Here is a 57671-nt window from a genome sequence, read left to right as displayed (position 1 = left end):
TTGCCATTACCGGCCGCTTCCCACGGTGCGTAGAAGGCTTTGACCTGAGCCGCCTTGTTCGCCCCGCCGAAAGACACCACGGTCAGGTCCGGGCCCGCCGCCATCGCGCTTGCCGCACCCATCATGCCCAGTGTCAGGGCTGTGAACTTCAGGGATCTCAACATTTATTGTTCTCTCCACGTGCAGGGTTGGTGTTGGTACAGCAGGGGGCGATCAATTCGCCTCTAGAAGGGGATCGAGCGCGCGGACGTGCTCGACCTGCCAGCCAAGCGGAACCACGTCCCCGACGGCGAGCCCGGGATCGAGCTCGGCAATCGGTTGTTTCACGAAAAAGTCCTGCTTGCCGCAGACCTCCAGTCGAACCCGGACGTGGTCGCCCAGATAGATGAATTCCGCCACCCTCCCTGAGAAGCGGTTGACGCATTGTTCGCTTGCGCTGTTCAGGCTGATCCGTTCCGGACGGATCGACAGGGTGACCGGCTCGCCGGGCTTGCCGACATTGACCGCCAAGGCCTCGACCTTCTCGCCCCGCCCCAGCTCCACCAGGCAACGATCGCCGGTTTGACTGTGCAGGCGCCCGTTGAGGCGGTTGTTTTCACCGATGAAATTGGCGACGAAGGTGTTCTTCGGCTCTTCATACAAGGTGCGTGGCGGAGCGATCTGCTGGATTTCGCCCTGGTGGAACACCGCGACGCGGTCGGACATGGTCAAGGCTTCGCCCTGGTCGTGGGTCACGTAGACCACGGTCACGCCAAGGCGCTGGTGCAGGTGCTTGATCTCCATTTGCATGTGTTCGCGCAATTGTTTATCCAACGCACCAAGGGGTTCGTCCATCAGCACCAGCTGCGGTTCGAACACCAGCGCCCGGGCCAAGGCCACACGCTGTTGCTGGCCGCCGGACAACTGCGCGGGATAACGCTGGGCGAAGGAGTCCAGTTGGACCATGCTCAGGACGCGCTTTACGCGATCACCAACGTCGCTCTTGTTCAAGCCGCGCACGGTCAGCGGGAACGCCAGGTTTTCGGAGACCGTCATGTGCGGGAACAAAGCGTAGTTCTGGAACACCATGCCGATGTCGCGCTTGTGCGGCGGCACGTTGTTGATGGAGCGCCCTGCCAACAGGATTTCCCCGGCGGTCGGGGTCTCGAACCCGGCGAGCATCATCAGGCTGGTGGTCTTGCCGGAGCCGGATGGCCCGAGCAAGGTGAGGAATTCACCTTTGCGAATATCCAGGTTGAGGTCTTTGACGATCAGGTTCTCGCCATCGTAGCTCTTCTGCACACCACGAAAGCTGACCAGCACATCACTGGCCCCCGCGCTTGAATCAACCTGGCTCATACCCGCACCTTTTGTATTGATGACTGCTTGTGAGTCAAGCCTAGTGGAGCCGGGCCTCCACGCAAATCGGGCCGTAGGAGAGAATCGCCTCAGCCGGATGGAAGCGTAGGGGTAGGGATTGCCCTACACGGATGGCGGGATTGGATAAATGCAGTGGCGAGTTTCAAGCGGCAAGCCGCAAGCAGGGGCAAAAGCGCTGTCGGGGCGTGTCGTAAATGGATATGCCGGCACACCTTCCTCTGGGACCTGCGTCGGCGTTAAAGCAGCTTGTGCTCCATCGCGTATTTCACCAACTCGGCCAATGAAGTGATGTTGAGCTTTTGCATCAGCCGCGCCTTATGGGTACTGATGGTCTTGCTGCTGAGGGCCAGTTGCTGGGCAATTTCGTTGACGTTGGCGCCTTGGGCCAAGCGTTCGAAGACCGAGAATTCGCGCTCCGACAACAGCGAGTGCAACGGCCGCGAGTCAGTCAGGCCCACTTCGAAGACCATACGGTCGGCCAGGTCCGGATCGATATATCGACCGCCGGCCGCGACCTTGCGAATCGCCATCAGCAACAAAGCCGGATCGCTGTCCTTGGTCGCGTAGCCCGCGGCGCCGACCTTAAGCGCGCGAGCAGCCATTTGCGCCTCGTCATGCATCGACAACACCAGGATCGCGGGCGGATTATTCAATGCACGAATCCGAGGAATCGCCTCCAGGCCGTTGACGCCGGGCATCGAAATATCCAGCAGCACCACTTCGCAGGGCACGTGTCGCAGGGTCTCAAGCAATTGCTCGCCATTGCTGGCCTCCCCGACGACAACCAGATCCTTGGCCAGGCCGATCAGCTGCTTGATGCCCTCACGGACGATGGTGTGGTCTTCGGCTACCAGTACACGGATCACAGAGTTCTCCAGTTTCAGGATTTCGTCGCGAACGGGTTCGCAATGGCTACTTTACGCTCGGCAAGCCCATCAGGCCCCATGCGATGGCACCCGCACTGACAAGGTCGTCCCCTCCCCCGGCTCGCTTTCCAGTGACAACTGTCCGCCCATGATCAACACGCGCTCGCGCATGCCGACCAGGCCAAAGGACGTCGGCCGGTCTGCGCAGGCAATAAATCCTACACCGTCATCGCTTACCGTCAGGCACAACTGGTCGCCTTGCTGCTCCAGCGTCAGCTCCACGGTATGCGCCTGGGCATGGCGCATGACATTGGTCAGCGCCTCCTGGAGGATCCGGAACAGGCCGATGGCCTTGGCGTCGCTCAGGGGCGGCAAATTGTCCGGCACCTGCACCAGGCACGGAATCTGCGTGCGCGCCTCGAAACGCCGAGCCTGCCATTCGATGGCCGAGGCGATACCGGCGTCCAGAATCGGCGGGCGCAACGCTGTCGCCACGTCCCGTACCAGTTGGAACAACTGGGCGATCAAGCGCTTCATGCTGTTGAGCCGTTCCTGCAGGCCAGGATCCAGTTGGGCGTAGGCCAGCTCGCACATGGAGGTTTCCAGTTTCAGCACCGTCAGCATCTGTCCCAGCTCGTCATGGACTTCGCGCGCTATGCGGGCCTTTTCCTCTTCCCGAACGCTTTCCAGGTGTGCCGACAACTCGCGCAATTGTTCCCGGGAACTGGCCAGCTCCAGTTCGATACGCTTGCTTTCAGTGATGTCCCAGACGATGCCGTCCCAGACGTAGGCGCCATCTTCCAGGCGACGCGTGATCGCCTTGATCTCGGCCCAGCGTTCCTGGCCTTCACGGGTCAGGATACGACCTTGCCACGACCAGTCACTGTCACTGTCCAGCGCCAGGTCCTGGGTGCGGTGATAATTGGCCTTGTCCTGCGGGTGCACCAGGCTGCGCAACCCGGTGTCGCTGCGGGCCAGGGTGGCGGGGGAATAACCCACCAGGCTTTCGCTACCTTCACTGATGTAGGCAAAGTCGATCTGGCCGGTAACCGGCGCTCGCTCCAGGCGAAAGACCAGGCCTGGGACGTTGGCGGCAATGCCCTGCAACCGCGCCTCGCTTTCGCGCAGCGCCGCCAGTGCACGACGGCGCTCGGTCACGTCATTGAGGTAGACCACCAGGTACTCGGCGTCGCGAAAACGCAGGAAACTCAGGGAAACGTCGGCCGGCAGGATACTGCCATCGGCACGCATGCACTCGGTCTCGAAACTCTGCGGCCCGTCTTCGCTGGCCCGAGCGCGCTTCCACAGGTTCAGCCAGCGATCCATGTGCAGCCCCGGCTCGAAGTCGATCAACGGCCGGTCGATGATCGCGCCCGGTGCATAACCCAGCATGGTTTCGGCAGCGCGATTGGCGTAGCGCACGTGGCTGTCCCAGTTGACCCAGAGAATGCCCACGGTGCTTTGGTCGATGGAAAATTGTGTCAGGCGCAAGGCCTCTTCACTGGCGGTTCGCTGGACGATGTCCTCCCGCGCGGCACGCAGGCGCCGCTCCAGGCCACGTTGCTGGCGGCGCTGCCAGAACACAATGGCCACGCTACTCAATAGCAGGGCCAGCAGCAACAGGGTCAGGTTCTGCCAAAAGCCCGGGGTCTCGGTCAGGCGCGGGTATTTTGGCTTCAGCCAACGGCTGTGCAGTTGCTCCAAGTCCTTGGCCGGAATGGCCTGCAGGGTAGCGTCGATAATCCCGGCCAGCTCCGGCCAGTCTCGACGCGTGGCAACACGGAGCAACTGCGGCACGCCGATGTCGCCCACTACCACCAGTTCGGCGAATTCGGGCTCGACCATCAGCCGCCCGAGCTGTGCCTCATCGACCACTGCATATCGAGTCTGCTGGGTCAGCAGCAATTGCAAGGCCTCCCGCTCCATCGGCACGCCCTGGAGGTTGAGCATTGGGAAGTTGCTGCGCAGGTAGTCCGCCGTGGCACTGGGCATGCGCACGGCAACGCGGGCCTGCGGATCAAGCTTTTCCAGCTCCACGCCCTCGGCGCCTTTCTGCGCACCGACGATCAATTGCGGCACGCGCATATAAGGGTCGGAGAACTGCCAAAGCCTGAGCCCGACCGGGGTCTGGGTCAGGCCTGGGGCGATATCCACTTCGCCGTCGCGCACCGCAGCTTCCAGTTGCGTCACGTCCTGAAAATTGCGCCAGGTCAGTTCAATATTCAGGGCCTTGCCCAACCACTGCATCAATTCGACATGGGTACCGGATAGACGCTGCAGGCGCCGGTCGTATTGCGCGTAGGGCGCCTGCAACACCAGGCCGACCCGCAGCTGTGGATGCTGCGTCAACCACTGGCGCTGCTCAGCACTCAATTGCACGCCGTGGGTCTGCGGCGCGGGGGCAGCCCACGCCATCAAGGGAAGCCATAAACAGCCGATAACCCACAGGCAGCAAAAACGCATCATCGAAGTCTCATGCACTGACAAATACTGACCAACCCATTAGGCTGCCGGAAATACTTCTGGTCATGGAATATCCGATGCCCTCTGTTTATCGCCTGGCATTGCCAGCATTGTGCCTGTCGTTGATCCTGCCGAGTGCATTTTCTGTACAGGCTGGCGAACCAGCGCCCGTCGCGGCGGAACAATCCACCGAGGCGAAACCGGTCGAACGCCAGCCCTTGCTCGAGCGTAGCCAGGAAGAAGCGCTGGCGCTTGCACGAAAAGTCCCGCCGCAGGAACAGCAGCAGCTACAAACCGGCAGCGATTCTTTTCTCGCCCTGTGGAAACCGGCCAACACCAGCGACCCCAAGGGCGCCGTCATCATTATTCCAGGCGCCGGCGAAACCGCAGACTGGCCTCAGGCAATCGGCCCGTTGCGCAAAAAACTGCCCGACGCCGAGTGGAGCAGCCTGGCTATCACGCTGCCGGACCTGCAAAGCGACGTCATCGCCCCCCGCACGGTAGAAGCTTCGCCGCAGACCAAGCCAGCCGATGTGGTTGCCGCCGCGCCGGACGCCACCACCGCAGCGCCAATCGAGCAAGTTGCAGGAGGCGAAGCCGATGCGGTAGATCCGGCCGTCGCCGAAACCGGTGAAGAACCCGCCAACGCCGACGCCGAGCGTATTTTCGCGCGCATTGATGCGGCATTGGCCTACGCCGAACTACAGAGCTCGCGCCGTATTGTGCTGCTGGGCCACGGTACCGGGGCCTATTGGGCAGCCCGCTACCTTAGCGAAAAGCAGCCGGCGCAAATCGAACGCTTCGTGATGGTTGCGGCCCAGACACCCGTTGCCGCCAAACCCGGCCTGGCTGAACTGACGCCAACCCTGAAGTTGGCGACCGCCGATCTCTTCTATATGGACAAGCCGCTGGACCGCAACGCGGCGCTGGAACGTTTGCAGGCAAGCAAGCGGTTGAAGGGGGCAAACTTCAGCCAGGTCTCCCTCAAGGCCTTGCCGAACCCGTCGGCGGAGCAGGAGCAGCTGTTTCGCCGGGTTCGGGGTTGGTTGAATCCGCAAAGTCCAGGGGAATAAGGGCTGGTTCTTCGCCGCAGAGGCTAACGGAAATCCCGCCGTTCGCGAATCAACCGATAGGCGTTGTGCAGTTCCCTGGTCCTGTCGGTCGCTTCACGCACCTGCAAGGGCGTCGCCCCGCTGCCAGCGATCTTGTCCGGGTGATGGCGACTGAGCAGGCGACGGTAAGCCCGCTTGATTTGCGAGGGTTCGCTGGTGGCGCAAACCCCGAGCAACCGCAGCGCTTGCTGATAGGTCACGCCGCTGCTGGGCTGAGACAATCTCTGCGGTTCGTAATCCATGGCCAGCGCCTGGACCTGCTGCGGCGTCCAGCCCAGCCACTTGCCCCACCGGGCAAGCAACTCGCGCTCACTGACGCCTGCGCGGCCATCGGCCCAGACCATCCGCCAGCAAGCCCTTAGTACGCCTTCCGCCGCGTGGGGCTGAGTGGCGAGGCGACGCAGATAACCGCGCAAACGATCATTCTCCGACTTGCCTCGGTTGAACGCCGCAATGGCGCGACGTTGCGCCGGCTCGCTCAGATCGAGCGCGCGCATCTCCTGGCGAGCCTGCTGGATGTGCCCATCGACGACCCGTCCGTCGCTCTTCGCCAGGCGCCCCAACAATACAAACAACAATTCATCGTTGCGTAACGCCGGGCGCCCGCCCAGGCGTTCACGCAGTTGCGCCCAGCTGTGCAGGTCCAAGCGCCGGTCCAGCGCCTGACCCAACAACGCGCCGAGCATGGCCCCCGGGATGCTGGCTATGGCATAGCCCGCTCCCGCTCCGATCAGAGTCCCTGGCCACCACATATCAACGGCTCGCTTCTATCAATGTTTCAACCTGCGTCAAACGTTCATGGGTTCCGACATCTATCCAATGCCCTTCCAGGCGCTCGCCGCTGACCTGCCCTTGCGCGATGGCGTTGCGCAGCAACGGCGCCAGCTTGAACGCGCCGTCCACGCAACCATCGAACAACCGTGGATGCAAGACAGCGATGCCGCTATAGGTCAGTTTGTCGGCAGTGGACGCCCCTTCATGAACCGTTCCATCGGCCAGGGCGAAATCGCCCCCGGGGTGATGCGCAGGATTGTCCACCAACACCAGGTGAGCCAAGCCGTCGAGCGGCCGGCGCAAGGCGTTGAAATCGAAATCGGTCCATATGTCGCCATTGACCACCAGGAACGCTTCATCGCCCAGCAGCCCAAGCGCACGGAAAATTCCGCCACCGGTTTCCAACGGCTCGCCTTCCGGGGAATACGTTATGCGCAGGCCAAACCGCGAACCCTCCCCAAGATGGTCTTCGATCTGCTGGCCGAGCCAGGCGTGATTGATCACGATCTCGCTGAACCCGGCGGCGGCCAGCGACCGCAGGTGATATTCAATCAAGGGGATGCCGGCGACGCGGATCAACGGCTTGGGCGTGGTAAGCGTCAAGGGGCGCATGCGCTCGCCCTTGCCCGCCGCCAGGATCATCGCCTTCATGCGGTCGCTCCAGGCGATTGCCGCAGGCTGCAAAGCAGCTCATCGAGCGGCGCCAGTTCCGGGCGACGAGCGATGACCGCTCCTATATAAGCAAGGAAGCGCGGCACATCACCCAGGTAACGCGGCTTGCCATCACGATGACAGATACGCGCGAAGATCCCGATAACCTTCAGATGGCGCTGCACCCCCATCAAGTCGCTGGCTCGAAAGAAATCCTCGAGATCCGGCTGGACGGGAATGCCGAGGGCGCCGGCCTGCTGCCAGTAATCCTCCAGCCAGCCGCGCACACGTTCTTCGGGCCAACTGAGGAAGGCGTCCTTGAACAGACAGGTCACGTCGTAGGTTACCGGGCCATAGACCGCATCCTGAAAATCCAGCACGCCAGGATTCGGTTCACTGAGCATCAGGTTGCGCGGCATGTAGTCGCGGTGCACCAGCACTTTGGGCTGTGCCAGGGCGCTGTCGATCAGTAGATCACTGGCCTGTTGCCAAAGCTGTTGCTGTGCTCCATCGAACTCGATGCCGAGCTCGCGCTTGACGTACCACTCAGGAAACAGTTCCAGCTCGCGACGCAGCAACGCGACGTCATAGCTGGGCAACGGGGCTACCTTCGGCAGTTGCTGAAAAGCCAGCAAGGCTTGCAGGGCATCGCGGAATAAATCGTCGGCATTTGCGCCGTTGATTACATCCAGATAGGTCTGGTTGCCCAAGTCATTGAGCAAAAGAAAACCGCGCTCGAGGTCCTCGGCATAAATTTTTGGCACGTTGATGCCGGATTTTGCCAGCAAAAAAGCGACGTCCACGAAGGGTTTGCAGTTTTCCTGGGGCGGTGGCGCGTCCATGACGATCAAACTGCGCCCCTCGCCTTCCCAGCGAAAATATCGCCGAAAACTCGCGTCGCTGCTGGCCGCGGTCAATGTGGCCGGGGGTACGGCACCCCAACCCTGTTGATTGAAAAGGGTCGGCAGTTGCTCATCGAGCCAAACTTTCAGGTGTTGCAGGCGTACATCTTGGTCGGGCATTGCAAGGGTCTCCGACGGCGCTAGCCGTCAAGCGGGTCATGCTTTATTATCCAGCATCTTTTTCAGACCATCGAGAGGCGTGCGGCCCACACCGCGGGCAGATGGCACGCAGGAAGCCCGGACTAATAAGATGGCATTGAAATCCCCCGCGTTTCGTAAAAAATTTCCGTTGCTGGTCACCGGCAGTCTGCTGGCCCTGCAACCCCTGGCCTCTTCATTCGTCGTCGCGGCGCAGCAGTATGACTGCTCCGTCTCCGCTTCGGGTGCCTGGGACTGTTCACCCAAGACTCCGGCCGCCGCATTGCCGCCGCGCCCCGTGCATGAAGGCAGCGCGGTCGCCGACAGTCACAGCGCCCCGGCCGAGAGCGGTCCCGGTGAAGAAGCCGGCGAAAAGCCGATGCTCGTCACCGAAGCCAAGGGCCGAGGCCTGAAGTCGCGCAGTGCAGACTACAGTCACCTGGACTGGGTTCCGCGCGAAAACCTCACGCCTGCGCAACTGGCTGAAACCGGCCCTTACTGCGCCGGCGCGTATATCGAACCGACGCGTCCTGGCATGAACGACAAGACGGCCAAAAGCGACGCCCCGACGTTCCTGGGCGCCAAGGCTTCGCGCTACGAGCAGGAACAGCAGGTGGCAACCCTGGCCGGTGACGTCGTCATGCGCCAGGGCAGCATGCAGGTCGAGGCCGACGAGGCCAGCCTGTACCAGGCCGAGAACCGCGGCGAGCTGAGCGGCAACGTGCGAGTCCGCGACAACGGTGCGCTGATTGTCGGCGACCACGCCGATGTGCAGCTGGACACCGGTGAAGCCAAGGTCGACAACGCCGAATACGTGATGCACAAATCGCGCATCCGCGGTAATGCGCTGTACGCCAAGCGCGCCGAAAACGCGATCATTCGTCTCAAGGACGGTACGTACACCACGTGCGAACCGGGCAGCAACGCGTGGACGCTCAAGGGCAACAACATCACCTTGAACCCGGCCACAGGCTTCGGTACCGCGACCAACGTGACACTGCGCGTCAAGGACATTCCGGTCCTGTACACGCCTTACATCTACTTCCCGATCGACGACCGCCGCCAGTCCGGCTTCCTGCCGCCGACCATCGGCAGCGGCAGCGATACCGGCTTCCTGCTGGTCACTCCGTACTACTTCAACCTGGCACCTAACTACGACGCCACGTTGTACCCGCGCTACATGAGCAAGCGCGGCCTGTTGATGGAAGGCGAGTTCCGTTACCTGACCCCGACCAGCGAAGGTCAGTTCGGCGCCGCGTACCTCAACGATGAAAATGATGACCGTAGCGGGCAGACCGATTACGACAAGACCCGCTATATGTACAACTGGCAGCACAAGGGCGGCCTGGATTCGCGCGTGCTGACGGAAGTCGACTACACCAAGATCAGCGATCCGTATTATTTCCAGGATCTGCAGACCGATCAGATTGGCGTCGAGTCACGGGACCATGTGAATCAGCAAGGTGCGGTCAGCTATCGCGGTGACACGTACACCGCACGCTTGAACGTTCAGGCCTATCAGATGGCCACGATTTCGAACATCACGCCTTACGACCGTTTGCCGCAGATCACTTTCAACGGTGCGCTGCCGCAACACCCGGGGGGCTTGGACTTTGCCTATAGCACTGAGTTCGTGCGGTTTGATCGTGATCTGCGGACCGGCAACTACATTGACGAAAACGACAACGCCGAGCGATTCCTTGACACCAACGTCTTCGGCTTGGCCCGTGCCACCGGCGACCGGATGAATCTGGCGCCTGTGGTCAGCCTCCCAATGAACGCAAGTTATGGCTTCATCAAGCCATCGCTCAAGTACCAGTACACTCAGTACGATCTGGACCTTGATAGCCAGGGCAAAGCTGATATTGCCACACAAGGCCCAGAGGGCGACCGCCTGAACGGCACCTATAGCAGCAGCCAGAACCGTGGCGTTCCAATCGCCAGCATCGACAGCGGTCTGTATTTCGATCGTGATACCCAGTGGTTCGGCAAAAACTACCGTCAGACACTGGAACCCCGCCTGTTCTATCTGTATGTACCAGAGAAGGACCAGAGCGATATTCCAGTATTTGACACCAGTGAATCGACTTTCAACTACTCCTCGCTATTCCGGGATAACCGCTTCACCGGCTCCGACCGTGTCGGCGACGAGAACAAGCTGTCCTTGGGCGTCACCAACCGCTGGATCGAAGAAAACGGCTTCGAGCGTCAACGCATCAGTGTTGGCCAGGCCCTGTACTTCAAGGATCGTGAGGTCCAGTTGCCAGGTATCGATGCCCGAACTCGGGACGATGCACATTCCGACGTTTCGCCCTATGCGCTGGAATACGAATATCGTTGGAACCGCGACTGGCGCACCACGGCCGAGTACAACTGGGACCCGGACACCCACAGCCCTCGCTCGGGCAGCGCGATGTTCCACTACCAGCCGGAAGACAACCCGAACAAGGTTATCAACGCCGGTTATCGCTATCGCAACGACCAGATTCGTTACGACCAAACCACCGGCCAATGGCAAGTGGGTGGCGGCGACTACGGCACCCCCGGCCAGCCTGGCTACGTGAAGGACTACTACAAGATCAAGCAGCACGATTTCTCGGTCATCTGGCCGATCGTGCCGCAGTGGAGCGCAATCAGCCGCTGGCAGTATGACTACAACCGCAACCGTACCCTGGAAGCCTTTGGTGGTTTCGAATACGACAACTGCTGCTGGAAACTGCGCCTGATCCAACGTTACTGGGTCGACTATGAAGAGTTCAGTCAAGCCGCCCCGGAAAACGAAAAAGGTGACCGCGGCGTCTTCCTCCAAATTGTTCTGAAGGGACTCGGCGGCCTGACCGGCGCCAAGGTAGAGACCTTCCTCGACAAAGGCATCCAAGGTTATCGTGAACGTGAAGATCAAGCTTTCTGATTGTCTGCGCCCGCTGATGCTGGGCGCGCTGTTCCTGGGTACCGCGGCGAACGCCGCGATACAGTCCATCGACAAGGTAATGGCCATCGTCGACAACGACGTGGTCATGCAGAGCCAACTGGACCAGCGGGTCCATGAAGTGCAGCAAACCATCGCCAAGCGTGGCGGTGGACTGCCACCACCGGGCGTGCTGGACCAGCAGGTGCTCGAGCGCCTGATCGTCGAAAACCTGCAACTGCAGATCGGCGAACGTTCCGGCATCCGCATCACCGATGAAGAACTGAACCAGGCCGTTGGCACCATTGCCCAGCGCAACAATATGACCATCGACCAGTTCCGCGCCGCCCTGGCCCGCGACGGCTTGTCCTTTGAAGATGCCCGCGACCAGATCCGTCGCGAGATGATCATCAGCCGGGTACGTCAGCGCCGCGTGGCAGAACGCATCCAGGTATCCGAGCAGGAAGTGAAGAACTTCCTGGCTTCCGACCTCGGCAAGATGCAGCTGTCTGAAGAACTGCACCTGGCGAATATCCTGATTCCTACGCCGGAAAGTGCCAACTCCGAAGCCATTCAGAGTGCTTACCGTCAGGCAATGGACGTTTACCAGCAGCTCAAGCAAGGCGCTGACTTTGGCCAGATGGCGGTAGCCCGCTCGGCCAGTGAAAACGCCTTGGAAGGCGGCGACATGGGCTGGCGCAAGGCTGCCCAGTTGCCACCTCCGTTCGACCGCGAGCTCAGCACCATGGCTGTGGGCGACATTACCCAGCCGGCCCGCACCCCCGGCGGCTTCATCATTCTGAAACTGTTGGAAAAACGCGGTGGCGGTACCCAGGTGCGTGACGAAGTGCATGTTCGCCATATCCTGATCAAACCAAGCGAAATCCGCAGCGAAGCCGAGACCCAGCGTCTGGCCGAGAAGCTGTACGAGCGCATCACCTCGGGCGAAGACTTCGCGGAACTGGCGAAGAGCTTCTCGGAAGATCCCGGATCAGCCCTGAACGGCGGCGATCTGAACTGGGTCGACCCAAACGCGCTGGTTCCCGAGTTCCGCCAGGTCATGGCCGAAACACCGCAAGGCCAGTTGTCCAAGCCATTCAAGAGTCCTTATGGCTGGCACGTACTGGAAGTCCTTGGCCGCCGCGCCACCGACAGCACCACCCAGGCGCGCGAGCAACAGGCGATGACGGTATTGCGTAACCGCAAGTACGACGAAGAGCTGCAAACCTGGCTCCGTCAGATTCGCGACGAAGCCTACGTCGAAATCAAACTCCCTGGTGCAGACCAGGCAGCGCAGTGAAACCCAAGCGTTTCGCGCTGACACCCGGCGAGCCTGCCGGCATTGGTCCCGACCTGTGCCTGCTGCTCGCCTCGCAAGCCCAGCCGCACCCCCTGATCGCCATCACCAGCCGCGACCTGCTCCTTGAGCGGGCCGCGCAGCTGGGCGTGGCCATAAACCTGCTATCGGTGGCGCCAGACGCCTGGCCGGATGCCCCGGCGCCTGCTGGCAGTATGTATGTCTGGGATACGCCCTTGGGTGCCCCCGTCGTCACCGGGCACTTGGACAAGGCCAACGCCGCATTCGTCCTGCTAACCCTGACCCGCGCCGGCCAAGGCTGCCTGGAGGGGGCGTTCGCAGGCATGATCACCGCCCCCGTGCACAAGGGCGTGATCAACGAATCCGGAATTGCCTTTTCCGGACACACCGAATTCCTGGCAGACCTGACCCACACCGAGCAAGTGGTGATGATGCTCGCTACCCGTGGACTGCGCGTGGCCCTGGTGACCACTCACCTGCCCTTGCGGGACATCGCCGATGCCATCACCCCGGAACGCCTGGAACGGGTCACGCGCATCCTGCACACCGACCTCCAGGAAAAATTCGGCATCGCCCGGCCTCGTATCCTGGTGTGCGGACTCAACCCCCACGCTGGCGAAAGCGGACACCTGGGCCGTGAAGAAATCGACATCATCGAACCTACATTGGAGCGCTTGCGCAGCGAGGGCATGGACCTGCGTGGCCCGCTGCCTGCCGACACTCTATTTACTCCCAAATACCTGGAGCACTGCGACGCAGTGCTGGCGATGTACCACGACCAGGGCCTGCCCGTGCTGAAGTACAAAGGCTTCGGCGCGGCGGTCAACGTGACCCTGGGCCTGCCGATCATCCGCACGTCAGTGGATCACGGCACTGCCTTGGACCTGGCCGGCAGCGGCAAGATCGACACCGGCAGCCTGCAAGTCGCGCTGGAAACCGCCTACCAGATGGCCGAGACCCATTTATGACCGAGCAATACCAACACCGCGCGCGCAAGCGCTTCGGCCAGAACTTCCTGCATGACGCAGGCGTGATCGATCGCATCCTGCGCTCCATCAATGCCAAGCCCGATGACCGATTGCTCGAGATCGGGCCGGGCCAGGGCGCGTTGACCGAAGGTCTGCTCGACAGCGGCGCGCAACTGGACGTGGTGGAGCTGGACAAGGACCTGGTCCCGATCCTTAACCAGCAGTTCGCCGGCAAGAGCAATTTCAACCTGCATCAGGGCGACGCGCTGAAGTTCGACTTCAACAGCCTGAATGCAGCGCCGGGCAGCCTTCGAGTCGTCGGCAACCTGCCGTACAACATTTCCACGCCGCTGATTTTCCACCTGCTGAACAATGCCGGCCTGATCCGAGACATGCACTTCATGCTGCAGAAAGAAGTGGTCGAGCGACTCGCCGCCGGTCCTGGCGGAGGCGACTGGGGTCGCTTGTCGATCATGGTCCAGTACCATTGCCGGGTCGATCACCTGTTCAACGTGGGGCCTGGCGCGTTCAACCCGCCGCCGAAAGTCGACTCCGCCATCGTCCGCCTGGTGCCCCATGCGGTCCTGCCGCACCCAGCCAAGGACCATCGCCTGCTGGAGCGCGTTGTGCGCGAAGCCTTCAATCAGCGTCGCAAAACCTTGCGCAACACCTTGAAGCTGTTGCTCAGCAGCACCGAGATCGAAGCCTCCGGCGTCGACGGCAGCTTGCGCCCCGAGCAATTGGACCTGGCGGCGTTCGTACGCTTGGCCGACACGCTCAGCGAACAGGTAGCGCCCAAGGCCGATGCCAGCTGACAAGCCATGACGCTATCGGGCAGTACGCCGGTCTGGTCTACTACCCGATACTTGGCCTAGACTGACCTCTTCAGTTACGCCCGCGTCCCGCTTCCAAGGCCCTTTTGCATGTCCGATCCTCGTTATAAGGTCGACGTCAGCGTCGCCACCCGCTTTCTGGCAGAACAGTCGCAACCCGAGCACAACCGTTTCGCCTTCGCCTACACCATCACCGTGCGCAACGACGGCTCGTTACCGGCCAGGTTGCTGTCGCGGCATTGGGTCATTACCAATGGCGACGGTCATGTCGAAGAAGTACGCGGTGAAGGCGTGGTCGGCCAGCAACCGTTGATCGACGCGGGTCAGAGCCACAGCTACAGCAGCGGCACCGTGATGACCACCCAGGTCGGTACCATGCAGGGCACCTACCAGATGCTGGCCGAAGACGGTAAACACTTCGACGCCATCATCAAGCCCTTTCGCCTGGCGGTGCCTGGAGCGTTGCACTGATGGCGACGTATGCGGTCGGTGACCTGCAAGGCTGCCTCGACCCGCTCAAGTGCTTGCTCGAACGGGTCGCGTTCGATCCGCAAAAAGACACGCTCTGGCTGGTGGGCGACTTGGTCAATCGGGGCCCGCAGTCGCTCGAAACCCTTCGTTTCCTCTATGGTATCCGTCAGTCGCTGGTGTGCGTGCTGGGCAATCATGACCTGCACCTGCTGGCCGCCTGGCGGAATATCGAGCGCTTGAAAAAGTCCGACACATTGAGCGAAATTCTCGATGCCCCGGACTGCATCGAGCTACTCGAATGGTTGCGCCAGCAAAACCTCATGCACTACGACGAGGCGCGCAATCTGGCGCTGGTCCATGCCGGCATCCCGCCCCAGTGGTCACTGCGCAAGGCATTGAAATGCGCCAGCGAGGTTGAGCAGGCGTTGCGTGACGACAACCTGTTCGGCCCCTACCTGGATGGCATGTACGGCAATGAGCCAGTCAAGTGGGACAATGATCTCACCGGCGCGGCGCGCCTTCGTGTCATCACCAATTATTTCACCCGCATGCGCTTCTGCACCCGCGACGGCAAGCTTGATCTCAAGGGCAAGGAAGGCATCGAAACCGCCCCGCCCGGCTACGCCCCTTGGTTCAAGCACAAGGAACGCAAGACCCGGAACCTGAAGATCATCTTTGGGCATTGGGCTGCGCTTGAGGGTCAAAGCGACGAGCCTGGCGTCTTCGCCCTCGATACGGGCTGCGTCTGGGGCAGCGCGATGACGCTGATGAATGTCGACACCGGCGAGTTGCTGCGCTGCGATTGCGCCGACGACGGCCACGCCAAACCTCAACAACCGTTCACTGCATTATTGCCGGCCGGCACTGCCATTTGATCGGCTTTGCACTAAGGCCACAGGAGTCCCGTATGACCGAATTCAAACGCATCTCTCCCGAACAAGCCCAGGCCCTGCGTGAACAGGGTGCCGTCGTCGTCGATGTGCGCGACCCAGCCACCTTTGCGGCTTTGCATATCAGCGGCTCCAAGCATCTGGACAACCATTCGCTGGCCGATTTCATCCGTGCCGCCGATCTCGATGCGCCTACCGTTGTGGTTTGCTACCACGGCAACTCCAGCCAGAGCGCAGCGGGTTACCTGGTCAGCCAGGGCTTCAGCGATGTCTACAGCCTGGACGGCGGTTTTGAACTGTGGCGCGCGACTTATCCTGACGAAACAGCGCAAGGCACTCACGAATAATTTTTTATGACACCCAAGCCCACGAGAACCGCGGGCTTGGGTGATGGCAGACGAACGGTCTGCCACAACTAATTACGTATTCAACCTTTACCTCTCCGATTCCGAACTATCCTTAGCCTCAGGCCATCCAAAACAGGGGAGAGCCGGTACACCGGCGCGCGGGTCATCGGGAGTCAGCTTTCAGGAGTGTGCATTCTTGAAAGCATTCTGGGGGGTAAACGGCAACTGGGCTCCCAGCGGCTGTCCAGCATCGACTGATTGATCCGACACCGGCTCCACGTATCGAGCGAGGTGACGTCATGAGTATTTTTAGCCACTTCCAGCAACGTTTCGAGTCCACGCGGCAGGAGGAGTACTCGCTGCAGGAATACCTCGAACTCTGCAAGCAGGACCGCAGTGCCTACGCATCGGCCGCGGAGCGTTTGTTGCTGGCGATCGGAGAACCGGAACTGCTGGACACCTCGACCAACTCGAGGCTCTCGCGGATTTTTTCCAACAAAGTGATCCGCCGCTATCCGGCCTTTGCGGACTTCCATGGGATGGAAGAATGCATCGAACAGATCGTGTCCTATTTCCGCCATGCCGCCCAAGGCCTGGAAGAGAAGAAACAAATCCTTTATCTGCTCGGCCCCGTGGGCGGTGGTAAATCGTCCCTGGCCGAAAAACTCAAGCAACTGATCGAGAAGGTGCCCTTCTACGCCATCAAGGGCTCGCCAGTCTTCGAATCCCCGCTGGGGCTGTTCAATGCCACCGAAGACGGCGAGATTCTCGAAGAGGACTTCGGCATTCCTCGTCGTTACCTCAATACCATCATGTCGCCATGGGCCACCAAGCGCTTGGCCGAATTCGGCGGTGACATCAGCCAGTTCCGCGTGGTCAAGCTCTATCCATCGATCCTCAATCAGATCGCGGTGGCCAAGACCGAACCCGGGGATGAAAACAACCAGGACATATCGGCCTTGGTGGGTAAAGTCGATATTCGCAAGCTGGAGGAATTCCCGCAGAACGACGCCGACGCCTATAGCTATTCCGGCGCACTGTGCAGGGCCAACCAAGGCCTGATGGAATTCGTCGAAATGTTCAAGGCGCCCATCAAGGTGCTGCACCCACTGCTAACCGCCACCCAGGAAGGCAACTACAACAGTACCGAGGGCCTGGGGGCTATTCCGTTCACCGGCATATTGCTGGCTCACTCCAACGAATCGGAATGGCACACTTTCCGCAACAACAAGAACAACGAAGCCTTCATCGACCGGATCTACATCGTCAAGGTGCCGTACTGCCTGCGAGTATCGGATGAGGTAAAAATCTACGACAAGCTGCTGTTCAACAGCTCGCTGTCCAAGGCCCATTGCGCGCCCGACACGCTGAAAATGCTTGCCCAGTTCACCGTATTGTCGCGTCTCAAGGAGCCGGAAAACTCCAACATTTATTCAAAAATGCGCGTGTACGACGGCGAAAATCTCAAGGACACCGATCCAAAGGCCAAGTCGATTCAGGAGTACCGCGACAACGCCGGCGTGGATGAAGGGATGAATGGTCTGTCGACGCGTTTTGCGTTCAAGATCCTGTCCAAGGTCTTCAACTTCGATCCCCATGAAATCGCCGCCAACCCGGTCCACCTGTTGTACGTGCTCGAACAGCAGATCGAGCAGGAACAGTTCCAGGCGGAAACCCGCGAACGCTACCTGCGCTTCCTCAAGGAATACCTGGCGCCCCGCTACATCGAGTTCATCGGCAAGGAAATCCAGACGGCCTACCTGGAGTCCTACAGCGAGTACGGTCAGAACATTTTCGATCGTTATGTGCTGTACGCGGATTTCTGGATCCAGGACCAGGAATATCGGGACCCGGAAACCGGCGAAATCCTCAATCGCGTAGCACTCAACGAAGAGCTGGAAAAAATCGAGAAACCGGCCGGCATCAGCAATCCGAAGGATTTCCGCAACGAGATCGTCAACTTCGTGCTGCGTGCCCGGGCCAACAACAACGGCAAGAACCCGACGTGGCTCAGCTACGAGAAGCTGCGGGTGGTCATCGAGAAGAAAATGTTCTCCAACACCGAAGACCTGCTGCCTGTCATCAGCTTCAACGCCAAGGCCAGCAAGGAGGACCAGCAAAAACACAACGACTTCGTCACACGCATGGTCGAACGTGGCTACACCGACAAACAGGTACGGCTGCTCTCCGAGTGGTACCTGCGGGTCCGTAAATCACAATAGCCAGCTACAAGCCGCAAGCAACAAGCTGCAAGAAGAAAGCGCGTGAACCCCGGAGCTGGGTAACTGCTTCTACTTGCAGCTTGCAGCTCACAACTTGCAGCTGCCCGGAGGGTCCCCATGAGCTATGTGATCGACCGACGCCTGAATGGCAAGAACAAGAGCACGGTAAACCGCCAGCGTTTTCTGCGGCGCTACCGTGACCACATCAAGAAAGCCGTCGAAGAGGCGGTCAGCCGGCGCTCCATTACGGACATGGAACACGGCGAACAGATCAGCATCCCCGGCCGCGACATCGACGAGCCGGTGCTTCACCATGGTCGCGGTGGCAAACAGACTGTCGTGCATCCTGGAAACAAGGAATTCACCAGCGGCGAGCACATCCCCCGGCCACCAGGTGGAGGCGGTGGCAAGGGGCCTGGCAAGGCCGGCAACTCTGGCGAAGGCATGGACGAGTTCGTGTTCCAGATCACCCAGGAGGAATTCCTTGAGTTCATGTTCGAGGACCTGGAGCTGCCTAACCTGGTCAAGCGCAACCTGACTGGCACCGACACCTTCAAGACGGTGCGTGCCGGTATCAGCAACGAAGGCAATCCATCGCGTATCAATATAATCCGCACCCTTCGCTCGGCCCATGCCCGACGCATCGCGCTGTCGGGCAGCAGCCGGGCAAAACTGCGCGAGGCCAAGGAGGAACTGGCCCGCCTTAAAAGAGAAGAACCCGACAATTTCGGCGACATTCAAAACCTGGAAGCGGAAATCGAGAAACTCAGCGCCCGCATCCATCGCGTACCGTTCCTCGACACCTTCGACCTTAAATACAACCTGCTGGTAAAGCAACCGAATCCCAGCTCCAAGGCGGTAATGTTCTGCCTGATGGACGTGTCCGGCTCCATGACCCAGGCCACCAAGGACATCGCCAAGCGGTTCTTCATCTTGTTGTACCTGTTCCTGAAAAGAAACTACGACAAGATCGACGTGGTGTTCATCCGCCATCACACCAGCGCCCGGGAGGTCGACGAAGAAGAGTTCTTCTATTCCAGGGAAACCGGCGGCACCATCGTTTCCAGCGCCTTGAAGCTGATGCAGGAAATCATGGCTGAACGCTACCCGGCCAACGAATGGAACATCTACGCGGCGCAGGCGTCCGACGGTGACAACTGGAACGATGACTCGCCCATCTGCCGGGACATTCTCATCAACCAGATCATGCCGTTCGTCCAGTACTACACCTACGTGGAAATTACCCCACGCGAACATCAGGCGCTGTGGTACGAATACGAACGCATCGCCGAAGCCTTTTCCGATACGTTTGCCCAGCAGCAGCTGGTCTCGGCCGGGGATATCTACCCGGTCTTCCGTGAACTCTTCCAGCGCAGGTTAGTGACATGACCGCCAAAAAAGAGCAGAAGCGCCAGCCTATTTCCACCGGCTCCGAGTGGACATTCGAGCTGATCCAGGCCTACGACCGCGAAATCAGCCGTATCGCGGACCGCTATGCATTGGACACCTACCCAAACCAGATCGAAGTGATCACCGCCGAGCAAATGATGGACGCCTATGCATCCGTCGGGATGCCGCTGGGTTACCACCACTGGTCCTACGGCAAGCATTTTCTCAGTACGGAGAAATCCTACAGTCGCGGCCAGATGGGGCTGGCCTATGAAATCGTGATCAATTCCGACCCGTGCATCGCGTACCTGATGGAGGAAAACACCATCTGCATGCAAGCGCTGGTAGTGGCTCACGCGTGCTATGGCCACAATAGCTTCTTCAAGGGCAACTACCTGTTCCGCACCTGGACCGATGCCAGCTCGATCATCGATTACCTGGTGTTCGCCAAGCAGTACATCATGCAATGCGAAGAGCGCCACGGGATCGATGCGGTGGAAGACCTGTTGGATTCCTGCCATGCCCTGATGAATTACGGGGTGGACCGCTACAAGCGGCCATATCCGATTTCCGCTGAGGAAGAACGCCGCCGTCAGAAGGACCGTGAGGAGCATCTGCAAAAGCAGATCAATGATCTGTGGCGGACCATTCCCAAAGGCGCCGACAAGTACAGCGAGAAAGACAACGCGCGCTTCCCGGCCGAGCCCCAGGAAAACATCCTGTATTTCATTGAAAAACACGCGCCGCTGTTGGAACCCTGGCAGCGGGAAATCGTGCGCATCGTGCGCAAGATCGCCCAGTATTTCTATCCGCAACGCCAAACCCAGGTCATGAACGAGGGATGGGCGACGTTCTGGCACTACACATTGATGAACGACCTCTATGACGAGGGCCTGGTCACCGATGGCTTCATGATGGAGTTCCTCACGTCCCATACCAGCGTGGTGTTCCAGCCAGGCTTCGACAGTCCGTATTACAGCGGTATCAATCCTTACGCGTTGGGCTTTGCCATGTACCGCGATATCCGGCGCATGTGCGAAAACCCAACCGACGAGGATCGCCACTGGTTCCCGGAAATCGCCGGCTCGGATTGGTTGTCTACCATCAAGTTTGCCATGAGCAGCTTCAAGGACGAGAGTTTCATCCTGCAGTATCTTTCACCCAAGGTAATCCGCGACCTCAAGCTGTTCAGCATCCTTGACGATGACCAGAAGGACGACCTGCTGGTGCCCGCCATCCACGATGAGGGCGGTTATCGCACCATCCGAGAGACTTTGGCGGCGCAATACAACCTGGGCAACCGCGAGCCCAACGTGCAGATCTATAGCATTGATCGTCGCGGGGATCGGTCCCTGACGCTGCGTCATCAACAGCACAACCGTAAACCGTTGGGTGAATCGACTGATGAAGTACTCAAGCACCTGCATCGTCTTTGGGGATTCGACATTCATCTGGAAACCTTGCAGGGCGATCAAGTGATGAGAACCCACCATGTACCACCGCGAAACGAACAAGCCGAAGGAGACTATGGGCGCCTGGACTTGGCCGTTATTCACCTCTGAACTCCGCTTTCGCCTCCGAACGGCCGACGTAAAGGTTTATCCTGTCGGCTCAACGGAGGTTTTTTATGCAGATCTACAAAGTCGGCGGCGCTGTTCGCGATCGCCTGCTGGGCATTCCCGTCACCGACATCGACCGGGTCGTGGTGGGCGCCACCGCCGAGGAAATGCTTGCCAAGGGGTTCCGCCCTGTAGGGGCTGATTTCCCGGTGTTTCTCGATCCAGAGACTGGCGAGGAATATGCCCTCGCCCGCACGGAGCGCAAGAGCGGCAGGGGCTACGGCGGCTTCGTGTTTCATGCCAGCCCTGAAGTGACGCTTGAAGAAGACCTGATCCGCAGGGACCTGACGATCAACGCGATGGCCGAAGACGATCAGGGCAATCTCACCGATCCCTACCACGGCCAACGCGACCTCGAAGCACGCCTGCTGCGCCACGTTTCCCCCGCGTTCGCAGAGGATCCCCTCCGAGTGCTGCGCGTTGCCCGCTTCGCTGCGCGTTATGCCCCGCTGGGTTTCAAGGTGGCGGACGAGACGCTTGAACTGATGCGCCAGCTCAGTGATTCCGGCGAACTGGAGGCGTTGACGGCGGAACGCAGCTGGAAAGAAATTTCCCGCGCGCTGATGGAAAATCAACCACAAGTGTTCATTCAGGTCTTGCGCGACTGCAACGCCCTGAGCATCTTGATGCCGGAGGTCGACGCGCTGTTCGGCGTGCCACAACCTGAAGCTCACCACCCGGAAATCGATACCGGCGCTCACACGCTGAGCGTGCTGGAACAATCAGCCCTGCATCAACAACCGTTGACTGTGCGCTGGGCTTGCCTGCTGCATGACCTGGGCAAAGGCCTGACCCCGGAGCATGAATGGCCACGACACATTGCCCATGAGCACAAGGGCCTGAAGTTGATCAAATCCGTCAACGAGCGCTTCAAGGCGCCTCGCGACTGTCAGGAATTAGCATTGCTGGTGGGCCAATATCACACCCATGGCCATCGCGCGCTCGAACTGAAGGCGTCTACGCTGCTGGAGCTGCTGCAAAGTTTTGATGTGTACCGCCGGCCTCAGCGCTTCGAGGAATTCATCGCGGCCTGCGAGATGGATGCTCGTGGGCGCAAGGGCTTGGAGGATCGAAGTTACCCACAGGCGGATTATTTGCGAGGTGCAGCAACGGCGGCTCGAGGCGTGGCAGTGCAGCCACTGCTGGAGAAAGGCTTCGAAGGGCCGCAGTTGGGCGAGGCGATCAAGCGGGAGCGCCTGAGGGCGTTGAAGGTCTACAAGGAAGCAGTGAGCTGACGGGTTTTCGAGTCAGCTCGCTCGCAATGACGGACGGCACCTCACAGCAGATGGCCTGGCGTAAGCTGTTGGCCTCGCCATTCGAAAGCCACCGGCGCAAGCACTTGGTCAATCTGCGATTCATCCCAAAGGGTGGCAAAGCTTTTACCTACGCCAGGATGAATCCGATTCGGTGCGATCAATGACAAAGGCCACAAGACAAAAGCGTTCTTGAGAATTTCGGCGCGCGGCAGGATCAATCCATCGAAATTGCCGACCTGCTCGCCATACAGCAGCACGTCGATATCCAGTGGCAAGCCCTTGCGATCCGGCGCGTAACGACCATTGTCGGCCTCGATGAACTTGAGGCGACGGTCCAGCTCCATTAGCGGAAGGTCGGTGAACGCCGACACGACGAAATTGAAGAACGGCCCGCTCTTGATACCCACTGGCTGACTTTCGAACACGGCCGAACAGCGCATATCCACGAGAAAACCGGCCAGCGCTTCAAGCCCCGCGCACAAATGGGTTTCACGCTCGATATTGCTGCCGAGCCCGAGAAAAACCTGTGTCAGCGACATCCGCGCTCGATCTCCACGCCAACGCCGCTGGCCGCCGGTACGGCGCCTGGCTTGATCACTTTCAGGCGCAGCCAGGTGATCTGGAACTCTTCCATGAGCGCCTGGGCCAGTCGTTCGGCAAACGTCTCGACCAGTTGGAACTGCGCCTGCTCGGCAAATGCCTGGATACGCGAGGACACGCTGGCATAGTCGAGCGCCAGGGTCAGGTCGTCGCCCGCGGCAGCCGGGCGGTTGTCCCAGGCGAAGCTCAGGTCAAGCCGCAAACACTGTCGGATGCCTCGCTCCCAGTCGTAGGCACCGATAACCGTGTCGACTTCCAGGCCTTCGATAAACACTCTGTCCAAGCACTTTTCTCCGCAGCACGACAAGGGCGCATTGCCCCGTTAGAATCAGGGCGTCCTCGCCCGGAATGGTTAGCATGTTTTGGTTACTGGCGATCCTCGCCTACCTGCTCGGCTCACTGTCCTTCGCCATTTTGCTCAGCCGCCTGACCGGTCGTCCGGATCCGCGAATGAGTGGCTCAGGCAATGCCGGCGCCACCAACATGCTGCGCCTGGCCGGACGTAAACTTGCCGTCCTGACCCTGCTGGGCGATCTCTGCAAAGGCTTGTTCCCGGTACTGGTCGCCAGCCTTGCAGGACTCTCGTTGCAGCAGCAGGCCTGGATCGGCGTCTGCGCGGTCATTGGCCATTTGTTTCCACTGTACTTTCGCTTTCGCGGCGGCAAGGGTGTCGCCACCGCTGCCGGCATGCTGCTGGGCCTGTATCCCCCCGCCGCACTGCTTGCCGTTCTCACTTGGCTGCTGACTTTCTATCTGACCCGCACCAGCTCCCTGGCCGCGCTGATCGCAACGCCGTTGACCCTGCCGCTACTGGCGTGGCAGGAACCGGCGGCCTTGCTGCCAATGACGGCGCTGGTTGCGTTGATCGTCTGGCGTCATCGGAGCAATCTACGCGACCTGTTCGCCGGGCGCGAACGGCATTTCTAAACGGTGCTTCACAGCGGTGACAACTGCTCCATGGGCCAACGTGCCTGCACACTGATCGCTAAGCTTTCATGTTGGCCCGCCTGCAGCCGCTGGCAACCGGCAAAGGCGATCATCGCGCCGTTATCCGTGCAGAACTCCGGCCGGGCGTAGTAAACGTCGCCATTCATGTCACCGAGCATTTTTTCCAGGGATAGCCGCAAAGCCTTGTTCGCACTCACGCCGCCGGCAATCACCAGGCGCTTGAGCCCGGCCTGTTTCAAGGCGCGCTTGCACTTGATGGTCAAAGTCTCTACCACGGCCTGCTGGAACGCCAGGGAGATGTCGCAACGGGCTTGTTCACTGTCGTCCCCGGCGTTGACGCACTGCTGCCATGTATTGAGCGCAAAGGTTTTCAGGCCGCTGAAGCTGAGGTCCAGGCCGGGTCGATCACACATCGGACGTGGAAATACGAAACGTCCTTCTAGCCCCTGGGTTGCCAGCCGTGCGATCTCCGGTCCGCCAGGGTAATTGAGGCCCATCATCTTCGCAGTCTTGTCGAAAGCTTCACCGGCGGCATCGTCGAGCGATTCGCCCATGAGCGCGTATTGGCCGATTCCATCCACACGGACCAACTGCGTGTGACCGCCTGACACCAACAAAGCGACGAACGGAAACTCCGGCGGTTGAGGCTCCAGCATCGGCGCCAGCAAATGGCCTTCCATGTGATGTACACCCAGCGCCGGAATGCCCCAGGCAAACGCCAGCGCCTGGGCGCAGGACGCGCCAACCAGCAGCGCGCCGACCAGGCCGGGGCCGGCGGTATAGGCGATGGCGTCGATCTCCGTCGGCACGCAGCCCGCCTCGGTCAAGACCTGGCGGATCAAGGGCAGCATGCGCTTGACGTGGTCGCGGGAGGCAAGCTCAGGCACCACGCCACCGTAGGCTCGATGCAAGTCGATCTGGCTGAACAGCGCATCGGCCAGCAGGCCGCGCTCACTGTCGTAGAGTGCGACGCCGGTTTCGTCGCAGGACGTTTCTAATCCCAGTACTAGCATGGGTTTGCGCCTTGTAGAGGCTGAATTCGAAGGCGCGCATAATAGTCGCCGCGTTGTGCCCCGACCAGCGGTTTTCGATCAGAGGCTTTGCATTCCGAGCGATGAGGGGTTAACATCCGCAACCCTTAAAAACCGACGTCTTCAAGTGCTCTTTTGCCGCGAGGATGTTGACCCCGGTAATGAATGAAGGTAGCTCTGGATGCCAGCCGTCAAAGTAAAAGAGAACGAACCCTTCGACGTAGCTCTGCGTCGTTTCAAGCGCTCCTGCGAAAAAGCCGGTGTTCTGGCTGAAGTTCGTAGCCGCGAATTCTACGAGAAGCCGACTTCTGAGCGTAAGCGCAAAGCAGCAGCCGCTGTTAAGCGTCACGCCAAGAAAGTTCAGCGCGAACAGCGCCGCGCCGTACGTCTGTACTAATACACAGACGTCCGTAGCAAGCTTCTGCCTAGCCCGGCCCTCAAGCCGGGCTTATGGCATTTGCGGAAACCGCTTGATGCTTTACTCGTCAAAGCCGCAGACGCGACCTAGACAACCCGCTTCACCGCGTCAGACCTGGCTCTTTTGCCAGCGGTGCACGTCTTTTCTGACGAGCCTTCCAAGGCTACTGACGAGCACACCCTGATTCCTCTAACGACGATCAGCCCAAGGCACCTGCTTGCGTGCCCGCTTGATGAGCTATCCGAGGCCAGATCGGCCGTTACCGGACTCAGCGCAACACATTCACATGGTCGAATACTGATAGCCATTAACGTCAGTGGATAATCGGCAGATACACTTCCCGACAGCAGTGATGCAGACGACCCGGTCGAGCCAACGCCTTACCGTGCCTCAGACCCAGGAACCGATGACGCCCTGCTGTTTCGGACCTTATTTCGCGCAGTGATGATGAGAACGCCATGGCCGGGCTAATTCCCCAGAGCTTTATTGACGACCTCCTGAACCGCACCGACATCGTCGATGTGGTCAGTTCTCGCCTGCAAATGAAGAAAGCAGGCAAGAACTACACAGCCTGCTGCCCGTTTCACAAAGAAAAAACCCCGTCCTTCAGTGTCAGCCCGGACAAACAGTTTTATTACTGCTTTGGCTGCGGCGCTGGCGGCAACGCTCTCGGCTTCATCATGGACCACGACAACCTGGAATTCCCCCAGGCCGTCGAAGAATTGGCCAAAGCCGCAGGCATGGAAATACCCCGTGAGGAAAGCGGCCGACAGCAAAAGCCGCGCCAACCCACCGACTCACCGCTCTACCCGCTGCTGACGGCGGCAGCCGATTTTTACCGCCAGGCACTCAAAAGCCATCCGGCCCGCAAGGCCGCAGTGGATTACCTCAAGGGCCGCGGCCTGACCGGCGAGATCGCCCGGGACTTCGGCCTCGGCTTCGCCCCGCCCGGCTGGGACAATCTTTACAAACATCTGAGCAGCGACACCTTGCAACAGCGCGCCATGATCGACGCCGGCCTGCTGATTGAAAACGCCGAGACCGGCAAGCGCTACGACCGCTTCCGCGACCGAGTGATGTTCCCGATCCGCGATTCACGCGGACGAATCATCGCCTTTGGCGGCCGTGTGCTGGGCGACGACAAGCCCAAGTACCTGAACTCCCCGGAAACCCCGGTTTTTCATAAAGGCCAGGAACTCTACGGCCTCTATGAGGCACGCAAGAACAACCGCAACCTCGACGAGATCATCGTCGTCGAGGGCTACATGGACGTCATCGCCCTGGCTCAACAAGGCCTGCGCAACGCTGTCGCGACCCTGGGCACGGCCACCAGCGAAGAGCATATGAAGCGCCTGTTTCGGGTCGTGCCCAGCGTGCTGTTCTGCTTCGACGGCGACCAGGCCGGCCGCAATGCCGCCTGGCGCGCACTGGAAGCGACGCTACCTTGCCTGCAGGACGGACGACGCGCGCGCTTCTTGTTCCTGCCCGAGGGCGAAGACCCGGACACCCTGGTGCGCTCCGAAGGCACCGATGCGTTCCGGGCGCGAATCAACCAACATGCGCAACCGCTGGCCGATTACTTTTTCCAACAACTGACCGAGGAAGCCGACCCGCGCTCGCTAGAAGGCAAGGCCCACATGGTGACCCTGGCGGCACCGCTGATCGATAAAGTCCCCGGCGCCAACCTTCGGACGCTGATGCGTCAGCGGCTGACCGAAATCACCGGCCTCAACAGCGAAGCGATGAACCAGCTGGTCCACAACGCCCCCCAAGAGGCGCCGCCAGCCTACGATCCGGGCGTCGATTACGACGCGATGCCAGATTTCGCCGACTATCATCAACCTCAGCAGGACTACGCGCCCGCCCAGGATTGGACGCCCAAGAAGCCCGGCAGCGGCGGCAAGAAATGGGACAAGAAACCCTGGGACAAGAATGGCAAGCGGGGCGATCGCGACCAGCCACGTGCCCCGCGCGTGCCGGCCGCCGTCGAACCACCAACACTGGCCGCCCTGCGCACTTTGCTCCACCACCCGCAATTGGCTGAAAAAGTCGAGGACGCCGGACACTTCGCCGCCGAGGACCACAGCAACACACAATTGCTGATCGCACTCCTTGAAGCTGTGCAGAAGAACCCCAAGCTAAACTCATTCCAGTTGATCGCACGGTGGCATGGTACCGAGCAGGGGCGCCTGTTGAAGGCGCTGGCCGAAAAGGAATGGCTGATAGACGGAGAGAACCTTGAACAACAGTTTTTCGACACCATTACTAGCTTGTCCGCCCGCCAACGCGAGCGAAACCTGGAACAACTTCTGCGCAAGGCTCGCCAAAGCGAGCTGACCAGCGAAGAGAAAAATCAACTGCGTGATTTACTCAGCCGCAATGTTTGCGCATCAAACCCGACCTCAACTGGCGCGTGAGGTCACAGCTCAGGTATAATCCTCGGCTTGTTTTTTGCCCGCCAAGACCTTCAGTGGATAGGGTGTTATGTCCGGAAAAGCGCAACAGCAGTCTCGTATCAAAGAGTTGATCCTATTGGGTCGTGAGCAGGGCTACCTGACTTACGCGGAGGTCAACGACCACCTGCCGGAGGATATTTCAGATCCGGAACAGGTGGAAGACATCATCCGCATGATCAATGACATGGGGATCAACGTATTCGAGGTTGCTCCAGATAAGGATGCCCTTATGCTGGCCGACGCCGATACCGACGAGGCGGCCGCTGAAGAAGCGGCCGCAGCGTTGGCAGCGGTCGAGACCGACATTGGTCGCACCACGGACCCCGTGCGCATGTACATGCGCGAAATGGGTACGGTAGAGCTCCTCACGCGTGAAGGCGAAATCGAAATCGCCAAGCGTATTGAAGAAGGCATCCGCGAAGTGATGGGCGCAATCGCGCACTTCCCTGGCACGGTCGACCATATTCTCTCCGAGTACACCCGCGTCACCACCGAAGGTGGTCGCCTGTCCGACGTTCTGAGCGGCTATATCGACCCGGACGACGGCATCGCGCCGCCTGCCGCCGAGGTTCCGCCACCGATCGACCCGAAAGCCGTCAAGGCCGACGACGAGACCGATGACGACGAAGCCGAAGCCAGCGACGACGAAGAAGAAGCCGAAAGCGGTCCGGATCCGGTCATCGCTGCGCAGCGTTTCGGCGCCGTGGCCGACCAGATGGAAATCACCCGCAAGGCGCTGAAAAAGCATGGCCGCTCCAACAAGCAGGCGATCGCCGAGCTGTTGGCGCTGGCCGAGCTGTTCATGCCGATCAAGCTGGTGCCCAAGCAGTTCGAAGGCCTGGTCGAGCGCGTTCGCAGTGCCTTGGATCGCTTGCGTCAGCAAGAGCGCGCGATCATGCAGCTTTGCGTTCGTGATGCCCGTATGCCGCGTGCCGACTTCCTGCGCCAGTTCCCGGGCCATGAAATCGACGAAAGCTGGACCGACGCACTGGCCAAAGGCAAGAGCAAATACGCCGAAGCCATTGCTCGCCTGCAGCCGGACATCATCCGTTGCCAGCAGAAGTTGAGCGCGCTGGAGGCCGAGACCGGCCTGAGCATCGCCGAGATCAAGGACATCAACCGTCGCATGTCGATCGGCGAGGCCAAGGCCCGCCGCGCGAAGAAAGAGATGGTCGAAGCGAACTTGCGCCTGGTGATCTCCATCGCCAAGAAGTACACCAACCGCGGCCTGCAATTCCTCGACCTGATCCAGGAAGGCAACATCGGTCTGATGAAGGCGGTGGACAAGTTCGAATACCGTCGCGGCTACAAGTTCTCGACCTATGCCACCTGGTGGATCCGTCAGGCGATCACTCGCTCGATCGCCGACCAGGCCCGCACCATCCGTATCCCGGTGCACATGATCGAGACGATCAACAAGCTCAACCGCATTTCCCGGCAGATGTTGCAGGAAATGGGTCGTGAACCGACCCCGGAAGAGCTGGGCGAACGCATGGAAATGCCTGAGGACAAGATCCGCAAGGTATTGAAGATCGCCAAAGAGCCGATCTCCATGGAAACCCCGATCGGTGATGACGAAGACTCCCATCTGGGCGACTTCATCGAAGACTCCACCATGCAGTCGCCGATCGATGTCGCCACCGTTGAGAGCCTCAAGGAAGCGACTCGCGAAGTACTCTCCGGCCTTACAGCACGTGAAGCCAAGGTACTGCGCATGCGCTTCGGCATCGACATGAATACCGACCACACCCTTGAGGAAGTCGGTAAGCAGTTCGACGTGACGCGTGAACGGATTCGTCAGATCGAAGCCAAGGCGTTGCGCAAACTGCGCCACCCGACGCGAAGCGAACACTTGCGTTCGTTCCTCGACGAGTGACCTTCAAACCCCCGGCCCTGCCGGGGGTTTTGTTATGTGCAGATAAAACGTCCTTCGCTGCCACCCCCTCCCTATTGCCCGTCTACACTCGAAACATCCTCCCCAAGCCATGACGAGACCGTAGATGCCCAGACTGACGGCCGCGCTTTTGCTGTCACTGATGACCTGGACCGCAACGGCCGGCGCGTTGACGCTTACCGATGAAGAACGCCGCTGGCTCAAGGACCATCCCGACCTGCGCCTGGGTGTCGACGCCTCATGGCCGCCGTTCGAATTTCGTGACGACCAAGGCCGCTACCAGGGCTTGGCTGCCGATTATGTTGAAATCATCCGCGAGCAGCTGGCCGTTACGCTTACGCCCATCGAACCTGTCAGTTGGACCGTGGTGCTGGAACAGGTTGCGCAGGGCAAGATCGATCTGCTGCCCGGCATCATGTCCACCCCCGAACGCCAGAACTACTTGGCATTCACGCGCCCTTACCTTGATTTTCCGATTGTCATCCTTGCCCATCACGGCGGCGCCCAACCGCGCAGACTGGAAGATCTTTACGGGTTGAAAATCGCCGTGGTGGAAAACTATGCCCCCCATGAACTGTTGCGTAACCATCATCCCGACCTGAACCTGGTTGCGCTGCCCAACGTCAGCTCGGCCTTGCAGGCGTTGGCGACCGACAAAGTGGATGCCGTGGTGGGCGACTTGGCATCCAGTGTCTGGAGCCTGCGCCAACTCAAGCTCGACGGGCTCTACGTGAGCGGGGAAACGCCTTATCGTTATCAGCTGGCGATGGCCGTCCCGCAGGAAAACAGCATACTGGTGGGCATCCTGGACAAGGTCATGGCGGATATGTCGCCAGCCGAAATCGCTGAGATCCAGGAAAAATGGATCGGCAACGTACGCGATTATCGGCGGTTCTGGTCGGACCTGCTGGTCTACGGCCTGCCAGGACTACTGCTGCTGGTCGGTATTCTGGCCGTGGTGATTCGCATCAATCGCCGCCTTAGCTCGGAAATCGCCCGACGCGTCGATCTCGAACAAGAGCTGCGCAGCAGCGAATACCATTATCGCGGATTGGTCGAGAGCCTTTCGGCTATTGCTTGGGAAGCCAGGGTCAGCGACTTTACCTACAGTTATGTGTCGCCCCATGCCGAAGAGCTGCTCGGCTATCCCCTCGCCCATTGGCTCATTCCGGGCTTCTGGCGCAACATCATTCATCCGGCCGATCTCATCCGCGCCCAGACTTATTGCGATCACGAAGTGCTCGCCGGTCGCGACCATTGCATCGATTACCGGGTGATCACCGCTGACGGTCGCTGTTTGTGGGTACGGGACATTGTCAGCCTGATCAAGCATGGCCACGAGCCGTTGATGCGCGGATTGATGATCGACATCAGCGAAGCCAAGCACACCGAGGAAGCGCTGCGCCTTTCCGAGCAAAAGTTCGCCTCGGTGTTTCGCCAATGCCCGGACATCCTGGTGATTGCACGGCTGCATGACGGCTGCCTGCTGGAAGTCAACAAAGCCTTTGAAGAACAGATCGGCCTGACTGCCGCGCAAGTCGTGGGCAAAAGCGCCACCAACCTGGACATCTGGGGTATACAGGGCGTTGGCCCTGGTCTGCTGCTGCGCTTGCAGGCCGGGAGCATTCGCAACCTTGAAATGCCCTTCCGGCGAAATAATGGCCAAGTCTTCACCGGGCTGATTTCCGCCGAACCCTTCGATCTCGACACGACGCCCGCCCTGGTCGTGGTCGTGCGAGACATCAGCCAGCTCAAGGAAACCCAACAGCAGCTGCAAACCTCCGAAGAGAAGTTCGCCAAGGCTTTCCATGCTTCGCCCGATGGCCTGTTGCTGTCCCGGCAGAGCGACGGGCTGCTGATTGAAGTCAACGACGGCTTCAGCCGCATTACCGGCTTCAACAGCGCATTGTCGGTCGACCGTTCCACTCTCGACCTGGGCATCTGGGTCGATCTCAACGAACGCAAACAGATGCTCGACCTGTTGCAGCGAGACGGTTTCGTGAGGGATTTCAGCTGCCATATCCGCCGCAACGACGGGCAGATCCGGCTCTGCGAAGTGTCCAGTCGCCCCCTGCCCATCGGCAACGAAGACTGCATGCTGACCATCGCCCGGGATATCACCGAACGCCACTTCATGCAGGAAAAACTGCAACAGGCCGCCACGGTGTTCGAGAGCACCGCCGAGGGCGTATTGATCACCGACACGCAACAGCACATCAGCGCGGTGAACCGAGCCTTCACCGAAATCACCGGCTATAGCGAAACCGAAGCCCTGGGCCATACGCCTCGTTTGCTGGCGTCCGGCCTGCATGACAGCGCGTTTTACGCCGCGATGTGGCACCAACTGACGGCCGAGGGCCACTGGCAGGGAGAAATATCCAACCGACGCAAGAACGGCGAGCTGTATCCCAGTTGGCTGACCATCAGCGCCGTGCGCAACCAGGAACAGCACATCACCCACTTCGTCGCGGTTTTTGCCGACATCTCCAGCCTCAAACACGCCCAGGCGCGCCTCGATTACCAAGCGCATCACGACCCGCTTACCGGCCTGCCGAATCGCACCTTGTTCGAAAGTCGTTTGCTGACAGCGCTCAACAACCAGCAGGAGAACGGCGGCCAGGGCGCGGTATTGTTCCTTGACCTGGATCGTTTCAAGCACATCAACGACAGTCTCGGACACCCGGTCGGCGACCTGCTGCTCAAGGGCATTGCCGTGCGCCTGCGTGAGCAGCTACGGGATATCGACACCGTCGCGCGCCTGGGTGGCGATGAATTCATCATCCTGCTGCCCGGCCTGCAACAGCCCAGCGATGCCGAGCATATCGCCCAAAAACTCCTTAGCTGTTTTGGCGCGCCTTTCCAGGCGGGTGAACATGAGTTTTTCATCAGCGCCAGCATCGGCACCAGCTTGTATCCGCAGGACGGCTGCGACGTCGCCACGCTGGTCAAGAATGCCGACGCGGCGATGTACCGTTCCAAGGCCAAGGGCCGCAACCGGGTGGAAAGCTACACCCGCGACCTCACCGCCCAAGCCAGTGAGCGCGTGGCGTTGGAACACGAACTGCGACGAGCGATAGAGCGCAACGAGTTGTCATTGTCTTTCCAGCCGAAGATCAGCCTCATCGACAACCGGCTGGTGGGCGCCGAAGCGCTTATTCGCTGGACTCATCCAACGTTTGGCGACGTACCGCCTGAGCATTTCATTCCGCTGGCCGAAGAAAACGGCATGATCCTGCAGATCGGCGACTGGGTGCTCGAAACCGCCTGCCGGCAACTTCATGAGTGGAACAGCAGCCACGACAGTCTCGGCCCGCTGTCCGTAAATTTGGCGGGGGTCCAACTGCGCCAACCCAATCTGTTGGGCCGCATCGAGCAGCTATTGCGGGAAAACCATCTTGAGCCTGGCTTATTGCAACTGGAGATTACTGAAAACTTCATCATGAGCCAGGCCGAGGAAGCCTTGGCGGTGCTGCACCAACTGAAAAAACTTGGCGTGCAACTGGCCATCGACGACTTCGGCACGGGTTATTCCTCCCTCAGCTACCTCAAGCGCTTGCCACTGGACATCCTCAAGATCGACCAGTCCTTCGTCCGCGGCCTGCCCGATGACCCTCACGATGCGGCCATCGTCCGGGCAATTATCGCCCTGGGCCGGAGCATGCAATTCACCATCATCGCCGAAGGCGTCGAAACCTTGGCCCAACAGCAATTCCTCGCTGAGGAAGGCTGCGAACAAATCCAGGGCTACATCGTCAGCCTGCCCCTGTGCGCCGAAGAGTTCGCCGCTACGTTTCTGCATGTGACCGTATCGGATTATTCGGATAGCACAGCCGAGAAACCGTCGCTATAATCCGCGGCCTACTGAGGGCCTATAGCTCAGTTGGTTAGAGCAGAGGACTCATAATCCTTTGGTCCACGGTTCGAGTCCGTGTGGGCCCACCAATTCGAAAGCCGCGCATTGCGCGGCTTTTGTCATTCCAGGGCGTGGAAAATCCAACCCACGCCATCGTTTTTTTTTGCCTTCACTCACTTACAATCGAAAATTCCCACGCCCCCCATCGAGACGCCCATCATCGCCAGCCCCAGCCTGTCCCGACTCTTCCTCGAACTTTTCTGGCAACTCAGCATCCTGGTGGTGCCAGCCTTTTTTGTCACGATACTGCCGCCCCCGCTGGCTTTGCTGGCGGTGGTGTTCCTCGGATTGATGATGGGACTCGCTGCGCGACTGGGTTTCTCTGCGGTGGGACGAGGCGTTGCCCGGCTGACAGTCGGGGCAGTGTTTGGCCTGGGTTTCAGCCTGGGTCGAGCGTTGCCTGAATGGTGGGGGATTTTGGTGGCGATTGTCGGCATCGTGGCCGGGCTCGCTTGCGTCAGTAGCTGGGAGCGGCGCCTCGGATTGGCGCCAGCGTCGGCGCCCAAGAATGGTCCGAGCGCCTGGGGTGGAAACGAGCCGCAGCTGACGCCCGAGGGCGAGCCGATCCGGGTGTTCAACCACGGCGAAATCGCCATGGGCGGCCCTGTCTGTTGCGACTATCTGTTTCCCGATGGCGTGCTTTTGCAAGGGCTCGGTGCTTCGGCGGTGTTTTCCAATGACGGCCGTTACTTTGCAGCGCCCGTGCCGTCCCGGCAGGAATGGGGGCTGGTGGTCCTCGACCGCCAGCAACGCAAGGTATACCGCTGTGCCGACAGCGAGTTCTGGGAGCTGGACGTCATGGACCTCGAGCAGTTGAGCGGCCGCCATAGCCCACTGGTGGACAACAGCGTGCGCCAGGCCCGGTTGGATGAGCTGCTACAAACCGCCGAGGTGACTGACCTGATTCCCGTCGCGGACCTTTGGCTGGAGCCTGGCTGGCATCCGGACAATATCGCGCACACCTTCGCGCGATCCTCTGCCGATGGGCGACACTGCCTAGAGGGCCACATCTTGTTGCCCTCGACCTTTCGCGATCTGGACCAACCGCTGGAGCCGTTGTACTCGCCGCGCTATGCCGTCAGCGTCAACGGGCAACCGTCCGGGCTGGCGATGGCCGGCGATGCGCCGTTGATATGGGGCACCGATCACCGCACCTTGGTGTGCCTGGCCCGCGAGCAGGCCAACGATGCAGAGGGCGACCAGTATTGGCTATGGCAACTGGACAGCGGCTGGCGCGCCCTGCCCTCACCTTGGGTAAGCGCCGCCGCCGAGCCTTCTTTCTACTGGCATGACGTGTTGAGCCTCGATGCAAGCCATGTGCGTATCGGCGCGTACCTCGACTATCCGCGCCCGGGTTCCGGCCGGTATGGCTACCGCCTGGACAGTATCCACAGCGATACCGAGGCCCAGACCGGTCATGACGCCCAAGGTCGGGTGCAGGTCGCCGAATTCAAACTGACCCGCATGGCCATTGTGATGCCGTTGGACAGCCAGGGGCGGCGAGGCGACTCGTCCATCGAGACGCAACCTTTGCTGGACGGAGTAAGGGCTCGCCTGACCTGGCTTTGCGACAATCGCGAAGGGCTGGGTGGTTATCGCTGCCAGATCGGAGAATGGACCTTGCCGGGGAGCTGGTTCCTGGATCACCGGGTCTCTGATTGCGGGCGCTACCTGGCGCTGCTGCCTTTTGAAGAGTCGTCGAAGATCGCCACCCATGGGGTGGTCGCGGACGTGCAGGGCCGGCGTCTTCTGCAGGGTCCCGCGATGTGGGTAGAGCGAATACTCGATTTTCGTGATGGACGGTTGAGTCTGGCGGTGATCGCAGGTCGTCTTGATAACGACGTGGAAACCACTCCGTTGCAGCGCTTCAGCGTCGCCGCGCCAGCGATCGGCAACGACTCGTCTTTCTTTCGTCCTGACGAGCGAACCCGGCTTTTTTACGAGACGATGCAGTTGCAGCCGAAAGATTGCCAATTGAACCTCGTCGCCCCGTGGCGCCTGGTCGATCGCCCGCAAGCGGCCACCGCCGACGGCGACTTCATTCAGCCCGCGCCAAATCATCAGGATGCCGCCTGGCTGTTCGGCAGCGAGACGGAATACGCCGACAGTTGGGTGCGTGCCGGTACGCCCCGTCTTGGAGGGCATCTGCTGACGGCGTCAGGTTGCGCGCTGGTTGACCTGGCGCCCTCGATGATCTGGTCGGCGGATGGCCGTTACCTGGCCCTGACCCGCATGGCAACCGACGTGACAGAACAGTGTGGAAGCTACCGGGGCTGGCAACTGCTGCTGCTTGATGTCCAGGACCGCACGGTGCGGGTTCATCCGCAATGGCTGGGCAATCGACCGTTGTTCGAGGGCTTTGATGAAAGTCAGCTGCGAATACGCTGTTTCGAGCGGGAATGGGAAGCGCAAGACACTGAAGACCCGGGCTCGGTGCAGGCGTTCTCGCTGGACGTTTTGCTGCAAGCGCCCATCGAACAGCTGGTCTGCCAGGACGGTTTCTGGCTCAACGCTTCGCAAACGCAGCGGGCAGCGGCCTGGCAAGCGCTGGCTTTACCTGCCATTGGCTATTTCGAGCGCTAGAGCCTGTAACATGCCCGACTTTGATGCTAGCGCCGGAGCCGACCGTGACTGACACCCGCCCCCTCGTCCTCGACGAAATCGATCGCCAGTTGATCGCGGCGCTGCAAATCAATGCTCGCGAAAGCGTCGCCATGCTCGCCCGACAATTGGGCATTGCCCGAACGACGGTGACGTCACGGCTGGCGCGGCTGGAAAAAACCAACGTGATCACCGGGTATGGCGTGCGCCTGGGGCAACGAGTGATCGATGGCGGCTTGCAGGCTTACGTTGGAATCAAGGTTCAACCGCGCTCCGGCAAGGAAGTGCTGCGACGCTTGAGCGCCATGGCTCAAGTCCAGCAATTGTGTGCGGTCAGCGGCGAATTCGATTACGTGGCGTGGCTGCGCACGGACTCGCCGGAGCAACTGGATCAGTTGCTTGACCAGATCGGCGGCGTGGACGGGGTTGATAAGACCACCACATCGATCATTCTCAGCAGCAAGATTGATCGGGGCCAGCCGGTCTGAAGCCTGATTCGTCATTAACGATCACCGCGACGTCATAATGACGTAAACCCGCTAAAAACAACGACACATTGCGTCTTATTAACGTGTTTCACCCTCTCTAGAATGGCTGGCATCTTTCCTATACTCAGACGCTCACGCCGCGTCGAGCCGCCCATCAAGGTCAGCCATGAACAAGAACAATCGCCACCCCGCAGATGGCAAGAAGCCCATCACCATTTTTGGACCGGATTTTCCGTTCGCCTTTGACGATTGGATCGAACACCCGGCCGGCCTCGGCGCTATTCCCGAGCACTACCACGGGGCCGAAGTGGCGATTGTCGGGGCCGGCATCGCTGGCCTGGTGGCGGCTTATGAGTTGATGAAAATGGGCCTCAAGCCTGTGGTCTATGAGGCCTCGAAGCTGGGCGGGCGCCTGCGTTCCCAGGCGTTCAACGGCGCCGACGGCATCGTAGCCGAGCTGGGTGGTATGCGTTTCCCGGTGTCGTCCACGGCGTTTTATCACTACGTCGACAAGCTGGGCCTGGAGACAAAACCCTTCCCCAACCCGCTGACCTCGGCCTCGGGCAGCACTGTGATCGATTTGGAAGGCCAGACCTATTACGCCGAACGCATGGCTGACCTCCCCGCGCTGTTCCAGGAAGTCGCCGATGCCTGGGCCGATGCGCTGGAGGCCGGCTCGCGCTTTGGCGAGATCCAGCAAGCGATCCGCGACCGCGACGTGCCACGCCTCAAGGAACTGTGGAACACTCTGGTGCCACTGTGGGATGACCGCACCTTCTACGACTTCGTCGCTACCTCCAAGGCCTTCGCCAAGCTTTCGTTCCAACACCGCGAAGTGTTCGGCCAGGTCGGTTTCGGCACCGGCGGCTGGGACTCGGACTTCCCCAACTCGATGCTCGAAATCTTCCGCGTGGTGATGACCAACTGCGACGACCATCAACATCTAGTGGTTGGCGGGGTGGAGCAGGTACCGCATGGGATCTGGAAACACGTGCCGGAGCGCTGCGCGTATTGGCCGCAAGGCACCAGCCTGAATTCGTTGCACCTGGGCGCGCCTCGTAGCGGCGTGAAACGTATTGCACGGGCCGACAACGGTCGGTTCAGCGTGACTGACGTCTGGGGCGACACGCGTGAATATGCCGCCGTGCTGGTGACTTGCCAGACCTGGCTGTTGACCACCCAGATCGAGTGCGAGGAAGCGCTGTTCTCGCAAAAAATGTGGATGGCCCTGGACCGCACCCGCTATATGCAGGCGTCAAAGACTTTCGTGATGGTCGACCGGCCATTCTGGAAGGACAAGGATCCGGAAACCGGCCGCGACCTGATGAGCATGACGCTCACCGACCGCCTGACCCGTGGTACTTACCTGTTCGACAACGGCGACGACAAGCCAGGGGTGATTTGCCTGTCCTACTCCTGGATGAGCGATGCGCTGAAGATGCTCCCGTATCCCGTGGAGAAACGCGTGAGGCTGGCACTCGATGCCCTCAAGAAAATCTATCCGAAGGTGGACATCGCGGCGCGGATCATTGGCGATCCCATTACCGTGTCCTGGGAAGCCGATCCGTATTTCCTTGGCGCATTCAAGGGCGCCCTGCCCGGCCACTACCGTTACAACCAGCGCATGTACGCGCATTTCATGCAGGACGACATGCCGGCCGAACAAAAAGGGATCTTTATCGCTGGCGACGACGTCTCATGGACACCCGCCTGGGTTGAAGGCGCGGTGCAGACCTCGCTCAATGCCGTGTGGGGAATCATGAAACATTTCGGCGGTGAAACTCACCCCGAGAACCCGGGTCCAGGTGATGTGTTCGACGAAATCGGTCCCATCGCCCTGCCCGAATAAAAGGAGTTTTCGATGCGCGTAGCCCTTTACCAATGCCCACCACTGCCGATGGACCCGGCCGGCAACCTGCAGCGCCTGCACCAAGTCGCGCTGGAAGCCAGGGGCGCCGATGTATTGGTGCTGCCGGAAATGTTCCTGACCGGCTACAACATCGGCGTCGATGCGGTGAATGTACTGGCGGAGGTCTACAACGGCGAATGGGCGCAGCAGATTGGTCGAATCGCCAAGGCGGCCGGCCTGGCGATTCTCTATGGCTATCCTGAACGCAGCGCAGACGGGCAGATCTACAACGCCGTCCAACTGATCGATGCCCACGGCGAACGCCTGGCGAACTATCGCAAGAGCCACCTGTTCGGCGACCTGGATCATACGATGTTCAGCGCCGGCGACGCGGCGCTGCCAATCGTGGAGCTCAACGGCTGGAAGCTCGGTTTCCTGATCTGCTACGACTTGGAATTCCCGGAAAATGCCCGGCGCCTGGCCTTGGCCGGCGCCGAGTTGATCCTGGTGCCGACCGCCAACATGCAGCCCTACGACTTCATCGCCGACGTCACCGTGCGTTCGCGGGCTATCGAGAATCAATGCTTCGTCGCCTACGCCAATTATTGCGGCCATGAAGGCGAATTGCGCTATTGCGGCCAAAGCAGCATCGCCGCACCGGACGGCAGCCGCCCTGCCCTGGCGGGGCTGGACGAGGCCTTGATCGTGGGCGAGCTGGATCGCCAACTGATGGAAGACTCCCGCGCCGCCTACAACTATCTGCATGACCGTCAGCCAACGCTTTACGGCGACTTGCATAAACACTGACCCGAACGAATCCGCTAGCATGAGCAGATCTTTTTCCTGGAAATGCTCATGCTGGCCGCCGATTCCCTCCATCCTCACACTGAAACCCTGGCCCACGGCCTGCAGGTGACATTGCGTCATGCCTGCGGCCTCAAACGCTGCGCAGCGGTGTTGCGCGTGGCGGCCGGCAGTCACGATGCGCCTGAGGCCTGGCCGGGATTGGCGCACTTTCTCGAGCATCTTTTCTTCCTAGGGACAGAGCGCTTTCCCACAGGTCAGAACCTGATGGCCTACGTGCAGGGCCACGGCGGGCAAATCAACGCACGCACCAGCGAACGCACCACCGATTTTTTCCTTGAACTCCCCCCCGCTGCCCTGGCCGGCGGGCTGGAGCGGCTGTCGGACATGCTCAGTCATCCGCGCCTGGACGAAGAGAGCCAGTTGCGCGAGCGGGAAGTACTGCACGCTGAATTCATTGCCTGGTCCCAGGACACAGCGGCCCAGCGACAGGTTGCCCTGCATGACGGCTTGTCGGCCGCTCACCCGCTGCGAGGCTTCCATGCGGGCAATCGCGACAGCCTGGCGGTGTCACAGCCTGAATTTCAAACGACACTGCACGGTTTATATCGGCGTTTCTATCAGAGCGGGCAAATGACCTTGAGCCTGGTCGGCCCGCAAGGCATCGAGGCCTTGCGTACGCTGGCCGCCACGTTTGCTGAAAGCGTTCCTGCGGGTAAAACGGTGGACAGGCCATTGCCGCCGCCACTCATGGAGACCTCCGAGGCCAGTTATCAACGCGCTCGTGCGGGCGGTCGGGACATGCTGTTTGCCTTCGAGCAACTGCCGGTCGCCTCGCCCCAAGCCCTGGACTTCCTGTGCCATTGGCTGAACACCCATAAACCGGGCAGCTTGTTGGCGCTGTTGCGCCAGCGCGGCCTGGCCGACAGCCTCAAGGCCACACCGCTGTACGAATTTGCCGGCCAGGCATTGCTGCGCATCGAACTCAAGCTCGACAACGGCCAGATACCTGCCGATATCCAGCCATTGCTGCGCGATTGGCTGGGGTTCGTTGCCGCCCACGATGACTGGGCGCCGTTGCGCAAGGAATTCACCGCACGGCTGCAACGTCGTCAACAGACGGCAACAGCCCTGCAACTGGCTCGCGGGGACAGCGAAGGACGCGACGGCCCCCTGTCGGAAAACGACTTGATGCGGCTCAGGGCAATCCTCACGCAATTGCACCCGGTGGAAAACGTCGTCGGGCCATGGCAGTTGCCGCCGCCCAACCCGTTCCTGCAAACCGCCAGCGAGCCGCCCCCCGCCGGCTTGATACGCGGCCAAACCAGCGCCCACCGTGGATTGCGCACGTTTGCACAGGACCGTAGCCGAGGCCGGCGGGAACGCTCGCCCATGCAGTTCAGCCAGGCGCTGGCGGATGACACCCGTGAAAGTGCGGTGTATTTGCGCTGGCGCTTGGCGTCTCAGGCGCCGCTCGCTCTTCAGTCCAGGCTCGATCAGCATCTGGCGGACTTGCACGAAGACGCCCAGCAGGCCGGCGTGGACCTTGTCCTTGAACCTTGCGGCAATCAATGGCTGCTGAAAATGGTTGGCTTGCAGGCGCCGATGCCGCTGGTACTCGAGCACCTCCTGACGAAGCTTGGACAACCGCTGCCCCCCGCCCAGCCCGACAGCGACACACCCTTGATACCGATTCGGCACTTGTTGAAGGCGTTGCCCAATCATTGCCGGCCGAATGTCCAAAACCCGGCGTTACCACGGCCCGACAGCGATCAAGGTGTCTGGGCGAGCGCCCATTGGGATGGCTTGGCCATCGGTCTCTCGGCCGCTACCCAGACCGCGATGGGCCCTGCGCTGGCCCGGGTTCCAGGCATCGCCAGTGAGGACGACACGCCAGCCTTGGTGCAATCCCACGGCTGCGTCTGGAACAGGCTTGAGACCCAGGGCGACGAACACGCCGTTTTGCTGTTTTGTCCCACACCGACCCAGGACTTGTCTGACGAGGCCGCGTGGCGATTGCTGGCCCAGCTCTGTCAGACGCCGTTTTACCAGCGCCTGCGAGTTGAGCTGCAATTGGGCTATGCCGTGTTCAGTGGCTTGAAGCAAATCAACGGCCAGACGGGCTTATTGTTCGGTGCCCAATCCCCCAGCGCCTCGGCAGCGCAGCTGATTGCTCACATGGAGCGATTCCTGGGCGAGTTGCCGGCGCTGATCGAACAGCTCGATGATTCAAGCCTGGCCAGCCAGCAGCAAGCGCTGGCCCGTCAGCTCGATAGCGCCGTGCTGCCCTGTGCACAAGCGGCGGAGTTGCTCTGGCAAGGCAAATTGGCCGGACGTTCTTCGGACTATCTGCAACTGCTGGCCGATGCCATCGTGCAGATGGAACGCGAGCCATTGATAAACGCGGCCCACCGCTTGATCAACGCGCAAGGAGGGCGTTATTGCCTCAGCAACGAGCCGTCTCCGGGAGCCCCTTGGCAAGCGGCGCGGTGATCATTGCAGCCCGTGCAACGAGCTTTCTCAAAGAATCGCGGCGAACGAATTTGTCAGATTTAGTAACATAGGTGTTTAGGCATCTGAACATCTCCTGTCGGAGATGGACTATATGTATAGGTCCCAACCGTCCTAACTAACCCAAGCATCCCAACCAAAGGAGTATTCCCATGTCCTGGTCCAAACCCGCCTATATCGATCTGCGTATCGGCTTCGAAGTCACCATGTACTTCGCCAGCCGTTGATGACAGCAGGCGATCAGTACGCAACACAACGCCTCGGTCATCCGGGGCGTTTTTATTTCGGTTTGCAGATGGAGCGGCCATGTTCGTCCAGATTCTAGGTTCCGCCGCCGGCGGCGGTTTCCCCCAGTGGAACTGCAACTGCGCCAATTGCGCGGGTTTTCGCAACGGCAGCCTGCGGGCCCAGGCGCGCACCCAGTCGTCCATCGCGATTTCCGATGACGGTGTGAGCTGGGTATTGTGCAACGCCTCCCCGGACATCCGCGCCCAGCTCCAGGGCTTTGCCCCGATGCAACCTGGCCGGGCCCTGCGCGACACCGGCATTGGCGCGATCATCCTGATGGACAGCCAGATCGACCACACCACTGGCCTGCTCAGCCTGCGCGAGGGCTGCCCGCACCAGGTCTGGTGCACCGACATGGTCCATGAAGACCTGAGCAGCGGTTTTCCATTGTTCAATATGCTGACCCACTGGAACGGCGGATTGAGCTGGAACCGCATCGAACTGGACCAGAGCTTCACCGTCCCGGCCTGCCCGAACCTGCGTTTTACCCCGCTGCCGCTGCGCAGCGCCGCACCGCCCTATTCCCCGCATCGCTTCGACCCGCACCCTGGCGACAACATCGGGCTGATCGTTGAAGACCTGCGCACAGGCGGCAAATTGTTCTATGCCCCGGGCCTTGGAAAAGTCGACGCCCCGCTGCTGGAGATCATGGCCGGCAGCGACTGCCTGTTGGTGGACGGCACGATGTGGGACGACGATGAGATGCAGCGCCGTGGCGTCGGCACCCGCACCGGTCGGGAAATGGGCCACTTGGCACAGAACGGCCCCGGCGGCATGCTTGAAGTGCTGGAGCATTTGCCGAAGCAGCGCAAGGTGCTGATCCACATCAACAACACCAACCCGATCCTTGATGAAGACTCCCCCGAGCGGGCCGAGTTAGTGCGACGCAATGTCGAGGTCGCTTACGACGGTATGAGCATCGAACTGTAGGAGCGTCCGAAATGACTGACACACCATTGACCACTGCAGAATTTGAAGCCGCCCTGCGTGCCAAGGGCGCGTATTACCACATCCATCACCCGTATCACGTGACGATGTATGAAGGCCGCGCCACTCGCGAACAGATCCAGGGCTGGGTCGCGAACCGCTTTTACTATCAGGTAAACATTCCGCTCAAGGACGCCGCGATCCTGGCCAACTGCCCGGATCGGGAAATCCGCCGCGAGTGGATCCAGCGCCTGCTCGACCATGACGGCGCGCCCGGCGAAGACGGTGGTATCGAAGCCTGGCTGCGACTGGGCCAGGCGGTGGGCCTGGACCCCGATCAACTGCGCTCCCAGGAATTGGTGCTGCCGGGCGTACGTTTCGCGGTGGACGCCTACGTCAACTTCGCCCGCCGCGCCTCTTGGCAAGAAGCCGCCAGCAGTTCCTTGACCGAACTGTTCGCCCCACAGATCCATCAGTCGCGCCTGGACAGCTGGCCGCAGCATTACCCCTGGATCGACCCGACCGGCTACGAGTATTTCCGCACCCGCCTGGGTCAGGCCCGGCGTGACGTCGAACATGGCTTGGCCATTACCTTGCAGCACTACACCACTCGTGCGGGTCAGGAGCGCATGCTGGAGATTCTCCAGTTCAAACTGGACATCCTCTGGAGCATGCTTGACGCGATGAGCATGGCCTACGAATTGAATCGCCCGCCCTATCACAGCGTGACCGGGCAGCGCGTCTGGCACAAAGGGATTACCTTATGAGTTTCGATCGCAGCAAAACCCCTCGCTGGCGCCAAGGCTATCGTTTCCAGTATGAACCGGCCCAGAAAGGCTATGTGTTGCTCTATCCTGAAGGCATGATCAAGCTCAATGACAGCGCGGCGCTGATCGGCGGCTTGATCGATGGCGAGCGGGATGTCGCAGCGATCATCGGCGAGTTGGCGACGCAGTTCCCCGGCGTGCCGGAACTCGATGACGACATCGAGCAGTTCATGGAGGTCGCCCGTGCAGAGCACTGGATCGAACTTGCCTGACATCACCGGCCTGCCGCCCAAGCCAGACGTCGGCCTGCCGCTGTGGCTGCTGGCCGAGCTGACCTATCGTTGCCCGCTGCAATGCCCGTACTGCTCCAACCCGCTGGACTTTGCCGAGCAAGGCAAGGAGCTGAGCACCGAGCAGTGGTTCAAGGTGTTTCGCGAAGCCCGGGAAATGGGCGCCGCGCAGTTAGGTTTTTCCGGTGGCGAGCCGCTGGTGCGCCAGGACTTGGCCGAGCTGATCGGCGAGGCGCGCAAGCTGGGTTTCTACACCAACCTGATCACCTCCGGCATCGGTTTGACCGAGCAGAAGATCAGCGACTTCAAGAAGGCCGGGCTGGATCACATCCAGATCAGCTTCCAGGCCAGCGACGAGCAGGTGAACAACCTCCTGGCCGGCTCGAAGAAAGCCTTCGCGCAGAAACTGGAAATGGCTCGGGCGGTGAAAGCCCACGGCTACCCGATGGTGCTGAATTTCGTCACCCATCGGCACAACATCGACAAGATCGACCGCATCATCGAGCTGTGCATTGCCTTGGAAGCCGACTTCGTCGAACTCGCCACCTGCCAGTTCTATGGTTGGGCACACCTCAACCGCGTCGGCCTGCTGCCTACTCGTGAACAATTGGTGCGGGCCGAACGTATCACCAACCAATACCGCGCCAAGCTGGAAGCCGAGGGCAATCCGTGCAAGTTGATCTTCGTAACCCCGGACTATTATGAAGAACGCCCCAAGGCCTGCATGAACGGCTGGGGCAGTATTTTCCTGACCGTCACGCCGGACGGCACGGCATTGCCATGCCACGGCGCCCGGCAGATGCCGGTGCAGTTTCCCAATGTGCGCGACCACAGCATGCAGCACATCTGGTACGACTCGTTCGGCTTCAACCGTTTCCGCGGTTATGACTGGATGCCCGAGCCCTGCCGCTCCTGCGATGAAAAGGAGAAGGACTTCGGAGGGTGTCGCTGCCAGGCGTTCATGCTCACGGGCGACGCCAGCAATGCCGATCCGGTGTGCAGCAAATCCGCGCATCACGGGATGATTCTCAAGGCTCGCGAAGACGCCGAGCACGCCACTCAAACCATCGAGCAACTGGCCTTTCGCAATGAACGAAACTCGCGCCTCATCATTAAGGGCTGAGCCCTTCAGCGCCGCCCAAGCCGTCGCGGCGGGCGTCGACTTTGCCGAACTGCAATTGGGGCCTCAGGGCCTGTTCTGGAATGAATACCGTCCCGAAGACGGCGCTTGCCGGATCTGGCAGTGGCAAGACGCCAAGGCCCGCTGCCTGACCCCGGACGGCTTCAGCGCACGCAGTCGGGTCTACGAATACGGCGGCGGATCATTCTGCCTGAGCGATGACGGCGTGCTGTTTGTCAACGAGGCGGACCAACAGGTGTACCACCAGGCGCTGGCGGGAGGGCCTCCGTTGGCTCTGACCCAGGGCGACTGTCGATATGGGGATTTGCGCTTCGCCGCCGGGCAGGTGCTGGCGGTGGAAGAACAGGCCAATCAGCATCGGTTGGTCTCGATCGGGCTGGTGGCCCACCAGCGGCGCGTGCTGGCAGCCGGTGCGGATTTCTATGCCTCGCCGACGCAGAGCCCCGATGGCCAGCGACTCGCCTGGATCGAGTGGAGTCGCCCACACCAGCCCTGGACGGTCACGCGGCTGATGGTTGCCGAGCGCAACGCCACAGGTTGGGAAGAGCCGCGTTGTGTGGCGGGTGACAAGGACGAAGAGTCGATTCAACAACCGCGCTTCGATGCCTCCAGTCGCCTCTATTGCCTGACCGACCGCGGCGGGTACTGGCAGCCCTGGGTTGAACGTGCCGGCGTTCTCGAGCCGCTGCCCGCCGTCGACGCCGATCACGGCCCCGCACCTTGGCAATTAGGCGGTTGTACCTGGTTGCCTGTAGATGAAACCACTTACCTGGCAAGCTGGACCGAAGCCGGCTTTGGGCGGCTGGGCCTGCGCAGCGACAGCGTGCTCGAAGATCTCACCGGCAGTTACAGCCGCTTCCGCAGCCTGGCGCTCGATGAGCAATTCGTTTATGCCGTTGCCGCCTCGCCGATCAGCCCATCGGCAATCATCGCCATCGAACGGCAAAGCCGTGAAGCAGTGGTATTGGCGGGCGGCATCGCGCCATTGCCCACCGAGCAGATCAGTCGCCCTCAAACCCTGCGCTACCCTTCTGTCACAAGTGAAGCCCACGGATTCTTTTATCCGGCCATGAACGCCGAAGAAAAACCGCCCTTGGTGGTGTTTATCCACGGCGGGCCAACTTCAGCTTGCTACCCGATGTTCGATCCGCGCATCCAGTACTGGACCCAGCGCGGCTTTGCCGTTGCCGACCTCAATTACCGCGGCAGCAGCGGCTACGGACGCGCCTATCGACAGGCACTGCATCTGGACTGGGGCGTGGCGGACGTCGAGGATGCTTGCGCGGTCGTTGCGTACTTGAACGAGCAGGGTCTGATCGATGGGCGTTGCGCGTTCATTCGCGGTGGCAGCGCCGGTGGGTATACGACGCTGTGCGCCCTTGCATTCCGTGATGTATTCCGTGCCGGCGCCAGCCTCTATGGCGTCAGCGATCCCATTGCCCTGGCCCATGCCACCCATAAATTCGAGGGAGACTACCTGGATTGGTTGATCGGCGACCCGCAACAGGACGTCGAACGCTACCGGGCCCGGACTCCGCTGCTGCACGCTGAAAGCATTCGCGCCCCGGTGATATTTTTCCAAGGCGAATTGGACGCGGTGGTCGTGCCACAGCAGACCCGGGACATGGTCAAGGCATTGGAGGACAACGGTGTCGCCGTCGAGGCGCACTATTACGCCGTTGAGCGTCACGGCTTTCGCAAGGCTGCGAACCAGGCGCATGCGCTGGAGCAGGAGTGGTTGTTTTATCGCAAGGTGATCGACGCTGGCTTATGAAATGACGAGCTTTTGTGGCGAGGGAGCTTGCTCCCGCTGGGCCGGTCCGACGCCTCGGGCGTAGCGGCCCCAAGCGTTTGCGACGGGAGCAAGCTTGTGTCTTTAACTGAGGTAATGTCAGAGATGAGAGGGGTGAATGGCAGCTGATGAGCAGCGGTGCCTTTTGAGCACGTGAGGGAGCCAAGCTGCCATCCACTCTTTTCACTCTGGTTCCAAGCTCGAACAGTTGACTGAGTCCGACCTCGAACAACAAGCGTGAGCCAGACCAGAGTGACCTCTCGCCCCTAAGCCTAGAGGTTTTACTCATGACTGCCTACGCCGGAATTGATGTGTCCAAAGCCACTTTGCAAATCGCGCTATTTCCCCAGGCAGGCGAACTGAGTGTGCCTAACACCGCCGAAGGGCTCGCCAAACTGGCTGGCTGGCTTGCTGAGAGACAGGTTGTGCGTGTTCTAGTTGAAGCGACAGGCGGCTATGAAAAGCTGTCGGTGCGGCTGCTAGCCAAGACCGGTTTTAAGGTTCAGCGAATCAACCCGGTTCGCGCTCGCCAGTTTGCGCAGGCTATGGGCAAGCGCGCTAAAACCGATCCCATTGACGCGCGAATGCTGGCGACGTTTGCTTCGGCCTTGGAGGAAAAAAACTTCATTTTCCCCGATGAGGCCCGCGACAAGCTTACCGAGTTGGTTAATCAGCGTGATGTCTTCATCCAGCAACGGGACGATAACCGGCGCCGTATTCAACAAGCGCAAGAGGCAGACGTGTTGGATGCTTATAGGGAACTCAATGCCAAACTCAAAGAGATGATCGCCGCCGCGGATAAGCGTATAGCCGCGCAAAGCCGGCAAATCGATGCCGAACTAATGGAGCGTTTGCGCTCGATCAAAGGGGTTGGCCCGGTGACCATCAGCAGCTTGTTCTGCTACCTGCCAGAATTGGGAGACCTGAGCCGTGGACAGGTCGCAGCGTTGGCTGGTGTAGCCCCCTATAACAACGACAGCGGGGCCAAGCGAGGTGTTAGGCGCATCTATGGAGGGAGATCAAGGCTACGTCGAGCGGTGTACATGAGCACTTTGGTTATGGTCCGCCACAACGATGATTTCAAAAACCGTTATGCCCGCCTTCGGGCAGCGGGAAAATGCTCAAAGGTAGCGTTGGTTGCGTGTATGCGTGTGTTGTTGATCAGGCTGAATGCCATGGTTCGGGATGGAAAACCATGGCAAGACCAACCTGCCAGCCGTTAGTCGGAGGAGAAGTTAAAGACAGTTGGCTCCCTCGCCACAGAGTGAGTCCTTCCCTTGGAAAGCTTCAGCGCTTGGCGATGATGTACACCGCATGCACGATGCCGGGGATATACCCCAACAGAGTCAGCAGAATATTCAGCCAGAATGCCCCGCCAAACCCGACTTGCAGGAAGACACCCAGCGGTGGCAGCAGAATGGCGATGATGATGCGAACGAAATCCATGAATAACTCCTGATGGGCGATGGCCACGTTGCCATATAGCCCATGGACACCTGACCACTCGTCAGGGTTCAGTGAGAGTCGACACAGAGACGGCCCGAACGGGCCTTTGGACAAGACAAAAAACGCGGACAAAAGAAAACCCCGCCGAAGCGGGGCTTTGCAGACTGTTTCCCTGACATCCATTTCACTCCGCCTTCCTGGCAGAATCCTACGTGTCCGTGTTGTTACTTGCGCGTCCTGCGCTACGTCCATGGAAGCTAGATTAGCCCTGGATCCAATCGGCCGGTAGAGGGAAATTGCCAGCACGTCATGTAAGCATTTGCTTACATGACGTCACATTTTAGAATTGACCGGGTTCCAGCAGGAACAACGACTCGCTACCGGCCTTCACCGAGGCGCTCAGGGAGTGAATACGTGGCAGCAAGCGGGCAAAGTAGAATCGCGCCGTGCCCAGTTTGCTCGCATAGAAGTCATCCTGGCCTTCCTTGCCCATGGCGGCTCTTGCCATCAAGGCCCACATGTAGGCATAGGCGGTGTAACCGAAGGCCTGCAGGTACTCCACCGAAGCCGCGCCAATCTCATTAGGGTTGTTTTTCGCCCGGTCCAGCAACCACTCGGTCATCTCGTCCAGAGTGCCGACGGCATCGTTCAATGGCTGGGTAAACTCCGCCAGGTCTTTGCTCGCGTTAGCGGTGAAGTGACGGATTTCATCGGCAAACAATCTATAGAACGCCCCGCCGGTGCCGACGATCTTGCGCCCAACCAGATCCAGCGCCTGGATACCGTTGGTGCCTTCGTAGATCTGGGTGATGCGAACATCGCGCACCAGTTGTTCCTGGCCCCATTCACGAATGTAACCGTGGCCGCCGAAAATCTGCTGGCCATGGACCGTGGTTTCCAGCCCGAGGTCGGTCAAAAAGGCCTTCGCCACTGGCGTCAGCAGGGCGACCAGGTCTTCGGCGCGTTTGCGGGTGCCCGGGTCTTCGCTGAACTTGGCGGTGTCCAGTTGCATCGCCACGTAGGTGGAGAATGCGCGACCGCCTTCGTTCGAGGCTTTCATGGTGAGCAACATGCGGCGCACGTCAGGGTGGACGATGATCGGGTCGGCGACCTTGTCCTTGTTCTGCGCGCCGGTTGGCGAACGGCTTTGCAGTCGATCACGGGCGTATTCGATGGCGTTCTGATACGAGCGCTCGCCGGTGGCCAAGCCCTGGATGCCAACGCCCAGACGCTCGTAGTTCATCATGGTGAACATCGCCGCGAGGCCTTTGTTCGGTTCGCCAACCAGATAACCCACCGCTTCATCGAAGTTCATCACGCAGGTGGCCGAGGCCTGGATGCCCATCTTATGTTCGATCGAACCACAGTTGGCCGCGTTGCGCGCGCCCAGGCTGCCGTCGGCATTGACCATGAATTTGGGCACCAGCAACAGCGAGATGCCTTTCGGGCCTGCCGGTGCGTCCGGCAGTTTTGCCAGCACCAGGTGAATGATGTTCTCGGTGAGGTCGTGTTCGCCGCCGGTGATGAAAATCTTCGTGCCGCTGACTTTGTAGGAACCATCGGCCTGGGGCTCAGCCTTGGTGCGAATGATCCCCAGGTCCGTGCCGGCATGCGGCTCGGTCAGGCACATGGAGCCGGCCCAGATACCCGCGTACATATTCGGCAGGTACGCCGCCTTCAATTCGTCGCTGGCATGGGCGTTGATCGATAGGCAGGCCCCGGCTGTCAGCATCGGATACAGCCCGAAGGAGAGGCTGGCGGAGTTGACCATTTCCTCGACCTGGGCCGAAACAGCCTTGGGCATCCCCATGCCGCCATACGCGGGATCACCACCGACACCGACCCAACCGCCTTCAGCGTAAGTCTTATAAGCCTGTGGGAAACCTGCCGGCGTCGTGACGGCACCGTCGACCCAATGGCAACCCTCTTCGTCAGCCGCGCGGCTGAGGGGAGCGATGCTTTTGCTGGTGACCTTGCCGGCTTCTTCCAGAATCGCTTCGACAGTTTCAGCGTCTACGGTTTCGGCCAACGCCGGCAGTTGAGCCCAGAGTTTCGTGACCTCGAACACTTCATTGAGGACGAAGCGCATATCGCGCAGGGGCGCTTTGTAGTCAGCCATGGCAAACCTCGCAGGATCTAAACAATTGGTTCGTAGGAAAACGGCTCTCGCAGTGATCCGGAGTGTACCTCAACAACTTTTGAGACACATAGGGTCAACCTGTGACTTTTTCACTACTTATAGTCACAAGCTCAAAAGGCAAACAGCTCCGCCGGCAAATTCATCAGACAATCGCTTCCTGCCTCGATAGCGGCCCGATGGGCGGCTGTACGTGGCAGCAGACGCTTGAAATAAAACTCACAGGTCGCCAACTTGGCCCGGCAGAAATCTGCGTCCCCACTGCCGTTATCCAGTTGCGATTGCGCCACCAATGCCATGCGCAACCAAAGGTAAGCCAGGATGATGTAACCGCTGTACATCAGGTAATCCACCGACGCGGCCCCTACCTCATCCGGGTTTTTCATGGCCGCCATGCCGACCTGAGTCGTCAGCTCGCCCCATTGCTGGTTGAGCCCGTCGAGCTGGGCAATGTAATCCTTGAGCTGCGGGTGGGCGACGTTGGCCACGCAGAACTTATGGACAATCCTAGTAAAGCCGCGCAGCAACTTGCCTTGGCTGCCCAAGACCTTGCGCCCCAGCAGGTCCAAGGCCTGGATGCCATTGGTGCCTTCATAGATCGGCGCGATGCGGCAGTCGCGCACCAGCTGTTCCATGCCCCATTCGCGAATGAAGCCGTGGCCACCGAAGACCTGCATGCCATGGTTGGTCACCTCCAGGCCAGTGTCGGTCATGAAGGCTTTGCAGATCGGCGTGAGGAATGCCAGCAGGTCTTCGGCTTCCTGGCGGGCGCTTTCGTCGTTGCTCAGGTGCGCGGTGTCGAGTAGTTGCGCAGTGAAATACGTCAGCGCCCGGTTGCCTTCGTTGAAGGCCTTCATAGTCAGCAGCATCCGACGCACATCGGGATGGACGATGATCGGATCGGCGGCTTTTTCCGGCGCCTTGGGGCCGGTCAATGAACGCATCTGCAGCCGATCGTTGGCGTATTTGATCGCACCCTGGAAACTCGCCTCACCCAGGCACAGGCCCTGCATGCCAGTGCCGAGGCGAGCATGATTCATCATGGTGAACATGCAGTTGAGGCCTTTGTTCGGCTCGCCGATCAGGAAACCCTTGGCCCCATCGAAGTTCAGCACGCAAGTGGCCGAAGCCTTGATGCCCATCTTGTGTTCGATCGATCCGCAGGAAACACCATTGCGCTCCCCGGCTTCGCCCGTGGCGTCGGGCAGGAACTTGGGAACGATGAACAACGAGATGCCTTTGGTCCCGGCGGGGGCATCCGGCAACTTGGCGAGCACCAGATGGATGATGTTATCGCTCATGTCGTGCTCGCCGGCGCTGATGAATATCTTGCTGCCGGTCACCGCATAGCTGCCGTCCGCCTGGGGCACGGCGCGGGTCTTGATGATTCCCAGGTCGGTGCCGCAATGAGCTTCGGTCAGGCACATGGTGCCGGTCCACTGGCCGGCGGTGAGCTTGTTGAGGTAGGTCTGCTTCTGCTCCTTGGTGCCATGGGCGTGGATGGCAGACATGGCGCCGTGGGTCAGGCCGGGGTACATGCCCCAGGACGTATTGCTTGAACCGATCATTTCGCTGATGACCAAGCCCAGGGAACTGGGCAGGCCTTGACCGCCGAAGGCTGGATCCGCCGCCAGGCCATGCCAGCCGCCCTCCACATACTGTACGAAAGCCTGCTTGAAACCTGTAGGCGTGGTGACTACGCCGTTGTCGAAATGGCAGCCCTCTTCGTCACCGGAACGATTGAGCGGCGCCAGCACGTTCTCGCAGAAGCGGGCACCTTCGTCGAGGATCGCGCTGACCATGTCCGGGCTGGCATCGCTGGCGCCCAGCTCGGCGTAGCGGCCATGGAAATCGAAGACGTGATCGATCAGAAAGCGCATGTCGCGCAGGGGGGCTTTGTACTCGGGCATGGTGGTTTTCTCCGGTAGCAGATCGTTTCAACCTACTGCCGGCGATCAAGGCCCACAATCACAGTCCAGACGCTGAATGCGCCGTCATCACTCAACCCGCGGCAGCCTCCATGCGCACCGCGCCGCGCCGGTTCTGCCCGAAGGCAATCACACAGTTACGCCCCGCTCCCTTGGCGTTATAGAGCGCTTGGTCGGCTGATTTGAGCACTTCTTCGGGCGTGCGCTGTTCGACGCGTTCCGCGACGCCGATGCTGACCGTCACCGATACGCTGGAAGCGCCGGTGCCGGAGCGGCGTTGGCGACCCTGTAGATCGTCATGGGGACGGTTGTCGGGGTTGCGCAGCTGAATGGCATACGTCTCGATGGACTGGCGGATGACTTCCAGATGGGGCATGCACTCATCGATGGTCTTGCCTGCGAACACCAGGGCAAATTCTTCCCCGCCGTAGCGATACGCCCTACCGCCACCGCCGATCCTCGACAATTTGCTGGCGACCAGGCGCAGCACCTGATCACCCACGTCATGGCCGTGGGTGTCGTTGAATTTCTTGAAGTGGTCCACGTCACTCATCGCCAGCACATAGTTGCGTCCCAGGCGCTGCATGCGTTCGTTCAGTGCCCGACGGCCCGGCAGGCCGGTGAGCTCGTCGCGGAACGCCATTTGATACGCCTCATGGGCAACCGCGGCGGCGATCATCAGCATCACTTGGCTGCACATGATGTTCAGGGTGAACGGCAAGATGAATGTCTTCGGCAGCATCCAGAACAGCCCCAGCAATCCCACCAGTTGCGCCGCGTGCAAAGGACGCGGGTTGCGCCAGTATTGCCAGGCCAGCAGCACGAACGCAGCGGCGAACACCGGGTAGGACAGCTGGATCAGGCTCATCCAGGCGCCGTGCAACGCTGGCCAGCGGATCTCCGAGAGCCACAGCAGCAAGGCTTGGGGGAAACTCTGCTCCAAGGCCAAGGCCACGCCACCAAATGCCAGTAGCACCGCAAAACGCGCCACCATGTCTTGGAACAAGTGAGTACGCTCCTGCCACGCCGCGAACAGCCCGAACAACAGCGGTAGCAACAGGCAGACAAGATGGAACACCACAGCCGCGTCTTCGCGGACCTTGCCGTTATCGCGGTAGAAATCGGTCTGGGTGTCCAGCAGGAAATAGGCGATGTACACCGTTGCCATCAGAAACAGTTCACGCTGACGTCGGTAAACCGCGCAGTACGCACCCCCCAATAGCAGCACCAACGTGGGAAGGACGTTGAACAGGGAGGTGAAGAAAACGTTGAGGTCCTTGACGTAGGCAGCCGCCAGCCCCGCCAGCAATAGCACTGTCGACGGTAGGAAATGGCTGAAACGCATTGCGGAAAAACGCGGCAAGGGTAAAGCTCCGACCCGGCTGATCAAAGATGGCATTGTGCCTGCAACTGGAGCATTAAGGCACGCGGGATGTGAAAGATGTCACACTGCCATCGCTGTAACGGCAGAGGCGGGAGTTTTCTTAGGGCACTGTTGGATGAATATGTTTCAGGGTCTGCGTAGATCCTTGAGCAAGCGTGCACAAAAAAGCCGCAGCTCCCGAAAGAGCAGCGGCTTCTGAGATTCGCGTAGGCGTTAGTAACCCAGCGCGAAATCCTCTTCCTTCATGTCCATCAGGTTATTGGCGCCTGACAGCATGGTCGCAACGTGGGTGCGGGTGCGCGGCAGGATGCGCTGGAAATAGAAGCGCGCGGTCTGCAGCTTGGCGGTATAGAAGGCTTCTTCGGTGGTGCCGGCTGCGAGTTTCTCCGCCGCCAGGCGCGCCATGTCGGCCCAGAAATAGGCCAGGCAGGCGTAACCGGAATACATCAGGTAGTCCACCGAGGCAGCACCGACTTCTTCGCGATCCTTCATGGCGGCCATACCGACTTTCATGGTCAGCTCGCCCCATTCCTTGTTCAAGGCAGCCAACGGCTCGACGAATTCCTTGACGGCTTCGTTGCCTTCGTTGCCCTGGCAGAACTTGTGGACGATCTTGGTGAAGCCCTTGAGTGCTTCGCCTTGGGTCATCAACACTTTACGGCCCAGCAGGTCGAGGGCCTGGATGCCGGTGGTGCCTTCGTACAGCATCGAGATACGGCTGTCGCGCACGTTCTGCTCCATGCCCCACTCGGCGATAAAGCCGTGGCCGCCATAAATTTGCACGCCGTGGTTGGCCGCTTCGAAGCCGACTTCAGTCATGAACGCCTTGGCGATCGGCGTCATGAACGCCAGCAGCGCATCGGCCTTCTTCTTCTCCTCTTCATCCACGCCGTATTTGACGATGTCCACCTGCTTGGCGGTGAAGTACACCATCGCCCGGTTACCTTCAGAGAAGGCCTTCATGGTCAGCAGCATGCGACGCACGTCAGGGTGCACGATGATCGGGTCCGCAGCCTTGTCCGGCGCTTTCGGGCCAGTCAGGGAGCGCATTTGCAGGCGGTCACGAGCGTATTTCAGGCCGCCCTGGAAGCCGATCTCGGCGTGGGCCAGGCCTTGCAGTGCGGTGCCCAGGCGTGCAGTGTTCATGAAGGTGAACATGCAGTTCAGGCCTTTGTTCGCCGGGCCGATCAGGTAACCGGTGGCCGCGTCGAAGTTCATCACGCAAGTGGCGTTGCCGTGGATGCCCATCTTGTGTTCCAGCGAGCCGCAGCTCACGGCGTTGCGCTGACCGATGGAACCGTCGGCGTTCGGCAGGAATTTGGGAACGATGAACAGCGAAATCCCCTTGGTGCCAGCCGGAGCATCCGGCAGGCGTGCGAGAACGATATGGACAATGTTGTCGGCCATGTCGTGTTCACCGGCCGAGATAAAGATCTTGGTGCCGCTGACTTTGTAGGAACCGTCGGCCTGAGGCTCGGCCTTGGTGCGCAACATGCCCAGGTCGGTGCCGCAGTGGGGTTCGGTCAGGCACATGGTGCCGGTCCATTCGCCGGACACCAGCTTGGTCAGGTAAGCCTCTTGCTGCTCAGGCGTACCGTGCTCGGAAATCGTGTTCATCGCGCCATGGGACAGGCCCGGGTACATGCCCCACGACCAGTTGGCTTCGCCGACCATTTCGCTGACCGCCAAGCCCAGGGATTCCGGCAGGCCTTGGCCGCCATGTTCGACGTCGTGGGCCAGGCTTGGCCAGCCGCCTTCGACGAACTGCTTGTAGGCTTCCTTGAAACCGGTCGGGGTTTTCACGCCGGACTCGCTCCAGGTGCAACCTTCGAGGTCACCCACGCGGTTCAGCGGAGCCAGCACCTGCTCACAAAACTTGGCGCCTTCTTCGAGAATGGCGTCAACCATGTCCGGAGTTGCGTCCTGGCAAGCCGGAAGGCTCTGATAATGCGCTTCGTAGCCGAGCAGTTCGTCACGAACGAAGCGAATATCACGCAAGGGGGCCTTGTAGTCAGGCATAGCAATAAACCTCTGCTGATGTAACCGGGGATGAGCGACCGCGTGGATTTGTTGTAGCGGTCAAACAGTTGTTTGAAACATACGTTTACGCCCAAAGCTTGTCAAGCGTCGATCTTTTGCCGTTCGTCATCGTCTCGCCGCAACGGCAGGCGACAGAATCCGTCGCCAGGAAGCAGGCCCGGAACACGCAGGGGAAAGATTAGTTGAGGAAGAGGGGGTTACAGACGAAAACGCCGCGAATAATCGCGGCGCTTTGGCAAAGCAGGAAGAACGGATCAGGCGAATGTATCAATCAACGTTCCGAGCATTTCGTCGGAAGCCTTCGCAACGTTCACACCCAATTGCACTTGGAACTTGCCCTGGGCCAGATCGACCATGTTGCTGGCCAGATCCGATTGCTGGCTGCGATCCACCGAACGTAGGCGATCCACCTGAAGCTCGGACGATTGACTGGTGACCGAGCGTTCAATCGTATTGTTGGCAATCTGGCCAGACGCCAGATCGACGCGGTTCTGTCCTGTCTGAATCGTGCTCAGACCGGCATAGAACGCGGTGTTTCCTGAGATTTCCATGGCAGGACTCGTCTTTTTGAAGGGTCGACATCGGCATTGAATCAGATGCACCGGCAAAAGGCCCGACAAAAACACTAATGGCACTGTGCCTCGTCATAGGCAAAACCTTGGCGCGGTGTCAGTCCAGCAGATCCAGTTGCAGGTGTGCGGCCACCGCTTCGGCCGTCACGCTTTGAATTCGCGCCACCCGGCCCAGGCACGGCGCCGGAAGTCGCTCGGCCAGGGTCGCCAGGTTCTCTTCCAGGCGCGAGGTGGCCGGATCGATGATATTGGCCACCCAACCAGCCAGCTGCAGGCCGTCACGGGCGATCGCCTCGGCGGTCAACAACGCGTGGCTGATGCAACCCAGCCGCACGCCCACCACCAGAATGACCGGCAGGCCCAGCGCTATGGCCAGGTCGGAAAGATTGTCCTGACCAGACAGCGGCACACGCCAACCGCCCGCGCCTTCGATCAAGGTGAAATCGGCGTCCAGCGCCAGCACCTCGCGCATCGGGCCGAGCAGCGACTGCACCGTCAACGCCACGCCCGCTTCACGGGCGGCCAGGTGCGGCGCGATCGCTGGCTCCAGTGCCACCGGATTGACTTGTGCATAAGTCAGCGGCACCGAGCACTCGGCCAGCAACGCCAACGCGTCGGCGTTGCGCAGGCCCTTGGGCGTTACTTCGCAGCCAGAGGCCACGGGTTTGCCCGCGGCCGTGCTCATGCCGGCCTGCCGGGCAGCGTGCAGCAGGCCCGCCGCAACGGTGGTCTTGCCGACGTCGGTGTCGGTGCCGGTGATGAAATAAGCCTGGCTCATAGCGGTTTCTCCAGAACTGCGTAGACCACTTGGTACGTCGCCGGCAAACCCTGGGCCTGACGGAACTGTTCATAGGCTTCAATGAGCGCCAGGATCCTCGCCCTGCCCGTCAGCCCACCGGGGCGGCCAGGGTTCAGATTATGCGCACCCAAAGCTTTCAACTCGTGGGTCAGGCCGCGCAC

Annotated in this window: 47 protein-coding genes and 1 tRNA gene (2 of these 48 only partly in view); 30 read left to right on the top strand and 18 right to left on the bottom strand. The window is 60.3% G+C overall.

All coding sequences use genetic code 11. The annotated features are described in order from the left end of the window. The 4 genes from J3P95_RS02915 to J3P95_RS02900 form a co-directional block, all read right to left on the bottom strand. On the bottom strand, window positions 1-164 hold the start of the coding sequence (locus tag J3P95_RS02915) for an ABC transporter substrate-binding protein (RefSeq protein WP_003206153.1). 880 nt of this gene lie to the left of the window's left edge; the window shows 164 of its 1044 coding nt (coding positions 1-164); the start codon lies at window positions 162-164; its stop codon lies beyond the left edge, outside the window. Window positions 165-213: 49 nt separating this feature from the next. Continuing rightward, window positions 214-1338 carry an ABC transporter ATP-binding protein gene (locus tag J3P95_RS02910; RefSeq protein ID WP_434578763.1) on the bottom strand — a complete coding sequence of 375 codons (1125 nt, stop codon included), beginning with the start codon at window positions 1336-1338 and terminating at the stop codon, window positions 214-216. A gap of 257 nt (window positions 1339-1595) precedes the next feature. Beyond that, window positions 1596-2225: a response regulator gene (locus J3P95_RS02905; protein WP_434560594.1), complete on the bottom strand. Its 630-nt coding sequence runs from the start codon at window positions 2223-2225 to the stop codon at window positions 1596-1598. A 69-nt stretch (window positions 2226-2294) separates the two neighbouring features. Further along, window positions 2295-4691, bottom strand: coding sequence for a PAS domain-containing sensor histidine kinase (locus tag J3P95_RS02900; RefSeq protein WP_434560592.1), 2397 nt, complete (start codon window positions 4689-4691; stop codon window positions 2295-2297). A gap of 74 nt (window positions 4692-4765) precedes the next feature. Between J3P95_RS02900 and J3P95_RS02895 the strand changes: the two genes are divergently transcribed. Next, window positions 4766-5761: an alpha/beta hydrolase family protein gene (locus tag J3P95_RS02895; RefSeq protein WP_434578765.1), complete on the top strand. Its 996-nt coding sequence runs from the start codon at window positions 4766-4768 to the stop codon at window positions 5759-5761. Between the two features lie 23 nt (window positions 5762-5784). Here the strand turns inward: J3P95_RS02895 and J3P95_RS02890 are convergent, their stop codons facing one another. Genes J3P95_RS02890 through J3P95_RS02880 form a run of 3 tightly spaced genes read right to left on the bottom strand, consistent with a single transcriptional unit; the run spans window position 5785 to window position 8247 of the window. Then, window positions 5785-6552: a TerB family tellurite resistance protein gene (locus J3P95_RS02890; protein ID WP_434560588.1), complete on the bottom strand. Its 768-nt coding sequence runs from the start codon at window positions 6550-6552 to the stop codon at window positions 5785-5787. A 1-nt stretch (window position 6553) separates the two neighbouring features. Then, complete coding sequence (gene murU / locus J3P95_RS02885; protein WP_434578767.1) at window positions 6554-7225, bottom strand: N-acetylmuramate alpha-1-phosphate uridylyltransferase MurU; 672 nt, start codon at window positions 7223-7225, stop codon at window positions 6554-6556. Next, window positions 7222-8247, bottom strand: a complete 1026-nt coding sequence (locus tag J3P95_RS02880; protein WP_434560584.1) for an aminoglycoside phosphotransferase family protein — start codon at window positions 8245-8247, stop codon at window positions 7222-7224. Before J3P95_RS02880 ends, murU begins: the two co-directional genes overlap by 4 nt. A gap of 130 nt (window positions 8248-8377) precedes the next feature. On the opposite strand from J3P95_RS02880, the gene J3P95_RS02875 reads away from it, so the two are divergent. From J3P95_RS02875 to J3P95_RS02825, 11 genes are all read left to right on the top strand, one after another. Next, the gene (locus J3P95_RS02875; protein WP_434560582.1) at window positions 8378-11176 is read left to right on the top strand and encodes an LPS-assembly protein LptD; all 2799 of its coding nucleotides are present in this window, start codon (window positions 8378-8380) and stop codon (window positions 11174-11176) included. Next, entirely contained in the window at window positions 11157-12473 is a 1317-nt protein-coding gene (gene surA, locus J3P95_RS02870; RefSeq protein ID WP_434578770.1) for a peptidylprolyl isomerase SurA, read from the top strand. The genes J3P95_RS02875 and surA overlap by 20 nt, the downstream gene beginning before the upstream one ends. Beyond that, on the top strand, window positions 12470-13459 hold the full coding sequence (pdxA, locus tag J3P95_RS02865) for a 4-hydroxythreonine-4-phosphate dehydrogenase PdxA (protein WP_434578772.1): 990 nt from the start codon (window positions 12470-12472) through the stop codon (window positions 13457-13459). The genes surA and pdxA overlap by 4 nt, the downstream gene beginning before the upstream one ends. After that, on the top strand, window positions 13456-14274 hold the full coding sequence (rsmA, locus tag J3P95_RS02860; protein ID WP_186614315.1) for a 16S rRNA (adenine(1518)-N(6)/adenine(1519)-N(6))-dimethyltransferase RsmA: 819 nt from the start codon (window positions 13456-13458) through the stop codon (window positions 14272-14274). The genes pdxA and rsmA overlap by 4 nt, the downstream gene beginning before the upstream one ends. Window positions 14275-14382: 108 nt before the next feature. Then, a complete protein-coding gene (gene apaG, locus J3P95_RS02855) occupies window positions 14383-14763 on the top strand; it encodes a Co2+/Mg2+ efflux protein ApaG (RefSeq protein WP_434578774.1) in 381 nt (126 codons plus the stop codon). After that, window positions 14763-15638 carry a symmetrical bis(5'-nucleosyl)-tetraphosphatase gene (locus J3P95_RS02850; protein WP_434578775.1) on the top strand — a complete coding sequence of 292 codons (876 nt, stop codon included), beginning with the start codon at window positions 14763-14765 and terminating at the stop codon, window positions 15636-15638. The genes apaG and J3P95_RS02850 overlap by 1 nt, the downstream gene beginning before the upstream one ends. Before the next feature lie 32 nt (window positions 15639-15670). Beyond that, the gene (gene glpE, locus J3P95_RS02845) at window positions 15671-16000 is read left to right on the top strand and encodes a thiosulfate sulfurtransferase GlpE (protein ID WP_434578776.1); all 330 of its coding nucleotides are present in this window, start codon (window positions 15671-15673) and stop codon (window positions 15998-16000) included. Window positions 16001-16299: 299 nt separating this feature from the next. Continuing rightward, entirely contained in the window at window positions 16300-18222 is a 1923-nt protein-coding gene (locus J3P95_RS02840) for a PrkA family serine protein kinase (RefSeq protein ID WP_434560570.1), read from the top strand. 117 nt (window positions 18223-18339) lie between these two features. Further along, window positions 18340-19611 (top strand): YeaH/YhbH family protein, encoded by a 1272-nt coding sequence (locus J3P95_RS02835; protein WP_186614303.1) that lies wholly within the window; start codon window positions 18340-18342, stop codon window positions 19609-19611. After that, entirely contained in the window at window positions 19608-21173 is a 1566-nt protein-coding gene (locus tag J3P95_RS02830; protein ID WP_434560568.1) for a SpoVR family protein, read from the top strand. Before J3P95_RS02835 ends, J3P95_RS02830 begins: the two co-directional genes overlap by 4 nt. Window positions 21174-21238: 65 nt before the next feature. Continuing rightward, the gene (locus tag J3P95_RS02825) at window positions 21239-22465 is read left to right on the top strand and encodes a multifunctional CCA addition/repair protein (protein WP_434578778.1); all 1227 of its coding nucleotides are present in this window, start codon (window positions 21239-21241) and stop codon (window positions 22463-22465) included. A gap of 41 nt (window positions 22466-22506) precedes the next feature. On the opposite strand, the gene folK is transcribed toward J3P95_RS02825, so the two are convergent. Next, entirely contained in the window at window positions 22507-23025 is a 519-nt protein-coding gene (gene folK / locus J3P95_RS02820) for a 2-amino-4-hydroxy-6-hydroxymethyldihydropteridine diphosphokinase (RefSeq protein ID WP_434578780.1), read from the bottom strand. After that, a complete protein-coding gene (gene folB, locus J3P95_RS02815) occupies window positions 23016-23369 on the bottom strand; it encodes a dihydroneopterin aldolase (protein ID WP_434578781.1) in 354 nt (117 codons plus the stop codon). Before folB ends, folK begins: the two co-directional genes overlap by 10 nt. A 74-nt stretch (window positions 23370-23443) precedes the next feature. Between folB and plsY the strand changes: the two genes are divergently transcribed. Then, window positions 23444-24013 (top strand): glycerol-3-phosphate 1-O-acyltransferase PlsY, encoded by a 570-nt coding sequence (plsY, locus tag J3P95_RS02810; RefSeq protein WP_434578783.1) that lies wholly within the window; start codon window positions 23444-23446, stop codon window positions 24011-24013. A gap of 8 nt (window positions 24014-24021) precedes the next feature. Here plsY and tsaD read toward each other — a convergent pair whose 3' ends face one another. Beyond that, on the bottom strand, window positions 24022-25047 hold the full coding sequence (tsaD, locus tag J3P95_RS02805; RefSeq protein ID WP_434578784.1) for a tRNA (adenosine(37)-N6)-threonylcarbamoyltransferase complex transferase subunit TsaD: 1026 nt from the start codon (window positions 25045-25047) through the stop codon (window positions 24022-24024). 199 nt (window positions 25048-25246) lie between these two features. On the opposite strand from tsaD, the gene rpsU reads away from it, so the two are divergent. The 17 genes from rpsU (at window position 25247) to J3P95_RS02720 (ending at window position 48427) form a co-directional block, all read left to right on the top strand. Further along, window positions 25247-25462 (top strand): 30S ribosomal protein S21, encoded by a 216-nt coding sequence (gene rpsU, locus J3P95_RS02800; protein WP_002551877.1) that lies wholly within the window; start codon window positions 25247-25249, stop codon window positions 25460-25462. Between the two features lie 479 nt (window positions 25463-25941). Further along, window positions 25942-27900 carry a DNA primase gene (dnaG, locus tag J3P95_RS02795; RefSeq protein ID WP_434578785.1) on the top strand — a complete coding sequence of 653 codons (1959 nt, stop codon included), beginning with the start codon at window positions 25942-25944 and terminating at the stop codon, window positions 27898-27900. 67 nt (window positions 27901-27967) lie between these two features. Next, window positions 27968-29815 (top strand): RNA polymerase sigma factor RpoD, encoded by a 1848-nt coding sequence (gene rpoD / locus J3P95_RS02790; protein ID WP_434560554.1) that lies wholly within the window; start codon window positions 27968-27970, stop codon window positions 29813-29815. 124 nt (window positions 29816-29939) lie between these two features. Further along, the gene (locus J3P95_RS02785) at window positions 29940-33683 is read left to right on the top strand and encodes an EAL domain-containing protein (RefSeq protein ID WP_434560552.1); all 3744 of its coding nucleotides are present in this window, start codon (window positions 29940-29942) and stop codon (window positions 33681-33683) included. Between the two features lie 15 nt (window positions 33684-33698). Further along, window positions 33699-33775 (top strand) — tRNA-Ile (locus tag J3P95_RS02780). Between the two features lie 115 nt (window positions 33776-33890). Continuing rightward, complete coding sequence (locus tag J3P95_RS02775; protein WP_434581308.1) at window positions 33891-36329, top strand: sulfite exporter TauE/SafE family protein; 2439 nt, start codon at window positions 33891-33893, stop codon at window positions 36327-36329. Window positions 36330-36373: 44 nt separating this feature from the next. Beyond that, on the top strand, window positions 36374-36835 hold the full coding sequence (locus J3P95_RS02770) for an Lrp/AsnC family transcriptional regulator (RefSeq protein WP_434560550.1): 462 nt from the start codon (window positions 36374-36376) through the stop codon (window positions 36833-36835). 166 nt (window positions 36836-37001) lie between these two features. Beyond that, a complete protein-coding gene (locus J3P95_RS02765; protein ID WP_434560548.1) occupies window positions 37002-38684 on the top strand; it encodes a flavin monoamine oxidase family protein in 1683 nt (560 codons plus the stop codon). A 12-nt stretch (window positions 38685-38696) separates the two neighbouring features. Continuing rightward, on the top strand, window positions 38697-39491 hold the full coding sequence (locus tag J3P95_RS02760) for a carbon-nitrogen hydrolase family protein (protein ID WP_434578788.1): 795 nt from the start codon (window positions 38697-38699) through the stop codon (window positions 39489-39491). Between the two features lie 48 nt (window positions 39492-39539). Then, a complete protein-coding gene (gene pqqF, locus J3P95_RS02755) occupies window positions 39540-41981 on the top strand; it encodes a pyrroloquinoline quinone biosynthesis protein PqqF (RefSeq protein WP_434578790.1) in 2442 nt (813 codons plus the stop codon). A 170-nt stretch (window positions 41982-42151) separates the two neighbouring features. After that, window positions 42152-42226, top strand: coding sequence for a pyrroloquinoline quinone precursor peptide PqqA (gene pqqA / locus J3P95_RS02750; RefSeq protein ID WP_003177660.1), 75 nt, complete (start codon window positions 42152-42154; stop codon window positions 42224-42226). 79 nt (window positions 42227-42305) lie between these two features. Beyond that, window positions 42306-43217 (top strand): pyrroloquinoline quinone biosynthesis protein PqqB, encoded by a 912-nt coding sequence (gene pqqB / locus J3P95_RS02745; protein ID WP_434560542.1) that lies wholly within the window; start codon window positions 42306-42308, stop codon window positions 43215-43217. An 11-nt stretch (window positions 43218-43228) separates the two neighbouring features. Next, window positions 43229-43981, top strand: coding sequence for a pyrroloquinoline-quinone synthase PqqC (gene pqqC, locus J3P95_RS02740; RefSeq protein ID WP_434578791.1), 753 nt, complete (start codon window positions 43229-43231; stop codon window positions 43979-43981). Then, the gene (pqqD, locus tag J3P95_RS02735) at window positions 43978-44253 is read left to right on the top strand and encodes a pyrroloquinoline quinone biosynthesis peptide chaperone PqqD (RefSeq protein WP_434578793.1); all 276 of its coding nucleotides are present in this window, start codon (window positions 43978-43980) and stop codon (window positions 44251-44253) included. Before pqqC ends, pqqD begins: the two co-directional genes overlap by 4 nt. After that, a complete protein-coding gene (gene pqqE / locus J3P95_RS02730; RefSeq protein WP_434578795.1) occupies window positions 44225-45394 on the top strand; it encodes a pyrroloquinoline quinone biosynthesis protein PqqE in 1170 nt (389 codons plus the stop codon). The genes pqqD and pqqE overlap by 29 nt, the downstream gene beginning before the upstream one ends. Next, window positions 45360-47186: a prolyl oligopeptidase family serine peptidase gene (locus J3P95_RS02725; protein WP_434578796.1), complete on the top strand. Its 1827-nt coding sequence runs from the start codon at window positions 45360-45362 to the stop codon at window positions 47184-47186. Before pqqE ends, J3P95_RS02725 begins: the two co-directional genes overlap by 35 nt. A 305-nt stretch (window positions 47187-47491) precedes the next feature. Further along, window positions 47492-48427 carry an IS110 family transposase gene (locus tag J3P95_RS02720; RefSeq protein ID WP_434557345.1) on the top strand — a complete coding sequence of 312 codons (936 nt, stop codon included), beginning with the start codon at window positions 47492-47494 and terminating at the stop codon, window positions 48425-48427. A gap of 64 nt (window positions 48428-48491) precedes the next feature. On the opposite strand, the gene J3P95_RS02715 is transcribed toward J3P95_RS02720, so the two are convergent. From J3P95_RS02715 to bioC, 8 genes are all read right to left on the bottom strand, one after another. Further along, window positions 48492-48650 carry a YqaE/Pmp3 family membrane protein gene (locus J3P95_RS02715; protein WP_186614268.1) on the bottom strand — a complete coding sequence of 53 codons (159 nt, stop codon included), beginning with the start codon at window positions 48648-48650 and terminating at the stop codon, window positions 48492-48494. Window positions 48651-48990: 340 nt separating this feature from the next. Then, on the bottom strand, window positions 48991-50769 hold the full coding sequence (locus tag J3P95_RS02710) for an acyl-CoA dehydrogenase C-terminal domain-containing protein (protein WP_434578798.1): 1779 nt from the start codon (window positions 50767-50769) through the stop codon (window positions 48991-48993). Between the two features lie 131 nt (window positions 50770-50900). After that, window positions 50901-52697, bottom strand: a complete 1797-nt coding sequence (locus J3P95_RS02705; protein WP_434578799.1) for an acyl-CoA dehydrogenase C-terminal domain-containing protein — start codon at window positions 52695-52697, stop codon at window positions 50901-50903. Between the two features lie 91 nt (window positions 52698-52788). Then, window positions 52789-54078, bottom strand: coding sequence for a diguanylate cyclase (locus J3P95_RS02700; RefSeq protein WP_434578801.1), 1290 nt, complete (start codon window positions 54076-54078; stop codon window positions 52789-52791). Between the two features lie 234 nt (window positions 54079-54312). Then, entirely contained in the window at window positions 54313-56118 is a 1806-nt protein-coding gene (locus tag J3P95_RS02695; protein WP_434578803.1) for a phenylacyl-CoA dehydrogenase, read from the bottom strand. Between the two features lie 275 nt (window positions 56119-56393). Next, complete coding sequence (locus J3P95_RS02690) at window positions 56394-56690, bottom strand: pyrroloquinoline quinone biosynthesis protein PqqE (RefSeq protein WP_434560524.1); 297 nt, start codon at window positions 56688-56690, stop codon at window positions 56394-56396. A 118-nt stretch (window positions 56691-56808) separates the two neighbouring features. Beyond that, on the bottom strand, window positions 56809-57489 hold the full coding sequence (gene bioD / locus J3P95_RS02685; protein WP_434560522.1) for a dethiobiotin synthase: 681 nt from the start codon (window positions 57487-57489) through the stop codon (window positions 56809-56811). Next, on the bottom strand, window positions 57486-57671 hold the final stretch of the coding sequence (bioC, locus tag J3P95_RS02680; RefSeq protein WP_434578806.1) for a malonyl-ACP O-methyltransferase BioC. It continues 627 nt past the right edge of the window; the window shows 186 of its 813 coding nt (coding positions 628-813); its start codon lies beyond the right edge, outside the window; it ends in the stop codon at window positions 57486-57488. The genes bioD and bioC overlap by 4 nt, the downstream gene beginning before the upstream one ends.

The organism is Pseudomonas sp. Z5-35, assembly GCF_051131945.1.
Lineage (GTDB): Bacteria > Pseudomonadota > Gammaproteobacteria > Pseudomonadales > Pseudomonadaceae > Aquipseudomonas > Aquipseudomonas marvdashtae.
This window is presented reverse-complemented; position numbering and strand designations above follow the sequence as displayed.

Bases quoted from the DNA above. Each gene is read 5' to 3' on its own strand.
- apaG (WP_434578774.1), top strand. From the start codon at position 14,383: ATGTCCGATCCTCGTTATAAGGTCGACGTCAGCGTCGCCACCCGCTTT.
- J3P95_RS02880 (WP_434560584.1), bottom strand. From the start codon at position 8,247: ATGCCCGACCAAGATGTACGCCTGCAACACCTGAAAGTTTGGCTCGAT.
- J3P95_RS02705 (WP_434578799.1), bottom strand. From the start codon at position 52,697: ATGCCCGAGTACAAAGCCCCCCTGCGCGACATGCGCTTTCTGATCGAT.
- J3P95_RS02840 (WP_434560570.1), top strand. From the start codon at position 16,300: ATGAGTATTTTTAGCCACTTCCAGCAACGTTTCGAGTCCACGCGGCAG.
- bioD (WP_434560522.1), bottom strand. From the start codon at position 57,489: ATGAGCCAGGCTTATTTCATCACCGGCACCGACACCGACGTCGGCAAG.
- pqqB (WP_434560542.1), top strand. From the start codon at position 42,306: ATGTTCGTCCAGATTCTAGGTTCCGCCGCCGGCGGCGGTTTCCCCCAG.
- J3P95_RS02765 (WP_434560548.1), top strand. From the start codon at position 37,002: ATGAACAAGAACAATCGCCACCCCGCAGATGGCAAGAAGCCCATCACC.
- J3P95_RS02715 (WP_186614268.1), bottom strand. From the start codon at position 48,650: ATGGATTTCGTTCGCATCATCATCGCCATTCTGCTGCCACCGCTGGGT.
- J3P95_RS02830 (WP_434560568.1), top strand. From the start codon at position 19,608: ATGACCGCCAAAAAAGAGCAGAAGCGCCAGCCTATTTCCACCGGCTCC.
- J3P95_RS02850 (WP_434578775.1), top strand. From the start codon at position 14,763: ATGGCGACGTATGCGGTCGGTGACCTGCAAGGCTGCCTCGACCCGCTC.
- plsY (WP_434578783.1), top strand. From the start codon at position 23,444: ATGTTTTGGTTACTGGCGATCCTCGCCTACCTGCTCGGCTCACTGTCC.
- J3P95_RS02710 (WP_434578798.1), bottom strand. From the start codon at position 50,769: ATGGCTGACTACAAAGCGCCCCTGCGCGATATGCGCTTCGTCCTCAAT.
- folK (WP_434578780.1), bottom strand. From the start codon at position 23,025: ATGTCGCTGACACAGGTTTTTCTCGGGCTCGGCAGCAATATCGAGCGT.
- J3P95_RS02690 (WP_434560524.1), bottom strand. From the start codon at position 56,690: ATGGAAATCTCAGGAAACACCGCGTTCTATGCCGGTCTGAGCACGATT.
- rsmA (WP_186614315.1), top strand. From the start codon at position 13,456: ATGACCGAGCAATACCAACACCGCGCGCGCAAGCGCTTCGGCCAGAAC.
- J3P95_RS02910 (WP_434578763.1), bottom strand. From the start codon at position 1,338: ATGAGCCAGGTTGATTCAAGCGCGGGGGCCAGTGATGTGCTGGTCAGC.
- J3P95_RS02875 (WP_434560582.1), top strand. From the start codon at position 8,378: ATGGCATTGAAATCCCCCGCGTTTCGTAAAAAATTTCCGTTGCTGGTC.
- J3P95_RS02725 (WP_434578796.1), top strand. From the start codon at position 45,360: ATGAACGAAACTCGCGCCTCATCATTAAGGGCTGAGCCCTTCAGCGCC.
- J3P95_RS02785 (WP_434560552.1), top strand. From the start codon at position 29,940: ATGCCCAGACTGACGGCCGCGCTTTTGCTGTCACTGATGACCTGGACC.
- J3P95_RS02895 (WP_434578765.1), top strand. From the start codon at position 4,766: ATGCCCTCTGTTTATCGCCTGGCATTGCCAGCATTGTGCCTGTCGTTG.
- J3P95_RS02835 (WP_186614303.1), top strand. From the start codon at position 18,340: ATGAGCTATGTGATCGACCGACGCCTGAATGGCAAGAACAAGAGCACG.
- J3P95_RS02825 (WP_434578778.1), top strand. From the start codon at position 21,239: ATGCAGATCTACAAAGTCGGCGGCGCTGTTCGCGATCGCCTGCTGGGC.
- pqqF (WP_434578790.1), top strand. From the start codon at position 39,540: ATGCTGGCCGCCGATTCCCTCCATCCTCACACTGAAACCCTGGCCCAC.
- J3P95_RS02720 (WP_434557345.1), top strand. From the start codon at position 47,492: ATGACTGCCTACGCCGGAATTGATGTGTCCAAAGCCACTTTGCAAATC.
- pqqD (WP_434578793.1), top strand. From the start codon at position 43,978: ATGAGTTTCGATCGCAGCAAAACCCCTCGCTGGCGCCAAGGCTATCGT.
- rpoD (WP_434560554.1), top strand. From the start codon at position 27,968: ATGTCCGGAAAAGCGCAACAGCAGTCTCGTATCAAAGAGTTGATCCTA.
- pqqC (WP_434578791.1), top strand. From the start codon at position 43,229: ATGACTGACACACCATTGACCACTGCAGAATTTGAAGCCGCCCTGCGT.
- murU (WP_434578767.1), bottom strand. From the start codon at position 7,225: ATGAAGGCGATGATCCTGGCGGCGGGCAAGGGCGAGCGCATGCGCCCC.
- tsaD (WP_434578784.1), bottom strand. From the start codon at position 25,047: ATGCTAGTACTGGGATTAGAAACGTCCTGCGACGAAACCGGCGTCGCA.
- J3P95_RS02890 (WP_434560588.1), bottom strand. From the start codon at position 6,552: ATGTGGTGGCCAGGGACTCTGATCGGAGCGGGAGCGGGCTATGCCATA.
- glpE (WP_434578776.1), top strand. From the start codon at position 15,671: ATGACCGAATTCAAACGCATCTCTCCCGAACAAGCCCAGGCCCTGCGT.
- rpsU (WP_002551877.1), top strand. From the start codon at position 25,247: ATGCCAGCCGTCAAAGTAAAAGAGAACGAACCCTTCGACGTAGCTCTG.
- J3P95_RS02900 (WP_434560592.1), bottom strand. From the start codon at position 4,691: ATGATGCGTTTTTGCTGCCTGTGGGTTATCGGCTGTTTATGGCTTCCC.
- J3P95_RS02695 (WP_434578803.1), bottom strand. From the start codon at position 56,118: ATGCCTGACTACAAGGCCCCCTTGCGTGATATTCGCTTCGTTCGTGAC.
- J3P95_RS02760 (WP_434578788.1), top strand. From the start codon at position 38,697: ATGCGCGTAGCCCTTTACCAATGCCCACCACTGCCGATGGACCCGGCC.
- dnaG (WP_434578785.1), top strand. From the start codon at position 25,942: ATGGCCGGGCTAATTCCCCAGAGCTTTATTGACGACCTCCTGAACCGC.